This window comes from Micromonospora sp. LOL_015, from assembly GCF_048060275.1.
Taxonomy (GTDB): Bacteria; Actinomycetota; Actinomycetes; order Mycobacteriales; family Micromonosporaceae; genus Micromonospora_E.
Genome location: NZ_JBHMIO010000014.1, coordinates 1 through 55,913, shown reverse-complemented (window position 1 = coordinate 55,913; position 55,913 = coordinate 1). Strand labels below are relative to the sequence as shown.

Below are 55,913 nucleotides of genomic sequence, written 5' to 3'. Positions count from 1 at the left end.
CCGAATCCACTTCTCGGCGAAACACGTGGGTGCCATCGAGCGCGGCGAGCGACCCGCGCTGCCGGACTACCTGAAGGCCGGCGACAAGGTGTTCGGCACCGCGCTGGTCAGGTTCTATCGGGAGTTCGTCCGGGGCGACTGGACACCCGTGTGGTACCGACCGTTCGTCGAGTACGAAGGTCGGGCGACCCTGCTGCGGATCTACCATCCGACGCTGATCCCCGGACTGCTGCAAACCGAGGCGTACGCACGCGCTCTCCTACCGGCGATGAACGTCCCGGCCGAGGACGTCGAACAGACGCTCGCGGCACGGCTGGACCGGCAAGAGATCATCACCCGAACCACCAGCCCCTGCCGCCTGGTCGTGATACTCGACGAAATGGCGATCCGCCGCACCTCCGGCGGGCCGGAAGTGATGCGCGAGCAGCTCAAAGCACTGACGGAGGTGGGCGATCGACCGAATGTACAGATCCACGTGGTGCCACTGGCCACCCCGGCGTATGTCGGGATGTACGGCCCGATCGTCCTAGCCTCGGTTGAGGGTCGCACAGTTGGCTTCCTCGAAGGCCACCAGGAAGGCCGGGTGGTGGAGTCGCCCGACCGCACCGCGAGCCTGGAGAGCGACTGGGAGTCGATCCGGCAGTACGCTCTACCCTGCGCGCAGTCGCTCGAACTGATCACGAAGGCGGGAGAGACATGGACCTGACCAAGCCTCGTTGGCGTAAGAGCACCAAGTCCGACACAGGGGCCTGCGTCGAGGTGGCCGACAACGTCGCCGGGCGCGTCCTCGTACGGGACACCAAGGACCGCGACGGCGCGATGCTGACCTTCGGACCGACCGCGTGGCAGTCCTTCGTGTCGACGGCCGCCGCCCTGAAGCCCTGAGCCATCGGACAGCGCCAAGTCGGCCGTAGGCCGGACAACCCAGCCTTCGGCTCCGCTCTCACGGTTGGAGCCGAGGCTGGGTCGACCTATTGGGCTGCGGTGCTCTCGTTCTCCGGCAGCTGGTCCGTCGCCCGCAGCGGCGACAGCAGGGCCGGCAGGAAGGCGGCGGTCATCCCGGCCGTGCCGATCCACAGTACGGCGGACGCCCCGAACAGGCCGCCGAGCGCACCGCCGAGCAGCGCCGCGACCGGCATGCTGCCCCACTGGACGAACCGGACCGTGGCGCCGCTCATCCGCCCGAGTAGCCGGTCCGGGGTTACCCGCTGTTGCAGGCCGGCCTGTGCGATCAGCCGGACCACGCCACCGAAGGACAGCAGGGCCAACCCGGCCACGGTGAGCCAGCGGGGTACGCCGGTTGCGGTGGCCGGCAGCAGCGCAGCGGCCGGTGCGGTGCACAGTGGTGCCAACCAGATCGCCGGACCCGGGCCGATCCTGGCGATCAGCCGGCCGGCCAGCAACGCGCCGACGAACCCACCGCAGGCCATCGCCGAGAGCACCGAGCCGATGCCAGACGTACTCAGATCCAGATCGGTTGCTTCCGGCCGCACCACCTCGACGGTACGGATTCGCAGCGTGCCGAGCGCGGACAACAGCATCCCGGCGGCGCTCACGATCAGCGTGAGCGGTGCACCGAGCCAGCCGACCGGGGGACCCGCCAGACCGGGGCCGCTGATGCTGACGGCGGAACGGGCCGCAGCGATCCTGCTGTTCGCCTCGACCAGGTGGTCACGACCGACCAACGTAGGGACATAGCTTGTATATCCGACCTCAAACAGTACGGTCAGCAGTCCGTGGCCGAGAGCAATCGCGTACAGCAGCCAGATCGACAGCGCATCGGCCCACCAGGCCAGCGGTAGCGTCATCAGCAGCGCGGCCCGGAGCAAATCCGTGTTGACCATCACCGGGCGCTTGCGCCACCGGTCGACCCACGCACCCGCCGGCAGCCCGATCAGCAGCGACCCGGCCGTGGTCATCGCGGTCAGCACGCCGACCTCGAACTCGTCCGCGTCCAGCCAGAGGATCGCCACCAGCGGCAGCGCGAGGTAGACGAACCGATCGGCGAGTTGCCCGGCGACGGTCGCACCGAAGATCCATCGGAAATGGTCACCGGAGGCGCCCGGGGAATCGGTCGCGCGATCGCAGAACGCCTCGCCGACGGGGGTCAGACGGCGCAACGGGCGGCGGCCACCGCCGAGTCCGCCGGTCCGCTGCTCGGTTGGGTCAACAACGCTGCGGTCCTCGCTGACGCGGGTATGAGTGACGCGTCGGCGGCCCGAATCCTGGACGTGATCTCCACCAACCTGGCCTTGGCGGTCGCCGGCTGCCACGTCGCGGTCAACCACTTCCTGACGCAGGGCGTAGCGGGGCCATCGTGAACGTCTCGTCCCACCAGGCCCAGCGCCCGGTCCGCAGAGCGCTGCCCTACGCGACCGTGACGGCGGTGGTGCGTTCGATGTGTTCGAACGGCCAAGCGCGGTGGTCCACCCGTGCAAGTTGTGCGAACCCGCCTGACCGTGCTGGGGAGATGTGGTGGTCGTCGAGGAGGGACGGTACGCCAACCCGAGCCTGACCAGTATCTCCCCGGACAAGGCGGCGGTCGCCCGGCTGGCGGTCCGACGGCTCGTCGACCGGATCGAAGGGCGTCCGCTCCGGCCGCCGTACGACGTGCAGACCCGTTCACACTGGCGGTCCGGCAGAGCACCGCCGGGGACGGCCCGGACGGCAGCGGTGACCCGGACGCGGCCGGCGCGCGGTCCGGCTTTCGTGGTTCGACGCAGGTCGAGCACCTAGGCTGATTGGTCATGGGACACATGCCGGAAAACAGTTTGCGCCCGGGTGCCACCGCCCGGGTCGAGCTGACCGTGACCGATTCCGACACCGCCCAGACGGTCGGCTCGGGCGACGTACCGGTCCTCGGTACGCCGCGGCTGCTCGCGCTGGCCGAGGCGGCGACGGTCGCCGCCACCGCCACCGGGCTGCCACCCGGCATGACCACCGTCGGCACCCGGGTCGAGCTGGACCACCGGGCGGCGACCCCGGTCGGCCGTACGGTGGCCGCGATGGCCCGGCTGACCGAGGTCGACGGGCGGCGGCTGGTCTTCGAGGTGGTGGTGTTCGAGGGGAGTACGACCGTCGCGCAGGGCCGCATCGAGCGGGCTCTGGTCGACCGGCACCGGTTCGTCGAGCGGGCCTTTGACCGCACGCCGGCGCCACGCGTCGGCGACGACCCCACCGGTGAGCGGGCAGTCTCCGGATGAGCGCCCGGTTCGTCGAGGTCGGCGACCGGGTGTACGTGCTGCGCCGGACCCGGCTCGACGTCAACTCGACGCTGGTCGTCGGCGCGGCCGCCGCCGTGCTCGTCGACACCGGCGCTACGCCGGCCGAGGCCGCCGAGCTGGTCGAGGCGGCCCGACGGATCACCCACCTACCGTGGTCGGTGGTGAACACCCATCACCACTTCGACCACTGCTTCGGCAACCAGGTGGCCGCCGGGGATCCGCCCGCGCCGGTGTGGGCCCATCAGGAGGCGGTCCGGCTGCTGGCCCGCCCGGTCGAGGTGGTCCGCGACGAGGCGTACCGCGAAATGATCGGCCACGATCCGCTGCTGGCCGAGCAGCTCAGCCACGCGGTGGTTCACCCACCGGACCGTACGGTGACCCGCGCCGCGACGCTCGACCTGGGCGGCCGGGCGGTCGAGCTGTGGCATCCCGGGCGCGGGCACACCATCGGCGACCTGGTGGTGCACATCCCGGACGCGGACCTGCTGGTCGCCGGTGACCTGGTCGAGCAGGGTGCCCCACCGTCGTTCGACGACGCGTACCCGCTGGAGTGGCCGGACACCCTGGCGGCGGTGCTGCGGCGGCTCGGCCCGGTCAGTGTCGTGGTGCCGGGCCACGGCGCCTGCGTCGGTGTCGACTTCGTCCGGGCCCAGCACGCCGAGCTGGTGGCGTTGGAGTGGCTGATCCGCGACGGACACGCCGACGGCGCGCCGCCGGCACGGGTCGCCGCACGGGCACCGTTCGGGCCGCGGGCGGCGGGCACCGCGATCGTCCGCGGCTACGCCGAACTGTCCAACCGGGCCTGACCGCCCTCGGCTCGGCCGTCGAGGGCTGGCGACGCTGGCCCGGGGCCGATGCTGAGGAGTATGGGCAGTGGACCGGCGTCGACGTCGACCAGGTCACCGAGACGGATCTCGTCGAGCGCGGTGAGGAAAGCCGCGCGGGCCCGGCGCAGCTCGACCCGCAACCGGCAGCCGGCGCGCAGCGGGCAGGCCGGCTGTTCGCAGGAGACGACCTCACCGTCGCCTTCGAATGCCCTTACCACCTGGGCCACGGTCATCTCGGCGGCGGCTGGGGCGAACGCGGTGCCGCCTGCCCGGCCCCGCACGGTGACCAGAACGCCGAGCCGCTGCAACCGTTGCACGACCTTGGCGACGTGGCTGCGCGGCAGGGCGAGCCGGGCGGCCAGGTCGTCCACCGTGGTACGGGTGCGGGATGCGGCGGCGAACATGGCGACCCGTAACGCCATGTCCGTGGACCGGTTGAGCTTCACGTCCCGACCCTAATCAGCCACGGCAGACCGGCAGGCCCGGCGCGGTGTGAACGGGCTCGGGACCAATGGCCCTAAAGAGGAGTCACAGATTCCTGTTTAGTGACGTCGTACCCGTTCAATGCCCAAAGGAGTGATTGTGCTCTCGGAGTCCTCAGCAGCGGTGGTGACCGCGACCCTGCCCGCCGTGCAGGCCCACGGCGAGGCCATCACCAGCCGGTTCTACCAGCGGATGTTCGCCGCCCATCCGGAGCTGCTGGATCTGTTCAACCGGGGTAACCAGGCGACCGGCCGCCAGCAGGCGGCGCTGGCCACCGCAGTGGTCGCCTACGCCGAGCACCTGACCGGGCGCAGCACGCTGCCCTGGGCGCCGATTCTGGACCGGATCGCGCACAAGCACGCCTCGCTCGGCATCACCGCCACCCAGTATCCGATCGTCGGACGGCATCTGCTCGCCGCCGTCGCCGAGGTGCTCGGCGATGCCGTGACGCCCGAGGTCGCGGCGGCGTGGGACGAGGTCTACTGGTTGCTGGCCTGCGAGCTGATCGCCCGGGAGGCCCGGCTGTACACCGTCGCCGGCCTTCCCTTGCGGGCCGGTGCCGGCTGGCGGCCGTGGCGGGTCGTCGAGAAGGTTCCGGAGACCGCCGACGTCGTGTCGCTGATCCTGGCCCCGGCCGACGGCGACGCGGCACCCACCTTCACGCCCGGTCAGTACGTCTCGGTCGCGGTCGATCTGGGAGGCGGACAGGGACAGCAGATCCGTCAGTACAGTCTGTCCGGTCGGCCCGGTGCCGTCACCTGGCGGATCACCGTCAAACGGCTCCGGGGCGGGGCCGGCGCGGCGGGTGGGTCAGCCGGGTCGCCGGCACCGGACGGGACGGTCTCCAGCCAACTGCACGACCGGACCGCCGTCGGTGACGTCCTGCGGCTGAGCCCGGCGTTCGGCGAGGTCAGCTCGATTGGCGACACCGGCGCGCCGCTGCTGCTGGTCAGTGCCGGAATCGGCGTCACCCCGGCGATGGCGGCCCTCGCCCAGCTGAGCACGGTCGCGCCGGCCCGCGAGGTGGTGCTGGTGCACGCCGACCGGTCGGCGACCGCGCACCCGCTGCGCCACGAGTTGCCGGAGCTCCAGCAGCGGCTGCCCAACCTGTCGGTGCACCTGTGGTACGAGGACGCCACCGACGGCGAGAGTGTCGGGCTGAAGGCGACCCTCCACGCCGGGCGGGTGGATCCGGCGCTGATCCCGCTCACGCCGGGAGCCTGGGCGCACCTGTGCGGGCCGGTGCCGTTCATGGCGCAGGTCCGCAGCGGGCTGCGCGACCGAGGCCTGCCGGTGGACCGGATCGCGTACGAGGTGTTCGGTCCGGGCATGCTCAGCGGCTGACCGGCTGAGCACCGGCGGTTTGGGCCGTGACGCCGGTGATCAGTCGAAGCGTTCGGCGACGGCTGACCGGGTCGGCATCGACACCGCGCCGCCCGGTGACTCGCACACCAGCCCCGCCACCTGCAAGGCGAACCCGACCCGGGCCGCCCAGCCGGCCGCGTCGGCCGGCAACCCGGCGTCGAGCAGTTCGGCGATCAGGGCGGCCATCACCGAGTCACCGGCGCCGGTGGCGTCGACCGCGGCCACCCTCGGGGCGGCCACGGTCAGCACCTCGCGGCCGGCGCTGACCAGGGCGCCGGCCGCGCCCCGGGTGACCACCACCGCGCCCGCGCCAAGATCGTGCAGCAGCGCGGCGGCGGTCACCGGATCGGCGCCGTCGTAGAGCACCTCGGCGTCGGCGGCGCTCAGCTTGACCAGGTCGGCGGTTGCCGCGAAGCCGGCGACGACCTGCCGGTACGCGGCCAGCGACTCGGCGTCGGGCAGCAGTCGGGGCCGGACGTTGGGGTCGAAGACCCGAAGCCCGCTGGCACCCGTCCAGGCCTGCCGGGCGGCGGCCAGGGTCGGCTCGCACAGCAGCGCGATGGAGCCGCAGTAGAGCACAGCGGCGTCGCCGACCAGTTTCCCGTCGAGGCTGGCCGGTTCGAGCAGTCCATACGAGGGCGGGTCACCGTAGAAGCGGAAGTTCGGCTCGGCGCCGGTGAAGGTGGCCACCGCAAGGGTGGTGGGCGCGGGCACGGTGACCAAGCCCCGGTCGCCGACCCCGGCGGTACGCAGGAAGTCGCGGATCCGGTCGGCGAGCGGATCGTCGCCGAGGGTCCCGGCGAACTCGACCGCGCCGCCGAGCCGGGCGACGCCGACCGCGACGTTCAGCGGTGCCCCGCCGATCACCTGGCGGTAGACCGGCTGGCCGGCGCATTCGCCGTCGAGCAGGTCGATCAGTGCCTCGCCGAGCACCACCGCGTACCGCATGGATCTCCTCCCACCTGCAGTTGCGCCGCTCCGAAGTTTGCCAGGTCGGTGCCCTGGTGCCGGTCGCCACCCCGCACCCGCAAGCACATCGAGCAGCGACTATTGCACTTCCGATCGATGTATGGTGGGATATCGATTACCGGGACAGCGTGGGGGCAACTCGCTGTCCCTTGGACTCGCCGGGAGCTGCGCGAGCGCGCTAGACGTCCATCGGACGGCACGTCGGTCAACCGCGTCCGCGGCACGGCTGGCCAGTCGCCGTTCCTCCTCATTTTTCCTGACGTTCCGCCATGTCGGAACCCATCGCCCTGTCCGCCGGCCCGGGTTTGTCCCGCGCCGTGGACCGGTTCACGAAGGAGTCTCGGTGAAAGCTCTACGCAGAGTGGCGGTAGTTGCCGCCGCTTCCGCGCTCACCGCCGGCCTGCTCACGGTGGTGACCCCCAACGCGGCTTCCGCGCACGGTGCCGCCATGGCACCGGGCAGCCGCACCTACCTCTGCTGGGTCGACGGTCTGTCGCAGACCGGCCAGATCATCCCGCAGAACCCGGCCTGCTCGGCCGCCGTCGCCCAGAGCGGGGCCAACTCGCTGTACAACTGGTTCAGCGTGCTGCGCTCCGACGCGGGTGGCCGCACCACCGGCTTTATCCCCGACGGACAGCTGTGCAGCGGTGGCAACTCCGGCTTCTCCGGCTACAACCTGGCCCGCAACGACTGGCCGCTGACCCACCTGACCGCCGGTGCCCGAATGGAGTTCAAGTACAGCAACTGGGCCCACCACCCTGGCACGTTCTACTTCTACGTGACCAAGGACAGCTGGAGCCCGAACCGGGCGCTGGCCTGGAGCGACCTGGAAGCGACGCCGTTCCTGACGGTTACCAACCCGCCGCAGCGCGGCGCGGTCGGCACCAATGACGGCCACTACTACTTCAGCGGCAACCTGCCCAGCAACAAGAGCGGCCGGCACATCATCTACTCGCGGTGGGTCCGCTCGGACAGCCAGGAGAACTTCTTCGGCTGTTCGGACGTCACGTTCGACGGTGGCAACGGTGAGGTCACCGGGATTAAAGGCAACCCGAACCCGACCCCGCCGCCGACCACCGCTCCGCCGCCCACCACGGCCCCGCCGACCACCGCGCCCCCGACCACCGCGCCGCCGACCATCAACCCGCCCACCGGTGGCTGCTCGGCAACCTACCAGACCACCAGCTCCTGGTCCGGTGGATTCCAGGGTGAGGTGACCGTCACCAACAACAGTTCCGCGAGCATCGGCGGATGGACCACGACCCTGAACTTCGACAGCGGGGTCACCATCAACAGCCTGTGGAGCGGCACCCACACGGTGAGCGGATCGAGTGTCACCGTCCGCAACGCGACCTGGAACGGGTCGCTGTCGCCGAACGGGTCGACCACATTCGGCTTCGTCGCCAACGGCAGCCCCGGCACACCGTCGACGGCCTGCTCCGCGAGCTGATCCACCGCCACACACGGCAGATTCCCACCTGGCCGGGCCCGGCAGCGCGAAACGCTGCCGGGCCCGTCGGCGCGTGGCCGCGCAGGTCGAGTCGACGCGTGACTCGGTAGTCCCGGCGACGCGGACCGCAGTGGGTCAGGCCACCATCGACCCGACCACCGGCTTGGTGAGCAGCGCCGACTGGTTGCGCCGGATGCCGGGGTCGAGCGAACGCTCCACGAAGATCGCGTGCCAGATGCAGAACACCAGCACCGTCCACACCTTGCGGGAGTGGTCGGCCTCCTCACGCTTGTGCTCGTCGAGCAGCCGCATCGCGTACGACAGGTCGAGCAGGTCACCGGCGCCAGAGGTGGCGAAGATGTGCCGGGCCCACTCGTACATCTCGCCGCGCAGCCACACCCGGGTCGGGGTCGGGAAACCGAGCTTGCGCCGGTTCACGATGGCTGGCGGCACCACGCCCTGCAGGGCCTGGCGCATCGCGTACTTGGTGGCATCGGAACGGGGCGGCAACCGCAGCTCTACCGGGATCTTCGCGGCTACGTCGAAGACCTGCTTGTCCAGGAACGGCACCCGCACCTCCAGCGAGTGCGCCATCGAGATCCGGTCCGCCTTGACCAGGATGTCGCCGCGCAGCCAGGTGTACAGGTCGACGTACTGCATCTTGGTGACGTCGTCGAGCTCGGCGCACTCGGCGTAGATCGGCGCGGTCACGTCGGTGTAGCGCACCGACGGGTCGTAGCGGCGCAGCAGGTGCCGCTTCTCCTCCTCGGTGAACATCCGCGCGTTGCCGTAGTAACGCTCCTCGATCGGGGTGGTGCCCCGCTCCAGGAAACTCTTGCCCTTGACCCCCTGCGGGATCACCTTCGAGACGGCGCGCAGCCCCTTCTGCATCGGATCCGGCAGTCCGTGCACCGCGCCCAGCGACAACGGCTCCCGGTAGATGGTGTAGCCGCCGAAGAACTCGTCCGCGCCTTCGCCGGAGAGCACCACAGTCACGTGTTCGGCGGCCTTCTGCGCCACGAAGTACAGCGGCACCAGCGCCGGGTCGGCCACCGGGTCGTCCAGGTGCCAGACGATGCGCGGCAAAGCCTCCATCATGTCCTGCGGCCCGATCTTCGTCGGGATGGTGGTCACGTTCAGGTGCCGGGCCGAGTCCTGGGCCACCTCGATCTCCGAGTAGCCCGACACGTCGTACCCGACGGTGAAGGTCAGGATGTTCGGGTTGAACTCGCGGGCCAGCGCCACCACCGCTGTCGAGTCGATGCCGCTGGACAGGAACGCTCCGACCGGCACATCGGCCCGCATGTGCATGCGTACGCTCTCCCGCAGCGTTTCGCGGATCTCGTCGTAGAGCCGCTGCGGGTCCGGCGTCGGCGCCGGCCGGAAGATCGGCTGGTACCAGCGGCGGACCTGCACCCCGCCGGCCGGATCTGGCGCCGGACCGCCGGTCGTCGGGTCCAGCGCCGGGGGCGACCAGGTCAGACACTCCCCGGAGCCGATCCGGCTGATCCCGGAGTGCAGGGTGCGCGGCTCCGGCACGTACTGCAGGGTCAGGTAGTGCGACAGATTCGCGGTGTCCACCCCGGCGTCGCCGGCGCCCGCGGCGGCGGAGAACGGCAGCAGCGCCTTCTTCTCCGAGGCCAGGTAGATGCCGTCCGGGGTCTGCAGGTAGTGCAGCGGCTTGATGCCGAAGTAGTCCCGGGCACCGAACGCCCGACGCCGCTGCCGGTCCCAGATCACGAAGGCGAACATGCCGCGCAGCTTGTGCAGCACCTTCTCGCCCCAGTAGTGGTACCCGGCGACGATCACTTCACCGTCACCGGCGGTGACGAACTGCGCGCCGAACTCCCGGACCAGTTGGTCCCGCAGCTCGATGTAGTTGTAGATCTCGCCGTTGAAGGTGAGCAGGTAGCGGCCGTCGGCGTAGGCGAGCGGCTCCTGGCTGGACGCCACGTCGATGATGGCCAGCCGCTTGTGCGCGAACACCGCGTCCGCCCACCGGCCGGTCGGGTCGCCGATCACCTCCACGCCGGTCTCGTCCGGGCCACGGTGGTGCAGGCATTCCAACGCGTGGGCGAGCGCGTCGCGGTGTGCGCCGGCGTCGCCGCGGGCGCTGAAAAAGGCCAGGAGTCCGCACATGGCAGACATCTTTTCACGTGCCGGTCACGCGGTACCGTCGAGTACGCCCAACCGTGGGGAGGACGCAATGACACAAGATCAGACCGAGGGCACGGCACCGGACCGGGCCGGAGCCACCGGCACCGAGACGACCGCCGAAGGCACCGGGACGACCGCCGAGGTCGTCGCCGAGCAGCCGCGCACCGAGTCGCACGACCCGGACTTCCCGGAGAAGCTCCTGGAGTTCATGCGCACCGGCTGGCGCGACGACACGTTGCCGCTCGCCCCGCGTACCGAGGCGCCGAACCACGCCCGCCGCCGCGCCGCCCTCGCCAACGCCTTCCCCAGCGAGACCCTGGTGGTGCCCACCGGCACCGAGAAGACCCGGGCCAACGACACCGACTACCCGTTCCGGCCGGGCAGCGACTTCGTCTACCTGACCGGTGACCACGATCCGGACAGCGTGCTGGTGCTGCACCCGACCGGGGACGGGCACGACGCGGTGCTCTACACCCGGCAGCGGTCGTCGCGGGACAACGACGAGTTCTTCCGCAGCCGCGACGGCGAGTTGTGGGTGGGCCGGCGGCGCACCCTGGCGGAGAAGTCGACCGAGCTGGGTCTGCGCACGGCACCGCTGAGTGAGCTGCCGCAGGCGTTGGCCGGGTGCGCGCCGGCCCGGACCCGGGTGCTGCGCGGCTTCGACCCCCGGGTGGACGCGGCGGTGCTGCCGTACGACAGCGGCGACGACGCCGGGGCCCGCGACCGTGAGCTGGCCACGGCGATCGCCGAGGCGAAGCTGGTCAAGGACGAGTGGGAGGTCGCCCAGCTGCAGGCGGCGATCGACGCGACGGTCCGCGGCTTCGAGGACGTGGCCCGGGTGCTGCCGGCCGACCGGCCGGTCGCCGAACGGCTGCTGGAGGGGATCTTCGCGCTGCGGGCCCGGCACGACGGCAACGACGTCGGTTACGGTTCGATCGTCGGCGCGGGCGCGCACGCGACGATCCTGCACTGGGTCCGCAACGACGGCGTCACCCGTCCGGGTGAACTGCTGCTGATGGACATGGGCGTGGAGGGGCACCATCTCTACACCGCCGACGTGACCCGGACCCTGCCGGTGTCCGGCCGGTTCACCGCCCTGCAGCGGCAGGTCTACGACATCGTGTACGCCGCGCAGCAGGCCGGCATGGACTACATCAAGCCGGGGGTGAAGTTCAGCGACGTGCACCAGACCTGCATGCGGGTGCTCGCCGAAGGCCTGGCCGAGCTGGGCGTGCTGCCGGTCAGCGTGGACGAGGCGATGGAGAAGGAGTCGACCGTCTACCGTCGATGGACGCTGCACGGCTTCGGCCACATGCTCGGCATCGACGTGCACGACTGCTCGTACGCCCGTAAGAAACGCTACCGCGACGGCGAGCTCGGCGAGGGGTACGTGCTGACCGTCGAGCCCGGCCTGTACTTCCAGCCGGAGGACGAGCTGGTGCCCGAGGAGCTGCGCGGCGTCGGCATCCGGATCGAGGACGACGTGCTGGTCACCGCCGCCGGGGCGGTGAACCTGTCGGCCGGGCTGCCCCGGCAGGCCGACGAGGTCGAGGCATGGCTGGCGGCGCAGCGCGACGCCGGCCCCCGGCTGCCCTGACGACGCTCGACTGCACTGACGCTCGGCTGCCCCGTCCGTCGTCGGCCTGATCCGGTGCCGATCCCTGCACCGGTCGGTTGACGAAGACCGGGGCGAGCCAGATGGCGGTGGTGCCCAGGCCCTGAATGCAGTTCAGGTCGTCGATCACACCCGGTAGGTCGCCGCCCTGGTAGAAACCTTGTCGGTGGGGTCGTGACCGGTGACGAGCCGGTCGCCGGTCAGCCCGTGCCCGGCTCGCCGTTGGCGAACCGGTCGGGCAGCCGGCGCCGGGACGCCGGCCAAGGCGGCGGCGAGAGCGTACGGCGCCAGGCGGGACGCACGGGTGCGGCTTCCGTCGACAGCCTTGCGTTGACGATGAGCGCACGCTAACCCTTGCTGCAAGATTCTGCAGTATCTTGCAGGCGTGGCGACGGGCGGACCGCACCGGCCCGTCGACGGACGGCAGTTCAGGTGGCGCGGCGGTGGATCAGCGGCGGGTCGGCATTGCGGCGCGGTCAGTCCAGGTCGCAGGGCGCGCCGTTGGTTAGGCACCGCTGCGGGGTGGCGCCGCGGCCGTGGCGTTCGAAGTGGAACCGCAGCGGCACGGACGACCGGGCCCCGACCGGTACCGAGCTGGTGAAGACGTACTCCCGGCCGGACCGGCGCATGGTCGCCTGCGGCGCGCCTTCGACCCAGGCCGTGTGCAGCTGGCCGACGTTGTCCGGAAACCGGATGGTGACGGTCCAGTCACGATCGCGTCCCGAGGTGTTCACCACCAGCACCTCGGCGATGAAGCCGTCGCCGAACTGCTGTAGCACGCTGTAGCGGCCGACCACGTCGGGATCGACGGGCGGCGCCGGGGTGCGGGGCGGGGCGGATGTGGTGGCGTGCGACGGCTCGTGGATCGGGCCGGACGGCGACGGCGGCATGGCGGCCGGAGTGGATGGCGCCGGCGAGGAGGGAGCTGACGAGGAGGGTGCGGGTCGCAGGACCGCCTCGCCGGACGGCGGCGGGGCGGCGGCGACAAGCTGGCCGCCGGTGTTCACCGCCGGCGGGCTCGCGGCGACCCGCGGTTCAGGCTCGGGGACCACGGTCGGCGGTGGCTCACCGATCGCCCGGGTCTGCATGGGTACGCAACCGGCGGCCACCAGCAAGATGACCACCATGACAGCGAGTCCACTCAGGACAACTACCCACGGCGCCAGGGCGATCACGGTGGAGGGGGTCCAGGCGATGCGCGCGGCGTGCCTGCCGTCCACGTTGGCCCCCTTTTCGCACCGGTGTCCCGCGGAAGAGTAGCGATTCCGACCCGCAGTGCAAAAGGCCCAGTTACTGACTAGTTAGTCGAGTGGGGTAACAGTACAGATACGCACCGCGTTGCGACCAAGCCGCAACAGATAGTGGAATCGCTGACCGGGCACCGACCGACCGTCGGCGTCGAGGTACTCCCACTCCACCTCGACCGCCACCAACGTCATGCTCACCTGCTGGATCTGGTGGAAGCGGGCGTGCGACGCGACGATCCGCCGTTGGGCGTAGTCGGGCGCGGCGCCGACGAAGGACAGTGCCACTGCCGCTGGCGAGGAGAACGCGAAGCTGTAGGCATCGGCGACGACCATCGCCGGCGACGCGAAGCAGTTCGCGATACCGGGCACGTCGCCGGCGGTGATCGCCGCGCCGTACCGGTCGAAGAAGCCGGCGAGCGTGTCGAGGTCAGTCGAGGGTGTCCACGAGACCGCAGTGCCCGGTGGGCCCGGTCGACAAACCGTCCCGGGAGCTGACACCGGGTTGCGACAATAGCAAGACGGACGTACGGTTTTGTTGCGAGCCGCGCTCCGGGTAAGTGTTACCTCACCCCAACGCCGCGGTAATCCGTACGAAAGACTGCCAGGACGACCAGGGACACAGCGGTAAGGAGTCCGACGTGGCGAGCCTCGACACCTTCGGTGCGAAGAGCCAGCTGCGCGTCGCCGACGCGAGCTACGAGATTTTCAAGATCAACACAGTGGCGGGTCACGAACACCTGCCGTACAGCCTGAAGATCCTGCTGGAGAACCTGCTCCGCACCGAGGACGGGGCCAACGTCACCGCCGAGCAGATCCGGGCACTCGGCTCCTGGGACCCGACCGCCGAGCCGAGCGTCGAGATTCAGTTCACCCCGGCCCGGGTCCTCATGCAGGACTTCACCGGTGTGCCGTGCGTGGTCGACCTGGCCACCATGCGGGAGGCCGTCCGCGAACTCGGCGGCGACCCGACCAAGGTCAACCCGCTCGCGCCGGCCGAACTGGTCATCGACCACTCGGTCATCGCCGACCTGTTCGGCCGCGAGGACGCCTTCGCCCGCAACGTCGAGCTGGAGTACGGCCGCAACAAGGAGCGCTACCAGTTCCTGCGCTGGGGGCAGACCGCGTTCAACGAGTTCAGGGTCGTCCCGCCCGGCACCGGCATTGTGCACCAGGTCAACATCGAGTACCTGGCCCGGACGATCATGGAACGCAACGGGCAGGCCTACCCGGACACCGTCGTCGGCACCGACTCGCACACCACGATGGTCAACGGGCTGGGCGTCGTGGGCTGGGGCGTCGGCGGCATCGAGGCGGAAGCCGCCATGCTCGGCCAACCGGTCAGCATGCTGATCCCCCGGGTCGTCGGGTTCAAGCTGTCCGGCGAGGCACCCGCCGGCACCACCGCCACCGACCTGGTGCTCACCATCACCGAGATGCTGCGCCAGCACGGCGTGGTCGGTAAGTTCGTCGAGTTCTACGGACCTGGTGTCAGCGCCGTACCGTTGGCCAACCGGGCCACCATCGGCAACATGTCGCCCGAGTACGGCTCCACCGTCGCGATCTTCCCGATCGACGCGGAGACCATCAACTACCTGCGGCTCACCGGTCGCGACGACGCCCAGGTCGCGCTGGTCGAGGCGTACGCCAAGGAACAGGGCCTGTGGCACGACCCGGCCGCCGAACCGCACTACTCGGAGCGGCTCGAGCTCGACCTGTCGACCATCGAGCCGTCGCTGGCCGGGCCGAAGCGCCCGCAGGACCGGGTACCGCTGGGCAGCGCCAAGACCATGTTCCGCTCGGCGCTGACCGACTACGTCGCCGACGACCACACTCCGTCCGTGGCCGGCCCGGCCGACGAGGCCAGCGTCGAGTCCTTCCCGGCCAGCGACCCGCCGGCCAGCGACGGCGCCGACGACCCGGCCGACAAGCCGCACGAGCTGCTCAGCGCCTCGGTCGGTGCCGGTGGGCGGGCCAGCAAGCCGGTTCAGGTGACCGGCGCTGACGGCGCCCGGTTCGAACTGGACCACGGGGCCGTGGTGATCGCGGCGATCACCTCCTGCACCAACACCTCCAACCCTCAGGTGATGCTCGGTGCCGCGCTGCTGGCCCGCAACGCCGTCGACCGAGGCCTGACCCGCAAGCCGTGGGTGAAGACCACCCTGGCACCGGGCTCCAAGGTCGTCATGGACTACTACGAGCGGGCCGGCCTCACACCGTACCTGGAGAAGCTCGGCTTCCACCTGGTCGGCTACGGCTGCACCACCTGCATCGGCAACTCCGGCCCGCTGCCCGAGGAGATCTCCGCCGCTGTCAACGAACACGACCTGACCGTGGTGTCGGTGCTGTCCGGCAACCGCAACTTCGAGGGCCGGATCAACCCGGACGTCAAGATGAACTACCTGGCCTCACCGCCGCTGGTGGTCGCGTACGCCCTCGCCGGCACGATGGACATCGACCTGGCCAACGAGCCGCTGGGCACCGGGTCCGACGGCCAGCCGGTGTTCCTGCGCGACATCTGGCCCAGCAACGCCGAGATCGAACAGGTACGGGCCAGTGCGATCGGTGCCGCCGGCTTCGGTGCGGCGTACGCCGACGTGTTCGCTGGCGACGAGCGGTGGCAGTCACTGCCCACCCCGACCGGCGACACGTTCACCTGGGCAGACGAGTCGACCTACGTCCGTAAGCCCCCGTACTTCGAGGGCATGGCGCCGACGCCGCGGCCGGTGACCGACATCGCCGGCGCCCGGGTGCTGGCCAAGCTCGGCGACTCGGTGACCACCGACCACATCTCGCCGGCCGGGGCGATCAAGCCGGACTCCCCCGCCGGGCGCTATCTCAGCGGACACGGCGTCCCCCGGCACGAGTTCAACTCGTACGGGTCCCGGCGCGGCAACCACGAGGTGATGATCCGTGGCACCTTCGCCAACATCCGGCTGCGCAACCAGTTGGTGCCGGGCGTCGAGGGCGGGTTCACCGTGAACCATCTGACCGGTGAGCAGACCAGCATCTACGACGCTTCGGTGGGGTATGCGCAGGCCGGCGTACCGCTGGTGGTGCTGGCCGGCAAGGAGTACGGCTCCGGTTCGTCGCGGGACTGGGCGGCCAAGGGCACCATGCTGCTCGGCGTACGGGCCGTCATCGCCGAGTCCTACGAGCGGATCCACCGCTCCAACCTGATCGGCATGGGGGTGCTGCCGTTGCAGTACCCGGCCGGGCAGGACGCCGCCTCCCTCGGGCTCACCGGCACCGAGACGATCGACATCGTCGGGGTGACCGCGCTCAACGACGGCACCACTCCGCGTACGGTGACCGTGCGCACCGACACCGGTGTCGAGTTCGAGGCCGTGGTCCGGATCGACACCCCGGGCGAGGCCGACTACTACCGGCACGGCGGCATCCTGCAGTTCGTGCTACGCAAGATGCTGGCCGGCTGACCCGGTCACGGATGAACGGCGGCGGTGGGTGGTGACCGGTCCGGTCACCGCCCACCGCCGTGTTGTGCCAAGCTCGGAGCCATGGACGACAGGACCTTGCTGGCCCGAATTCAGGAACTGGTCGACGAGGAGCACGAGCTGCGTGGCAGGTTCGCCGCCGGGCAGCTCTCCGCGGACGAGGAGCACGCCCGACTGGGTGCGCTGGAAGAGGCGCTCGACCAGTGCTGGGACCTGCTGCGTCGCCGCCGGGCTGCCCGGGACGTCGGCGGCGACCCAGACGCCGTCCAGCCACGGCCCACCGGCGAGGTGGAGGGCTACCTGCAGTAGTGGCGGGATCCTCGGTCAGCCGGCCAGCACCGCAGCCACGGCCGGGATCACGCCGGACGCCTCCCGGGTCGGCGCGTACCGATCGTCCAGCCAGTTGCGGCCCCGGTGCAGCCAGACGCTGGGCAGGCCGGTCGCGGCGGCCCCGCCGATGTCGGCCTCCGGGCTGTCACCCACCATCCAGGCGCCGCGTAGCCGCATCCGGACGCTCTGCGCAGCCAGTGCGAAGATCCTCGGGTTGGGTTTGCTGACCCCGGCGGCCTCCGATATCACCCAGTCGGCCACGTACCGGTCCAGGCCGGTCCGGCGGATCTTCGCCTCCTGCTGGCGGGCCGCCCCGTTGGTGACTATCACCGGCACCCAGCCGGCGTCCCGGGCGATCGCCAACGAACAGGCGACCAGCGGATCCAGCCGGGTGTGCCGCACGACGCCGTCATGCAACTCCTCGACCAGGTCGACCGACGACGACCGGAGTCGATACCGTTCCCGGAGCGCGTCGGCCAGATCCCACCGGTCGGTCAGCCCGTCGGCATCGACGGAGACCAACCAGTCGATGTCGTCCCGTGGGGCACCGACCGAGTCCAGGAATTCCTGACCCCACACGCGAAACGCCCCGGCCCGGTCGAGCAGGGTGTTGTCCAGATCCAGGAGCAGGAGTGGCACGGGCGCACCTTACGCGACACCGTATGGCGGGGAACAGTCCCAGAATGTAAACGAGCACCGGTAGCAAGCCGTACGTACGGCTTGCTACCGGTCTGCCCACCTGACACGATCACATCATGCCCCGGGTGAGTCAGATCCAGCTCGACGCACGCCGCCAGGAGATTCTCGCCGCCGCCCGGGTCTGCTTCGCCCGGCATGGGTACGAAGGTGCCACCGTCCGCCGGCTGGAGGAGGCCACCGGGCTGTCCCGAGGAGCGATTTTCCACCACTTCCGGGACAAGGACTCACTGTTCCTGGCGGTCGCCGAGGACGACGCGGCCGCGATGGTCGAGACGGTGGCCCGCAACGGCCTGGTCCAGGTGATGCGCGACCTGCTCACCCGGACCGACTCCCCGGACACCGCCGGCTGGCTGGGCAGCCAGCTCGAAGTGTCCCGGCGGCTGCGCACCGACCCGGACTTCGCCCGGCGCTGGGCCGCCCGGTCGGCGGCGATCGCCGAGGCGACCCGGGAGCGGCTCGGCCGCCAACGCGACGCCGGCGTGCTGCGCGACGACGTACCGATTGACGTCCTGGCGCGGTTCCTGGAGCTGGCCTACGACGGGCTGGTGCTGCAGCTCGCGATGGGACGGCCGGGCAGCGACCTCGGCGCCGTGCTCGACATCGTAGAGGAGGCGGTACGACGCCCGACGCCGCGCTGACGGGTGGCACGCCCGTCCCACAATAGGGACCACCGTCAGCGCGGGAGCGTCGGCGATCCGACGCCCGCCCGGAAAGCCAGGAGACCTTATGACGCCCGGTGAAACCTGGGGTATCCCCGGACCCACCTTCCTCGCCGTCTTCGGACTGACCGCACTGGTGCTCCTCCTCGCCAACCTCGGCTACCGGCGGATCGCGCTCGCCGGGCAGGACGGCCGCACCGGATCGCTCGGCGGCACCGAGGTCGCGTATCTCAACGGCGGGGGCCGGTTGGCTGTGTACGCCAGCCTGGCGGCGTTGCGCTCGGCGGGCAGCGTCGACGTCGGCGCCCGAGGCACGTTGCGGGCCGCCGGTCCGCTGCCGACCGGGACCGGGCAACTCGACCAAGCGGTGCACCACGCCGCGCAGCGCCAGGGACGCGTCCGCGACCTGCAGACCGACCAGTGGGTCGTCGACGCGCTGCACCGGATGCGCGACGGGCTAGTCGCCGCCGGCCTGGCAATCAGCGACGGCCAACGCCGTACCGCCCGGCTGCTCGCCGGCACGGTCGGGATCCTCGCCGCCGTCGGTGTGCTGCGGGTGTTCGCCGGCACCGCGAACAACCGGCCGGTCGGCTACCTGGTGCTGATGCTCGCGGTCACCGTACCGGTGGCGATGGTGCTGTTCTTCTCGGTGCCGCGCCGCACCCGGGCCGCGAACCGCCTCCTCACCAGACTGCGCAGCCAGTACCGTCACCTCTCGCCGACTCTGCGGCCGGCCCCCGCGACGTACGGTGTCGCCGGCGCGGCGATGGGGGTCGGCGTTTTCGGGGCGGCGTCGTTGTGGGCCATGGACCCGGCGTTCGCGGGGACCGCGGAGATCCACCGAGTGAGCGCCAGCACCGGGTCCTCCAGCTGGGGCGGTGACAGCGGCGGGGGTGGCGGTGACGGAGGAGGCGGCGGCTGCGGTGGTGGCGGCTGCGGCGGATGAGGCCGATGTCCGTCACCGCCTGGCCGCCCAGCCCCGACACCGGGCTCGGGGTCGGCATCGGCTGGCGCCCGGAGATCTCCGGCTTCCTCGATGAACTGCCCGGCATGCGCTTCTGCGAGGTGATCGCCGAGTCCGTCGACCCCGGCCGGCCGCTGGACGACGAGCTACTCCGGCTCCGTGAGCGGGGGGTGACCGTCGTGCCGCACGGCGTACGGCTGTCCCTCGGCGGCGCCGAGCCGGTCGAACAGCACCGAGTCGACCGGCTCGCGGGCGTCGCCGAGCTGCTCGGCGCGCCCCTGGTCAGCGAGCACATCGCCTTCGTCCGGGCCGGCGGGGTCGAGGCCGGGCATCTACTGCCGTTGCCCCGCACCTGGGCGGCGGTCGACACGGTCGTCGGCAACGTCCGGCGGGTGGCCGCCGAGCTGCCGGTGCCGGTCGCGCTCGAACCGATCGCCGCGGTGTTCGACTGGCCCGACGACCAACTCGACGAGGCCGACTTCGTCAGCGAGATCGTCGAGCGCTCAGACGCGCTGCTGCTGTTGGACGTCGCAAACGTCTATGCCAACGCCCGCAACCGGGGCGACGACCCGGTCGCCCTGCTCGACCGGCTGCCGCTGGAACGCATCGCGTACGTGCACGTCGCCGGCGGTGCCGCCGACCGGGATGGGATCTACCACGACACGCACACCGACCCGGTCCCGGCCGAGGTGCTGCGCCTGCTCGGCGAGTTGTGTGCCCGGCGACGGGGGCCAGCGGTGCTGCTGGAGCGGGACGGGCACTATCCGCCGGGCGAGGTGCTGCGCGCCGAGCTGGACGTAATCGCGGCGACCGCCGGGCTGGGCCGGATCACGTGACCGCCCGGGTGGCACCCGGCGACGGTTCCGACCCCCGTGCCGGACTCGCCGCCGCCCAGCGTGCGCTGGTCGCGTCCCTCGTCGAGGGTGCCGATCCGCCACCCGGCTTCGACCCGCACCGGCTGTCGGTCGCCCGTGCCGCGTTGGCCCGCAAGCGGGCCGGCGAGGCGGCCCGGCACTGGCCGCAGGTGGCCGCCTCACTCGGTGCTGCCTGGCCGGCCGCGTTCGTCCGCTGGGCAACGGGCCGACGGCCGGCGGGCGGGCTGCGCGACGGCTGGGACTTCGCCCGGGCGCTGGCCGCCGATGACCGTCTGCCGGATCTGGCCGTGGCGGAGCTGGCTGGCTGGGAGGTCGGCTGGTGCTACGACGGGTCGTCGGTTCCCCGCCGACGCCGTCTCCCGGCGGTACGACGGCTGCCCGGCGGGTGGACGGTCCAGGTCGCCGGTCGGGTGCGGACATACGGCGGGCGCCGCCGGTAGCTGGTGGGGGTCATCACCGGCGACCCCACGGCATGCGGCAGGATCGGGGGCATGGACCTCGGCCTCGAAAACCGGGTGTACGTGCTCACCGGCGCGTCCCGTGGACTCGGCTACGCCACCGCTGCCTGTCTGGTCGCCGACGGGGCGCGGGTGGTGCTCGCCGCCCGGGACACCGCCGGTCTGACGGCGGCGGCGCACCGCCTCGGCGGCCCGCAGCACGCGATCGCGGTCAGCGCCGACCTGGGCGAGCCGGACTGCGCGGCACGCCTGGTCGCGACGGCCAAGGAGCACTTCGGCCGGCTCGACGGGGCGTTGATCTCGGTCGGCGGGCCGAAACCCGGTCCCAGCCACGCGGTCAGCGACGAACAGTGGCGGGCGGCGTTCGACACCGTCTTCGTCGGCGCGGTTCGGGCGGTGCGGACCGTCGCCGACGCGCTACCCGCCGGCGGGGCGGTCGCCGTGGTGCTGTCGACGTCGGCCCGGATGCCGCTGCCCGGGCTGGGCATCTCCAACGGCCTGCGGCCCGGGCTCGCGGCGGTCGCCAAGGAGCTCGCCGACGGCTACGCCGGCCGGGGCGTCCGAGTGGTCAGTCTGCTGCCCGGCCGGATCATGACCGACCGCAACGTGGAACTCTTCGCCGCGACCGACGATCCGCAGCAGGCCCGGGCCGAGGCCGAGGCCGACATCCCGCTCGGCCGGCTGGGCGAGCCGGCGGAGTTCGGCCGAGTGGCGGCGTTCGTCCTGTCCCCGGCGGCGAGCTATCTGACCGGCATCACGCTGCCCGTCGACGGCGGCGCGCTGCCCTGCCCCTGACCGGCTTCCCGGCGTGCACACCGACCGGGTCACGATGGCGCAGCTGCTGGCCGGCGCTGTCGGCCGTACCCTGCCCGACATCGTCGGACCCGACCTCGACGTACTGTTCTGTGGGATCAACCCGAGCCGGTACTCCGCTGCCGCCGGCCACCACTTCGCCCGGCCGGGCAACCGGTTCTGGCCGACACTGCACCGGTCCGGCTTCACGCCCCGGCGGCTCGACCCCAGCGAGGACCATCTGCTGCCCGGGTTCGGGCTGGGCGTAACGAACCTGGTCGCCAGGGCGACGGCGCGGGCCGACGAACTCACGCCGCCGGAGCTGGTCGCCGGAGGCGCGCGGCTCGTCCGGTTGGCCGCCGCGTGCCGACCCCGGTGGATCGCCGTGGTCGGGGTGACCGCGTACCGGCTGGCGTTCGACCAGCGACGGGCGCTCGTCGGACCCCGACCCGAGAGCCTCGGTGGTGCGAGGCTCTGGGTGCTGCCCAACCCGAGCGGGGCTCAATGCCCACTACCAGCTCGACCGGCTCGTCGCCGAGTTCGACCGGCTGCGGCAGGCGGTGGCGGCCGAACCGCCACGGTAGGCGACTACTGGTGGCGGGCCATCCGCTCGCGGATCAGCTGACCGAACAGGCCGGCCGGTTGTCCGCAGTCGAGACACTGAAGGCCTTCGTCGAGACGTGGCCCTCCGCACTGGGCGCACCGGCCCCGGTCGCGGGGATCGTGGTACGACCGCAGGGCGGCGCAGAGCGCCGCAGCCACCGACTCGGTCAGTACGACAGGGTCGGCGTCGCCGACGCGAACCGCCACGCCAGCCGACCGGACCGGTGCCGGATCGAGCGGGGCCAGCCGCTGCGCGAACTCGTGCAGTGCCGCCGCGACCTCAACCTCCAGCTCCACCGGCCCAGCATAGTGGACGGCGGACCGCTATCCGGCGGCACCGCCCGGCGGCGGGGGCAGGTCCTGGTCGGTCGGGAAGGCGCGACCCGACCCGGCCGTCACCGGATCCAACCCGGTGTCGTCGAGGTACGGAGTCGGTGAGTCGGCCACCGCGAACTGGGTGCGGTACAGCTCGGCGTACAGCCCGCCGGCGGCGATCAGCTCGGCGTGCCGGCCGCGCTCGACAATCCGGCCCTCGTCGAGGACGAGGATCTGGTCCGCGTCGCGCACCGTCGACAGCCGGTGCGCGATGACCAGGGCGGTACGGCCGGTCAGCGCGACCGACAGGGCGCGCTGCACCGCCGCCTCGGACTCCGAGTCGAGGTGGGCGGTGGCCTCGTCGAGGATGACGATCGACGGCGCCTTGAGCAGCAGCCGGGCGATGGCAATCCGCTGTTTCTCACCACCGGAGAAGCGGTAGCCGCGCTCCCCGACCACCGTGTCCAGCCCGTCCGGCAGGGCCCGGACCAGCTCCTCGACCTGCGCGCCGCGCAGCGCCGCCCACAGCTCGTCGTCGGTGGCGTCCGGCCGGGCGTACCGCAGGTTCTCCGCGATCGTCTCGTGGAACAGGTGGGAGTCCTGGGTGACCACCCCGATGGTGTCGCGCAGCGAGTCGAGTGTCGCGTCGCGCACGTCCACCCCGCCGACCCGGATCTCGCCGTCGGTCACGTCGTACACCCGGGAGACCAGCATTGCGGTGGTGCTCTTGCCGGCGCCGGACGGGCCGACCAGGGCGACCAGCTGCCCCGGCTCGACGCTGAACGACACCCCGCGCAGCACCGGCTCGGAGACGGTCCGGTCGAGCGTCGCGACATCCTCCAGCGAGGCCAGCGAGATCTCGGCGGCGCTGGGGTACCGAAACCGGACGTCGCGGAACTCCAGCCGGCTGGATCCGGGCGGCACGACGACGGCGTCCGGACGCTCGGCGATCGACGGGGCGAGGTCGAGCACCTCGAACACCCGGTCGAAGGAGACCAACGCGCTCATCACGTCGACCCGCACGTTGCTCAACGCGGTCAGCGGCCCGTAGAGGCGGGTGAGCAGCAGAGCCAGGGTCACCACGGTGCCGGCGCTGACCGCGCCGGTGACCGCCAGCCAACCGCCGAGTCCGTAGGTGAGCGCCTGGGCGAGCGAGGCGACCAGCAGCATCGCCACGAAGAAGGTACGCGAGTACATCGCCGACTGGATGCCGATCTCCCGGACCCGGTCGGCCCGCTCGGCGAACCGGCGTGCCTCGACCTCGGGCTGGCCGAAGAGCTTGACCAGTAGCGCGCCGGCGACCCCGAACCGCTCGGTCATCGTGGCGTTCATCTTGGCGTCGAGATCGTACGATTCCCGGGTGATCTCCGCGAGCCGCTTGCCGACCCGGCGGGCCGGCACGATGAAGATCGGCAGCAGCACCAGGGACAGCGCGGTGATCTGCCAGGACAGGGTGAACATCACCGCGGCGGTGAGCACCAGTTGGATGACGTTGCTGACCACACCGGACAACGTCGAGGTGAAGGCACGCTGGGCGCCGATCACGTCGTTGTTGAGCCGGCTGACCAGCGCGCCGGTCTGGGTCCGGGTGAAGAACTGCAACGGCATCCGCTGCACGTGGTCGAAGACCCGGGTCCGCAGGTCCAGGATGATGCCCTCACCGATCCGGGCGGCGTACCAGCGTTGGGCCAGGGAGAGCAGGGCGTCCACCACGGCGAGCGCGGCGATCAGCAGGGCCAGCCGGACCACGGTCGCGCCGGCGTCGGCGCGACCGGCGGTGATCGTGTTCACCACGTCGCCGGCGAGGACCGGGGTGGCGACCCCGATGCCGGCCGCCAGCACGACGGTGACCAGGAAGACGGTGATGTCCCGCCGGTACGGGCGGGCGAAGGCGACGATCCGCCGGGTGGTTCCCCTGCTGACCCGGTGGGAACGCAGCTGGTCGCCGTCGCGCATCGAGCGCAGCATGCCCCAGCCGGCCCCCATGCCACCCATCCCACCGGATCCAGCCATCGGCACCCGCCACCTTCGTCTCGCCACCGTCGCGGGTACCAGTGTCCCGGACACCTACGACAACAGTTCAGGTAACTGGCGTCTTCCCGTTGGAGCCTTACTGTCCGACCCGGCGGCTACCGGAAGGCGGGTTAGTGCTCCGGCCTGCAGGCCGGGGGTGAAGGACCGCGCCGGGAGGGCCGCCATGGCCCGAGCAGTGCCCTAACCCGGCCGGTTCTGCCGCTGGCTCCACCACTCGTAGGGCACCAGCACGGCGCGCGGCTCCCCGGACTTGGTGATGATCGTGTGCTGGCCTACGTAGTGGGCGGCGTCGACCAGTTTCCCTAGTTCGGGCCGGGCGTCGCGGGCACCGATGGTCTGCGGCCCTCCCCGACCACGCGATGGTCGCGGCGGTCACGACAGCGAGGCCGCCACCTGAACGACCTGCCAGTTCCCCACCCATAAGCGGTGGGAAGAGCGCCGACAAGGCCGTTTCCAGCAGGGTCAGGCCACAAAGGCCGACAACGTGGTCGCTCTCCCCAACAGCAAACCAGCTTGCCGCATCCCGGCCACACGCGGCAAGCCCATCACCATGCCCGTCAACCACGTGTCCCGGCTCCGCCGGGACGCTGCCGCACACGTGGTCAAGGTCCGAGTTTCGTCTCAGCGGTGTACGTCGAGGACCTCGCTGTTGCTGGATCGGGTCGTACAAGGCTGGCCAAGTCGGTGCACGACGCCGGCTGGGCGCAGTTCACGACCGGGACGTCAACGCCGCACGCAACATCAAGGCCGCCGGACGGCGGACTTCAACGACCGTGGAGCGCAGGTAAGACCGGCACCCGTGCCGGCACCGCGCCGAGAAGCGGTAACCCACCGGAGTTCACCCCTTCGGGGTGTAGCAGACCGGAATCCCTCTTTCTTCAGGAAGAGGAGGACGTCAATCGCCGGCTCCGGTCAGGTCCCGGATCCGTCGGGTCTGTGCCTCCCGCTCGGCGCGTAGCTGGGCGGCGGGGGTGCGGTCGGTGGCTCCGGCGAGCAGGGCCTTGATCTCGACGACCGCGTCGCGGGGCCCGGCCAGCACGGCCGCGACCAGGTCGGCGACTGCCGGGGCCAGTTCCGTCGCGGGCACCACCAGGTTGGCCAGCCCGAGCCGATCGGCCTCGGCCGCGTCGAGCCAGCGACCGGTGACACAGATCTCCAGGGCGCGGGCGTAGCCGACCAGGTCGACGAGTCGCCGGGTGCCGCCGAGGTCCGGCACCAGGCCGAGGGTCACCTCGGCCATCCGCAACCGGGCGTCGTCGGCCAGGACGCGCAGGTCGCAGCCGAGGGCAAGCTGGAATCCGGCGCCGACGGCCGGCCCCTGCACGGCGGCGACGCTGATCACGTCGGGGCGTGCCAGCCAGGTGAAGGCCTCCTGGTACTCGGCGATCCGGGCAGCGCACTCGTCCGGCGGCAGGGCAGCCAACGGCGGCGGGGCCGGATCGTCACCGGGCGGACGGTCGCCAGGCGAGTCGGCTCGCGAATGGTCGGTCGCGGCGAGATCCGCATCGGTGCTACCCGCAACGCTGGGATCGAGCAGTGCCTGGATCGCGCCCCGGTCGAGGCCGGCGGAGAAGGCCCGACCGGCGCCGCGGACCACCACGACGCGAACGTCGCCACGCAACTCCCGGCCGATGCCGCGCAGCGCCCGCCACATCTGTGGGGTTTGAGCGTTGAGCACGTCGGGCCGGTCCAACGTCACCGTCGCGACCGGCCCGTCGTAGTCGAGTCGTACGCCACCGGACACGGTCAACGAGGGCCCTTACCGTGACAGCGGGGTACGGGTCGCAACTGGATCGTCACCCCTTCTTGCGACGCCGAGCGCCGCCACGCTGGCGTAGTTGCACGCCGGACTCGGTGAGCACCCGGTGGACGAACCCGTACGAGCGGCCGGTGGAGGCCGCAAGGGCGCGGATGCTCTCGCCGGATGTATACCGCTTGACCAGGTCCTTGGCCAGGGTCTGACGCTCGGCTCCGACGATCCGGCGACCCTTCTCGGTGGTGGCGGCTGTGCCGGTGGCTGCCATGTTGATTCCTCACGTCCCAGACTGTGCGGTTCGATGCGGTCCCACCTATTAGACCGCCTCCAACGATCATGCGCCAGATATCAACTGTTCGCCAACCGACACGCACGACCCTGTCAGTTACCCGATACGGTGCCGCCGAGCAATCCCACCGGCATGCTGGCAGCCCTTCGCCGACCCTCACCCGGCGCACCTGTTCATACAATTCACGCTATCCGATAATGACGTTCACCGATGCAGCATCGCCCGGGCCGGGCTACCGGACGGACCGCACCCTCATGCAAGTTCCACGAGTTCGAGCAGGTCGTCGCTCCACGCATCCTCGTCTCCGTCGGGCAGGAGAATCGCCCGGTCCGGTTTGAGAGCCAGCACCGCACCCGGATCATGGGTCACCAGGACGATGGCTCCGGGATACCGGGCGATGGCATCGAGAACCTGTTCACGGCTGACCGGATCCAGGTTGTTGGTCGGCTCGTCGAGCAGCAATACGTTCGCCCCCGAACAGACCAGCGTGGCCAACGCGAGCCGGGTTTTCTCCCCGCCCGAGAGCACCCCGGCCGGTTTGTTCACGTCCTCACCGCTGAACAGGAACGCACCGAGAATCTTTCGCAGGTCGGTGTCCGCCTGGTCGATCGCCGCACTGCGCATGTGGTCGAGCACCGAACGCTCCACGTCCAAGGTCTCATGCTCCTGCGCGTAGTAGCCGATCCGCAGCCCGTGCCCGGGCCGCACCGCCCCGGAATCCGGCTCGACCAGACCACCGAGAATCCGCAGCAACGTCGTCTTACCGGCACCGTTCAGCCCGAGGATCGCCACCCGGGAGCCACGGTCGACCGCCACGTCGACCCCGGAGAAGATCTCCAACGATCCGTACGACTTCGACAGCCCCGCCGCCGTCAACGGCGTCTTGCCGCACGGGGCCGGGCTGGGCAACCGGACCTTGGCCACCTTGTCAGCGACCCGCTCGTCCTCCAGACCGGCGAGCAGTTTCTCCGCCCGCCGGGCCATGTTCTGCGCGGCCACCGTCTTGGTGGCCTTGGCCCGCATCTTGTCGGCCTGGGCGAGTAGCGCCCCGGCCTTTTTCTCCGCGTTCGCCCGTTCCCGGCGGCGGCGCCGCTCGTCGGTCTCCCGCTGCTGCTGGTACGCCGCCCAGCCGACGTTGTAGACGTCCACAACCGAGCGGGTGGCGTCGAGAAACCAGACCTTGTTGACCACCGCGCCCAGCAGGTCCACATCGTGACTGATCACCACCAGCCCGCCCTTGTGCCCGGCGAGGAAGCCACGCAGCCAGGTGATCGAGTCGGCGTCCAGGTGGTTGGTCGGCTCGTCGAGCAGCAGGATGCCGCCGCCGTTCTCGGCCGCGTCCCGGAACAGGATCCTGGCCAGCTCGATACGGCGACGCTGACCGCCGGAGAGCGTCCCGATCGGCTGGCTCAGCACCCGGTCCGGCAGACCCAGGTTGGCGCAGATCCGGGCCGCCTCCGCCTCCGCGGCGTACCCGCCGAGGGAGGCGAACTGGTCCTCCAGGGTGCCGTAGCGGCGAACCAGACGCTCGTCGGTGCCGCCCTGTGCCAACTGCTGCTCGAGTTCGTTCATTTGCGACATCAGCCGGTCCAGGCCGCGGGCCGACAGCACCCGGTCGCGGGCGGTCACATTCAGGTCGCCGGTTCGCGGGTCCTGCGGGAGATAACCGACCGCGCTGCGCCGGTCGAGCTGTCCCGCGTACGGTAGGCCCTCGCCGGCCAGCACCTTCAGCGTGGTGGTCTTGCCGGCACCGTTGCGGCCGACCAGACCGATCCGGTCGCCGGGCTGCACCCGTAGGGTGGTGTCGGACAGCAGGATCCGCGAGCCCGCGCGCAGTTCCAGGCCGGTAGCGGTGATCATTGATAGCTCACTCCTGAGATCGGAAGCTGACTCGCGGACACGACAAGACGCCGACCGGACCTTCTGTCCGTCGGCGTGGGGCGGTTCAGCCTTCGCAGAGCAGCACGGCCCTATCCTACCGGCGGTCAGTACCGGCACCCCAGTCGGTTTCGCAGCGAGATCATCGACGGCGACGTGGATCGAAGGCATCCGGCGATCCATCCCCGACGGTCTCGCGGAACATCAGCTGACCAAGCGGTACGCGGCGCGCCGCCAGCCTGGTGGACCGGCCTGACCGAATCGGGGAACTTGTCCGCCAACGGGGTGATGCACCACGCCGACAGGGATGTTAGGCACATCAGGCGCGCGTAACGATCATTTGACTCCCTGGAGACGACACTCATGCTGCCCGGTGGGATGATGCCCATAACCCAGCTGATCGCGATGATCCGCAGCACTCCGCCGCGACAGGCCGTCGGGTTGCTGGCAGCCATGCCGGCCGACCGGATCCCGGTGGCAGTCGCCGAGCTGACGACCTCTGACCTGGTCCGGCTGCTCCCAGCTGCCAGCGACGACCTACAGTCGCGGTTGATGGGTCTGCTCAGCACCGATCAGCTGGCCGACCTGGCCCGAGCCATGCCGATCCCCGACGCGGTGGCGATGCTCAATCAGCTTCCGGCCGAGCAGGTGCACACGGTGGCCGACCGACTGCCGCAGCCCACCGTCGCTGCCCTGCTCACCGCGATGCCCGCGGACCGACAAACCGATATGCTGTCGGTGATGCGTCCGCAACAGGCGCAGGCGGCCTGGGCCGGCACCTACCAACGGGAGGTGGCCCAGGCGCTCGCCCGGGCCAACGCCGAGGTGAGCATCCCGGCGAACGCCCCGCCGGGAATCGTGCTGGTTCAGATCTTCGGCTGGCAGATCACCGTGGCCGCCCGCCGCGACGACGACGGGCGGGTGGCGGTACGCGACGCCGAGGACGCGGCGTACCGCATGCGCGCCAACGCGGCGCTCGCGGTGACCGACTACCAGCCGGCCGCCGACGTACTTAATTACTGCGACGAGGCCCGCCGGCAGGGGCGCCCGATCAGCGCGGTCAGCTGGGTCGACGACCGGCACGACGGTTTCCTCAAACGGGCCCTGGTCAGCCTGGTGCACTGACGGGCCGCGCCGCCGGCCGAACGTGACGGTCGGCGGCGACGCGGGCACCGTCAGACGTTGAAGCCGAGCGCCCGCAACTGGTCCCGGCCCTCGTCAGTGATCTTGTCGGGCCCCCACGGTGGCATCCACACCCAGTTGATCCGGATGTCGGACACCAGTCCACCACCGGGTCCAGTGGTCAACGCGGTACGGGCCTGCTCCTCGATCACGTCGGTCAGCGGGCAGGCCGCGCTGGTCAACGTCATGTCCAGGGTGGCGACGTTGTCATCGTCGACGTGTACGCCGTACACCAAGCCGAGATCGACCACGTTGATGCCCAGCTCCGGGTCGACGACGTCCTTCATCGCCTCCTCGATGTCAGCGATCGCCGGCTGGCCGACGCTCGCCGCCGCGGCCGTACCGCCGTCGGCGGGCTCCGTCGCCTGCGTCGCCCCGGTCATGGTCTCTTCGGCACTCACTGCTTCACCTCCGGGCTCGCACCCACACCGGCGCGCGCCGCAGCGTCCTTGAAGGCCATCCACGGCAGCAACGCACACTTCACCCGGGCCGGATAGCGCGCCACACCAGCGAACGCCACCCCGTCACCCAGCACATCCTCATCCGGCTCGACCTCGCCGCGGCCGGACACCAGCGCCACGAAGGCGCCGTGCACCGCCAACGCCTCGCCCACCGGCCGACCGTCGACCAGCTCGTACAGCACACTCGCCGAGGCCTGGCTGATCGAGCAGCCCTGACCGTCGTGCGACACCCCGACCCGGGTGTCGCCACCCAGACTCACCCGTACGGTGATCTCGTCGCCGCAGGTCGGGTTGACGTGGTGTGCCTCCGCCGCGTACGGCTCGCGCAGACCACGCCCCTGCGGACGCTTGTAGTGGTCCAGGATGATCTCCTGGTACAGCTGGTCGAGCTCCATCAGTCGAAGACCTTCCGCGCCTTCTCCAGACCGCGCACCAGCGCGTCGACCTCGCCGGTCGTGGTGTAGAGGTAGAACGAGGCCCGAGTGGTCGCCGGGACGCCGTAGCGCACGCAGACCGGCCGGGCGCAGTGATGCCCGACCCGCACCTGCACCCCCTGGGCATCGAGAATCTGGCCCACGTCGTGTGGATGGATCCCGTCCACCGCGAACGAGACCGTGCCACCCCGCCCGTGTGGCCCGGGCGGGCCGACGATCCGCAGCCCCGGCACGGTGGCCAGAGCTTCCAGGGCGTACGCGGTCATCCGCTGCTCGTGCGCGGCGACCGCCGGCATGCCCAACCCGGAGAGGTAGTCGACGGCGGCACCGAGGCCGACTGCCTGGGCGATCGGCGGGGTGCCGGCCTCGAACCGGGCCGGTGGAGCGGCGAACGTGGACCCGCTCATCGCCACCGTCTCGATCATCGAGCCGCCGCCGAGCACCGGTGGCATCGCGGCGAGCAGCGCGGCGCGGCCCCACAGCACCCCGATCCCGGTCGGTCCGCACATCTTGTGCCCGGTGAAGACGATGAAGTCGGCGTCCAGCGCGGCGACGTCGACCGGGCGGTGCGGAACCGACTGCGAGCAGTCCAGCAGCAGCAGCGCACCGACCTCGCGGACCCGCCGGGTGATCGCAGTGAGGTCGTTGACCGTGCCGAGGATGTTCGACATGTGTACCAGCGAGACCAGTTTGGTCCGCTCGGTGACCAGTTCGTCCAGCTGCGACTCGTCCAGCCGACCGTCCTCGGTCAGCCCGAACCAGCGCAGCGTCGCGCCGGTGCGTTCGCAGAGCAGCTGCCACGGCACGATGTTCGAGTGGTGCTCCATCTCAGAGATCACCACCTCGTCGCCGGCGCCGAGCCGGAAACGGGGGTCGGCCCCGATCGCGGCGCCCGTCGAGGCGTTGGAGAACGCGTACGCGACCAAGTTGATCGCCTCGGTGGAGTTCTTGGTGAAGACCACCTCGTCCGGGCTGCCCGCGTTGACGAACGCGGCCAGCTTGGCTCGGGCGCTCTCGTACGCCTCGGTTGACTCGGTGCCGAGAGTGTGCACCGAGCGGGCGACGTTGGCATTGTGCGACTGGTAATAGTCGGTCAGCGCGTCGAGCACCTGGCGCGGCTTGTGCGAGGTGTTGGCGCTGTCCAGGTAGACCAGCGGATGCCCGTTGACCTCCCGACCGAGGATCGGGAAGTCGGCCCGGACGGCGTCAACGTCCAGAGCGGACGGACCGTCCGGCGTCGGCGTGTCCCGGGGGATGGCTATGGTGCTCATCGGCTCGACGCCGCCCTTCTGCACGCGGGGTGATAGTGAGTCTCAGGCCGAGGCCGCGCCGGCACCCGCGACGTACCGCTCGTAGCCTTCGGCTTCCAGCTTCTCAGCCAGCTCCGGGCCGCCCTCCTCGACGATGCGTCCGCCGACGAAGACATGCACGAAGTCGGGCTTGATGTAGCGCAGGATCCGGGTGTAGTGGGTGATCAGCAGCAGGCCGGTCTCCCCGGTGGAGCGGACCCGGTTGACCCCTTCGCTGACCACCCGCAGGGCGTCGATGTCGAGCCCGGAGTCGGTCTCGTCAAGAATGGCCATCTTCGGCTTGAGCAGCTCCAGCTGCACGATTTCGTGCCGCTTCTTCTCCCCACCGGAGAAACCCTCGTTGACGTTGCGCTGCGCGAACGCCGGGTCCATCTGCAGCCGCTCCATGGCCCCGCGCAGCTCACCGGCCCAGGTACGCAGCTTCGGCGCGGCGCCGTCGACAGCGGTCTTGGCAGTACGCAGGAAATTCGCCACCGAGACGCCGGGCACCTCCACCGGGTACTGCATGGCGAGGAACAACCCGGCGCGGGCCCGCTCATCGACCGACATGGCCAGCACATCCGCACCGTCGAGCAGCACCTCCCCGCCGGTGATCTCGTACTTGGGGTGCCCGGCGATCGAGTACGCCAGCGTCGACTTGCCGGAGCCGTTCGGGCCCATGATGGCGTGTGTCTCCCCCGACCGGATGGTCAGCGTCACCCCGGCCAGGATCGGCTTGAGCTCGCCTTCCGGCAGCTTGACCGAAACCTGCAGGTCACGGATATCCAGAACGCTCATGGTGCGGTCACTCCATTGCTCGGCGTCAGACTGACGTAGATGTCGCCGTCGCGGATCTCGACGGGGAAGACGGGTACGGGTTCGGTGGCGGGCAGCCCGGTCGGCTCACCGGTGCGCAGATCAAAGCGCGAACCGTGCAGCCAGCACTCCAACGTGCAGCCGTCCACCTCGCCTTCGGAGAGGGCGACCGCGGCGTGCGAGCACTCGTCGTACACCGCGTGGAAGGAGTCCTCGTCGGTGTGCACCAGGGCGATCTGCGTACCGTCGATGTCGGCGCTGACCGCCGTCCCCTTCGGGATCTCGGCGGTGGCGCAGACCCGGATCAGGTCGGACATGCTCAGCGGGTCCCCTCGGTGACCGCACCGGGCTGGCCGGGCTGGCCGGGCACGGTCGGTGGTGCCGCCACGTCGGCGGTGCGCGGCGCGACCGCGCCGGCCTCGACACGCCGCAGCCGCTGCTCGATCGCGTCGCCGAGCCGGTCGCGCAGCTCGGCCACCGGGATCTTGTCGACCAGCTCGGCGAAGAACCCGCGGACCACCAGCTTGCGCGCCTCGGCCTCCGGGATGCCCCGGGCCATCAGGTAGAACAGTTGCTCGTCGTCGAACCGGCCGGTGGCGCTGGCGTGCCCGGCCCCGGCCACCTCGCCGGTCTCAATCTCCAGGTTGGGCACCGAGTCGGCCCGGGCGCCGTCGGTCAGCACCAGGTTCCGATTGATCTCGTACGTGTCGGTGCCGGTGGCCTCGGCGCGGATCAGTACGTCGCCGACCCAGACGGTGTGCGCGCCGTCGCCCTGCAGCGCCCCCCGGTAGCCGACGTTGCTGCGGCAGTCCGGCACGGTGTGGTCCACCAGCTGCCGGTGCTCCAGGTGCTGGCCGGCGTCGGCGAAGTAGAGCCCGAACAGCTCGGCGTCGCCGCCCCGGCCGGTGTACTCGACGCTGGTGAACTGGCGTACCAGGTCACCGCCGAGGGTGACCTGGATGTGCGTGACCCGGGCGTCGCGGCCGAGCCGGAACTTCAGATGCTGCGCCTGCACCGCGTCGGATGCCCAGTCGGCGATGGTGACCAGGGTCAGCGTCGCACCGTCACCGACGAGCACTTCGACGTTGTCGGCCAGGGTGGTCGAGCCGACCTGGTCGAACACCAGGGTCACCTCGGCGAACCGGCCGACGTCGACCAGGGTGTGCCCGTACGCGATCTGGTCCGTCCCGGTGCCGAGCACCCGGACCACGGCCGGCTCGGCCGGGGTGGCCTCCGGTGCGACCTCCACCAGCAGGACCTCGGAGCACCCGGTGTAGGCCAGAGCGCTGATTCGGTCGAACGGGGTCAGTACACCGCCCATCCGTCGGTCGGTGCGGTCGACCTGACCCGCTGTCACCCCGGCGGGCAGATCGGCGTACTCGTACCGGACCGAGCCGCTGGCCGCCGGAGTCCCGGTGGCCAGTCCCCGCATCCGCTTGAGCGGGGTGAAGCGCCACTCCTCCTCCAGGCCGGTGAGGGCCGGGAAGTCGGCGACATCGTACGAGCGCAACGCCTGCGACTTGGTCTTGGGCGGCGCGGAGGCCTGAATAGTCATCTCTTCCTGTTCTCGGCGGTGTCGGTGGGGCGGTGTCTCGGGCGGGTCAGCCGACCGCGCCCTCCATCTGCAGCTCGATCAGCCGGTTCAGCTCGAGGGCGTACTCCATCGGGAGTTCCTTGGCGATCGGCTCGATGAAGCCCCGGACGATCATGGCCATCGCCTCGTCCTCGCTCAGACCCCGGCTCATCAGGTAGAACAGCTGGTCGTCACTGACCTTGGAGACGGTCGCCTCGTGCCCCATGGCGACGTCGTCCTCGCGGATGTCGACGTAGGGGTAGGTGTCCGACCGGGAGATCGCGTCAACCAGCAGCGCGTCGCACTTCACCGTCGACCGGCTGTGCTGCGAGCCCTCCAGCACCTGGACCAGCCCACGGTAGGAGGTGCGCCCGCCGCCGCGGGCGATCGACTTGGAGACGATCGTCGAGGAGGTGTGCGGTGCCGCGTGCACCATCTTCGCGCCGGCGTCCTGGTGCTGCCCCTCGCCAGCCATCGCCACCGAGAGCACCTCGCCCTTGGCGTGCTCACCGGTCATGAACACGGCCGGGTACTTCATGGTGACCTTGGAACCGATGTTGCCGTCGATCCACTCCATGGTGGCGCCGGCGTGGCAGACGGCCCGCTTGGTGACCAGGTTGTAGACGTTGTTCGACCAGTTCTGGATGGTCGTGTAGCGGCAGCGGGCGTTCTTTTTCACCACGATCTCGACCACCGCGCTGTGCAGCGAGTCGGAGGAGTAGATCGGCGCGGTGCAGCCCTCGACGTAGTGCACGTAGGCACCCTCGTCGACGATGATCAGGGTCCGCTCGAACTGGCCCATGTTCTCCGTGTTGATCCGGAAGTAGGCCTGCAGCGGGATCTCCACGTGCACGCCCTTCGGCACGTAGATGAACGATCCACCGGACCAGACCGCCGTGTTCAGCGCGGCGAACTTGTTGTCGCCGACCGGGATCACGGTGCCGAAGTACTCCTTGAAGATGTCCTCGTGCTCCCGCAGCGCGGTGTCGGTGTCGAGGAACACCACGCCCTGCTCCTCCAGGTCCTCACGGATCTTGTGGTAGACCACCTCGGACTCGTACTGGGCCGCGACGCCAGCGATCAGCCGCTGCTTCTCCGCCTCCGGGATGCCCAGCTTGTCGTAGGTGTTCTTGATCTCCTCGGGCAGGTCCTCCCAGCTGGCGGCCTGCTTCTCGGTGGAGCGGACGAAGTACTTGATGTTGTCGAAGTCGATTCCGGTGAGGTCGGCACCCCAGGCCGGCATGGGCTTGCGGCCGAACAGCCGCAGCCCTTTGAGCCGCAGGTCGAGCATCCACTGCGGCTCGTTCTTCTTGGCGGAGATGTCACGCACCACCGCCTCGTTGAGCCCGCGCTGGGCGGCGGCGCCGGCCACGTCGCGGTCGGCCCAGCCGTACTCGTACCGGCCGAGGGCCGCGAGGTGCTCCTCCTGGGAGATGGGCGCGACGGTCTGCTCGGTCATCTATCTGTCCTCACAGTGCTGGTGACGTGGTCGGTGGAAACATTGATGGCAACGGTCGGGGTGCCGCCGGCCCGTCTCGGGTCTGGAATGTGCGTGGTGCACACCCCGTCGCCGTGAGCGATGGTGGCCAGCCGCTGCACGTGGGTGCCGATCAGGCGGGAGATCACCGCAGTCTCAGCCTCGCACAGCTGCGGAAACTCGGCAGCCACATGGGCCACGGGACAGTGGTGCTGGCACAACTGCCCCCCGGAGGCGATCGTGGATGCGTTGGCAGCGTAGCCCTCGGCGCTGAGTGCGGCGGCGAGAGCTTCGGCGCGGGCGATCGGGTCCGCACCGGCATCGTCGATCGCCGCCCGGCACCGCGCCTCCAGCCCGGCGACCTGAGCCGCCGCGAACGCCTCGAGCTCCGCCTCGCCGCCGTGACCGGCAATCCAGCGCAGCGCGGCGGCGGCCATACTGTCGTAGCGGTAACGCCCGTGCCGGGACCGGGCGTCGTCGCTGAGCCGGAAGACCTTGGCCGGCCGACCGCGTCGTCGACGGGCCCGGGTGACCGCGTCCCGGGTCACCACGTCGCCGTCGGCGAGCATCGCGTCCAGGTGTCGGCGGATCGCGGCCGGGCTCAGCCCGAGCTCGTCACCGAGCTGAGCGGCGGTCGCCGCCCCCCGCTCCAGCAGCAGCGCGACCAGGCGGTCCCGGGTACGCCCGTCCGGGCCGGCAGCGACCGCACCGGTCGCCGACCCGCCCTCTGGAAGGCCCACCCTGTTTTTCACTACGCCAACGTTACGTATTTCAGCGGTCGGCCGCAAACGCGCCCCCGGGTGATCCACCGCACCGAGCCTGACCGCCACCGCGACCAGCACGGCGAAGCCTTGCCGCAGTCGGCCGGCGGCACCGCAGGGCTGTGGTACCGGCGGCACCGCACAGTTGTGGTATCCGCCATATCGGTACGATTGCCGCCGTGCCCGTCTCCCCGTCCGGTCGACTGTCCGCCGGCCCCGCCCTGCTCCGGCGGCTCGCGCTCGCCTCACTGGTGGCCAACGTCGCGATCGTGCTGACCGGGGGCGGCGTGCGGCTCACCGGGTCCGGGCTCGGCTGCCCGACCTGGCCGCGCTGCACCGACGACTCCTACGTCACCACGCCGGAGATGGGCGTGCTCGGCATCATCGAGTTCGGCAACCGGGTCCTCGGCATCCTGGTCGGCATGATCGCGCTCGCCACCCTGCTGGCGGTGCTGCGGTCCCGGCCACGCCGGTTGGACCTGCGCGGACCGGCCCTCGGCGTTCTAGGTCTGGTGATCCTGCAGGGCCTGATCGGCGGGGTCAGCGTCCGGGTGCAGCTCAACCCCTGGGTGGTGGCGCTGCATTTCATGCTGTCGATGGTCGCCGTAGCGGTGGCGTACGGATTGTGGCGACGGGTACGCGCCGGCGGCCGCACCACCCGCGACGTGGTGGCCCGGCCGCTGCGCCAGTTGGCCCTCGTGATCACCGCCGTGAGCTTCGGGGTGCTGGTGCTCGGCACCGTGGTGACCGGCAGCGGCCCGCACGCCGGTGACCCGGACGCCGGGCGCACCGGGCTGGATCCGCAGGCCATGTCCCAGCTGCACGCCGACTCGGTCACCCTGCTGATCGGGTTGTCGGTCGCCTGGTGGTTCGCGTTGCGCGCGGTCGGCGCACCCCGACCGGCGGTCCGCGCGGCCGCCGTGCTCGTCGTCGTGGAGATCGCCCAGGGACTGATCGGCGTGGTGCAATACCTCACCGACCTGCCGGTCGCGCTGGTCAGCGCGCACATGCTCGGCGCGTGTCTGGTGTGGCTGGCCACCCTCGGCGTGCTCTGGTCGACCCGGACCCGGGAGCCGACCGGGCCGGATTCAGCCGCTACCAGGGTGGTTTCTGACGACGGCAACGAGCGCCCCCTGGCCAGAGCGCAACCTTAAGATCACCAACCGTTGAAGACGGTTGAAGACGGCAGACCTATCCCCATAGCGGAGAGTACCGGTGAGGCTACGCCTGTGCCGGGGCACAACCACCGGCACGACGAACCGGGCGCGGCAGTGACGGTCCCCCCGTGCCGTGGCTGCCGCGCCCCTGGTCGGTTCCCTGCCTGGACCAGACCCGCGTAGCGGTACCCCGGACGATCCTCCGTCACCGCACGCGCACTCCCGCGTTTTCCTGACTGACCCACTTTCGGAGTTCCCGCGTGTCTACCTCCCGAACGAGCCGGTCCGGCACCGTCGCCGCGACGTTGGCCCGGTCCCGCCTGGGCGTACCCCAGGTGTTGTTCTTCGTTCTCGCCGCCGCCGCGCCCCTGACCGTGGTGGCCGGCGGCGCCAGCACCGGCTATGCCGTCACCGGCACCACCGCGGTGCCGGTCGCCTACCTGCTCATCGCGGTGGTGATGGCGGTCTTCGCCGTCGGCTACGTGGCGATGAGCCGGCACGTCGTCAACGCCGGCGCGATGTACAGCTACGTAGCGCACGGTCTCGGCCGGATCCCCGGCATCGCGGCGGCGTTCGTCGCCGTCGTCGCGTACAACGCGATGCAGATCGGGCTGTACGGCGCCTTCGGCGTGGTTGCCGCCGAGGTACTCGCCGTCGCCGGTGCCACCGTGCCGTGGTGGCTCTGCGCGCTGGCCGGCTGGGCCCTGGTGACCGCGCTCGGCCTGGCCCGCGTCGACCTCAACGGCCGAATCCTGGCCGGCCTGCTGCTGGCCGAGCTCGCGGTCATCATCGGCTACAGCATCGTCATGGTCGGCCACCCCGCCGACGGTGCCGCCGCGGCGGGTCTCGACCCCCGCCAGCTGCTCACCCCGGGGGTGGCGGCGATGCTGGTCGGCGGCATAGCCGGTTTCGTCGGTGTCGAGGCCGGCACGGTGTTCGCCGAGGAGACCCGGGATCCGCGTCGTACGGTCGCCCGGGCCACCTACCTGGCGGTGACGATCGCCGGAGTCTGCTACGCGGGTTCCGCCTGGACGATGGCGGTGGCGGCCGGCCCGAACGACGTCGTCGCCCAGGCCCGCGAGCACGGCACCGAATTGATGTTCGTGCTGGTCGACCCGCACATCGGCACGACGCTCGTGGACGCCGGCCGGTTGTTGTTCCTGACCAGCCTGTTCGCCGCGCTGCTCGCGTTCCACAACACCGTTGCCCGGTACCTGTTCGCCCTCGGGCGGGAACGGGTGCTGCCGGCGGCGCTCGGCCGGACGAACCGGCGGACCGGCGCGCCGAAGCTTGGCTCGCTGGTGCAGAGCGGGCTGGCCGTCGCGGTGATCGTGGCGTACGCGGCGACCGGCCTGGATCCCATCACCCACCTGTTCTTCTGGGTGACCGTCACCGGTGGGCTCGGCGTGCTGATCCTGATGACCGTGACCTCGCTCGCGGTGATCGGCTACTTCCGCCGCGACCCGCGTGGCGAGTCGGCCTGGCGGCGACTGGTCGCGCCGGGCGCGGCCACCGGCGCGCTCGGGCTGATCCTCATCGGCACCGTCACCAGCTTCGGTGACCTGCTCGGCATCGGCGCGTCCCCGCTGCGCTGGTGGTTCCCGGCCGGGTACGCCCTGGCCGCGCTGGCTGGCGTCGGCTGGGCGCTCTGGCTGCGCGCCAGGTGCCCGCAGACGTACCGGACGATCGGCTGGGGCGCCGACAGCGGCACCGCGCTACCGGTGCCACCGGCACCCGTCCGGCCGCCGGCCCACGTCTAGTCGCGTCTAGCCGCCGACCAGCCGGACGTCCAGCCGCAGGTTGCCGCGGCGGACAACGAGCGAGACCCGGGCGTAACCGCCCGGGTCTCGCTCGGCTCTGTTTCTCCAGCTGACGGACCGCTCGTCCAGTCACGCAACTGGTCGTCGTTCGTTGTGCAGGACGGGAACGGGCTGGTCAGCGCGCCAGACTGCGACGCGACATCGACCGCCACAGGTCGTTGCTGGGTCGCATCTGATCCATCAGCTCCCGCTCCCACTCGTTCTCGATCTCGACCCCCGCCTTGAGGCAGGCGGCGCGGGCCACGTCGGTGCCGTCAGCGAACTGGTCGCCCCAGGCGCCGTCCTCCCCCACCAGGACGATCCGTGCGCCACGCTTGCCGACATACTCGATGACCGCCTTCGCACCGCCGTGGCCAGCGGCGAAGGACCGGATGCCGGCGACCAGACCAGAGGGGGCGTCCCCCGGGACGGATTCGGTCGCCAGCGTCGTATCGGAACCATCTGCCATACGCGAAGCGTAAGCAGAGCGACGACGTTTCGCCGATCGGATGTCGGCTTTTTGTGACTCCAATCATCCGTGGGCTTAAGAAGTTCCACAGATGATTGATCGTGATTTATACTACGAAAAGGGACAAATTTCAGCACGAAGAACGGCAAACACGACAGAAGTTAGGGACCCGGACGGGCGAGACCCAGCGTCAGGTCAGAGCGACCCAGCGTCAGATCAGCGCGTCCATCGCCACGGCGACGAAGAGCACCGTGAGGTAGGTCGTCGACCAGTGGAACAGCCGCATCGGCTGGACCGGCAGACCACGCCCGGACCGGCGCTGCAGCCGGTGGGCCTCCAGCAGGAAGACGACCCCGACCACGACCGCCGGCACCGCGTAGATCGGCGACATGCCCAACGGCCAGACCAGCACCGACGACCCGACCGTCAACCAGCTGAACAGCACGATCTCCACGCCCACCCGACGTTCGGAGGCCACCACCGGCAGCATCGGGATCCCGGCCCGCGCGTAGTCCACCTTGTACTTGATCGCCAACGCGTAGAAGTGCGGCAGCTGCCAGAAGAACACCACGGCGAACAGCGCCCAGGCCACCGGGGCCAGGCCACCGGTCACCGCCGCCCAGCCGATCAGCACCGGAGCGGCGCCGCAGATGCCACCCCAGAACGTGTTCTGCGGCGTCGTGCGCTTCAACCACAGCGTGTAGACGAGGTCGTAGTAGGCGATCGCCGCGAGGGTCAGCCCGGTGGCGATCCAGTTGGTGAAGACCGCCATCAGGGCCACCGAGCCCACCGCGAGCACCAATCCGAAGATCAGTGCGTGCCTGGGGCCGACCACGTGGTTCGGCAGCGGCCGGCGCTTCGTCCGGCGCATCAACTGGTCGATGTCCCGGTCGATGAAGCAGTTCAACGCGTTCGCCGCACCGGCGGCCAAGGTACCGCCGACCAGCACCACCGCCACCAGCCCCAGCGACGGCAGCCCACCGGCCGCGACCATCATCGTCGGTACGGTCGTGACCAGCAGCAGCTCGATGATCCGCGGCTTGGTGAGCGACACGTACGCCCGGACCACGGCCAGCCCGGGGGCGGCCACCGGTCCCGGATCCACCACCGCTGTGCCGGGCACCCGGTCCGCTTCGACGACGGACCTGACCCGCGCCCGGTCATGGGCGGGGCGCTCGGTGACCATGCTCACGGGCTGCACCTTCCGGCGTCGGCGGCGGGTGACCTTCAACTGGCGGCGCGACCTGCGGGCCGACGCGCCTCCGACAGCGTACGCGCAGGTATTTCGCCTGCCCGGCCGACCCGTCACCGGTGCTCGTCGTCACACCCGGCAGGCTTTCCACCGGCCACGATGCGTATCCCCCGGTGGTCGGTCGGAGGTTCCGACGACCGACCACGCCCTGGACGACCATCCGGTTGTCGAGATCGGCGGGCGCGCGTTCAACCCTGCTCGATAGGGTCGTGACGAGGGTTCCGCCTACCTGCTGGACGAGGAGCACATCCACCGTGGCTGCAACACCAACCGATGCCCCCCTGAACTGGTCCGACCTCGACCGCCGCGCGGTCGACACCGCACGCGTGCTGGCCGCCGACGCCGTGGAGAAATCCGGCAACGGCCATCCGGGCACCGCGATGAGCCTCGCTCCCGCGGCGTACCTGCTGTTCAACCGGGTCATGCGGCACGACCCGAGCGACCCGGACTGGGCCGGCCGGGACCGGTTCGTCCTCTCCGCCGGCCACTCCAGTCTCACCCTGTACATCCAGCTCTTCTTCTCCGGTTACGGCCTGAGCCTGGACGACCTCAAGGCGTTGCGGCAGTGGGGATCGCTGACCCCCGGACACCCGGAGCACGGCCACACCCGGGGTGTGGAAACCACCACCGGGCCGCTCGGCCAAGGGCTGGCCAACGGGGTCGGGATGGCGATCGCCGCCCGCCGGGAGCGCGGCCTGCTCGACCCGGACGCCGCACCCGGCGAGTCAGTCTTCGACCACAACATCTGGGTGATCGCCTCCGACGGTGACATCGAAGAGGGCATCACCCACGAAGCCAGCGCCCTGGCCGGGCACCAGAAGCTCGGCAACCTGACCGTCGTCTACGACGACAACCAGATCTCCATCGAGGACGACACCCGGATCGCGCTCAGCGAGGACGTCGCCGCCCGTTACGCAGCGTACGGCTGGCACGTGCAGACCGTCGACTGGCGGGCCGGCGCGGCCGGCGACGGCGAGTACCACGAGGACGTCGAGGCGTTGTACGCGGCGCTGACCGCCGCCCGCGCCGAGACCGACCGCCCGTCGTTCATCGCGCTGCGCACCATCATCGGCTGGCCAGCGCCGAAGAAGCAGAACACCGGCAAGATCCACGGCTCGGCGCTCGGCGCCGACGAGGTCGCCGCCACCAAGGAGGTCCTCGGCTTCGACCCCAACCAGCACTTCGCGGTCGACGACAAGGTCTTCGCCCACATCCGCGAGGTACTCGACCGGGGCCGGCAGGCACACGCGAAGTGGACCGAGAAGTACGACGCCTGGGCGCAGGCCAACCCGGAGCGCAAGGCGCTGCACGACCGGCTCGCCACCCGTACCCTGCCGACCGGCTGGACCGACGCGCTGCCGGACTGGCCGGCGGACCCCAAGGGGGTCGCCACCCGGGCCGCCTCCGGCAAGGTGCTGACCGCGCTCGCCGCCGAGCTGCCGGAGCTGTGGGGCGGCTCGGCCGACCTGGCGGAGAGCAACAACACCACGATGAAGGGCGAGCCGTCGTTCGTCCCGGCCGAGTACGCCACCAAGGAGTTCCCCGGCCACGAGTACGGCCGCACCCTGCACTTCGGCATCCGCGAGCACGCCATGGGCGCGATCCTCAACGGCATCGCGCTGCACGGCGGCACCCGCCCGTACGGTGGCACGTTCCTGGTGTTCAGCGACTACATGCGCCCGGCGGTGCGGCTGGCCGCGCTGATGAAACTCCCGGTGATCTACGTCTGGACGCACGACTCGATCGGGCTCGGCGAGGACGGCCCCACCCACCAGCCGATCGAGCACCTGTCGGCGCTGCGGGCCATCCCCGGCCTGGACGTGGTCCGCCCGGCCGACGCCAACGAGACCGCCTGGGCGTGGCGGGTCGCCCTGGAGCACACCGACCGGCCGACCGCGCTGGCGCTGACCCGCCAGGCGGTGCCGGTCATCGACCGGGACGTCTACGCCTCGGCCGAAGGAGTCCGCAAGGGCGGCTACGTGCTGGCCGACGCCGGCAACGCCCAGCCACAGGTGATCCTGATGGGCTCCGGTTCCGAGGTGCAGCTGCTGCTCACCGCCCGGGAGCGCCTCGAAGCCGAGGGCGTCGCCACCCGGGTGGTCTCGATGCCGTGCCAGGAATGGTTCACCGAGCAGGACGAGGCGTACCGCGAATCGGTGCTGCCGCGCGGGGTCAAGGCCCGGGTCAGCGTCGAGGCCGGCATCGGCATGTCCTGGCGCGGCCTGGTCGGCGACTGCGGCGAATCGGTCAGCATTGAACACTACGGGGCCAGCGCCCCGTACCAGGTGCTGTTCGAGCAGTTCGGCTTCACCGCCGACGCCGTGGTCGCGGCGGCGCACGCGTCGCTGACCCGGGTCGGCGCCATCACCGGCACCACCACCGGAAACTGAGGAGGCACCAGATGACAGACCGATTGGGTGAGCTCACCGCCGCAGGCGTGGCGGTCTGGCTCGACGACCTGTCCCGGCAACGGCTCAGCACCGGCAACCTGGACCAGCTGCGCCGCGAGAAGCACGTCGCCGGCGTGACCACCAACCCGACCATCTTCGCCGCCGCGCTCGCCGACGCCGACGAGTACAACTGGCAGCTGCGTGACCTGGCCGCCCGGGGCGTCAGCGTGGACGAGGCGGTGCGGATGCTCACCACCTACGACGTGCGATGGGGCTGCGACGTGATGCGCCCGGCGTACGAGACCAGCGGTGGCGTCGACGGCCGGGTGTCGATCGAGGTCGACCCGCGGCTGGCGTACCGCACCGCGGAGACCGTCGCCGAGGCGAAGGCGCTGTGGTGGCTGGTCGACCGGCCGAACCTGTTCATCAAGATCCCGGCGACCGAGGCCGGGCTGCCGGCGATCACCGCCACCCTGGCCGAGGGGATCAGCGTCAACGTGACCCTGATCTTCTCGCTGGACCGCTACAGCGCGGTGATGGACGCCTTCCTCGCCGGCCTGGAGCAGGCGAAGGCCAACGGCCACGACCTGACCACCATCGGCTCGGTCGCGTCGTTCTTCGTCTCCCGGGTGGACACCGAGATCGACAAGCGCCTCGACAAGATCGGCAGCGACCAGGCCAAGGCACTCAAGGGCAAGGCCGCCGTGGCGAACGCGCAGCTGGCGTACGAACGGTACGCGGAGACCTTCTCCTCGGACCGCTGGCAGGCACTGGCCGACGCCGGCGCCCACCCGCAACGCCCGCTGTGGGCCTCCACCTCGACGAAGAACCCGGCCTACCGGGACGTCATCTACGTCGAGGAGCTGATCGCCCCCGGCACGGTCAACACCATGCCGGAGTCGGTGGTGCACGCCTACGCCGACCACGGCGAGACCCGGGGCGACACGGTCACCGGCTCCTACCCGGCCGCCCGGCAGGTGCTCGACGACCTGATCGCCGTCGGCGTCGACCTCGACGACGTGGTCAAGACCCTGGAGTCGGAGGGGGTGAGCAAGTTCGAGGCCAGCTGGCAGGAGCTGCTCGACGGGGTCCGCTCGTCGCTGGACGCGGCGGCGGCCGGTGCCGGTGAGCCGAACGCGGCGGCCGGTGGGCACGCCGCCGCGGCCAAGCAGGCCGGAGGTAACGCATGAGCGACTTCTTCGACGGCGGGGTCGAGGCTGCGGCCGGGCTGAGCGTGTACGGGGCCGACGCGGTCGACGCCTCAGCCGCCTCGTCGACCCGGGGCGCGCTGGTCGGCGACGGGGTGCCCGGCTCACTCGCCCGCAAGGACCCGACGCTGTGGGGCCCGGACGCCGAGGCCGAGGCGAAGATCCGGCTCGGCTGGCTGGACACCTTCACCCGCAGCCGGGACCTGCTGCCGCAGCTCGCCGAACTGCAGGCCGAGCTGGGCGACCTGGACCACGTGGTGCTGGCCGGAATGGGTGGCTCGTCGCTGGCGCCCGAGGTCATCTCGCTCACCGTCGGCAAGCCGGTAACCGTGCTGGACACCACCGACCCGCACCAGGTGCGGGCGGCGCTCGGCGACCGACTGGACCGGACCGTCGTGGTGGTGGCCAGCAAGTCCGGCGGCACCGTGGAGACCGACAGCCACCGTCGCGCGTACTGGCAGGCGTTCCTCGACTCGGGGCTGAGCGAGGCCGAGGCCGGGCGGCGGTTCGTCATCGTCACCGATCCCGGCTCGCCGCTGGCCACCACCGCCGAGGAGATGGGCGCCACCGTGGTGCTCGCCGACCCGGAGGTCGGCGGACGGTACTCGGCGCTGACCGCGTTCGGTCTGGTCCCGTCGGCGCTGGCCGGCGTGGACGTGGTCGAGCTGCTCGACCAGGCCGAGCAGCTGTCCGCCGCGCTCGGCGGCGACCGGGACAACCCGGGGCTGGCGCTCGGCGCGGCGCTCGGCGCGGCGGCCACCACCGGCCGGGACAAGGTAGCGCTGGTCTCCGACGGCACCGGCATCGAAGGGCTCGGCGACTGGATCGAGCAGCTGATCGCCGAGTCAACCGGCAAGGACGGCATCGGCATCCTGCCGGTGGTCGTCGAGGCACCGGACGCCCCCGGCGCCGCCGGCCCGGACGTGCTAACCGTCACCTACGGCGGTGCCGGCCAACCGGGCGGGGTGCCCGGCGGCGGGGTCCGCCCCGACCTGGCGGTCAACGGACCGCTCGGCGCGCAGTTCCTGGTCTGGGAGTACGCGACGGCGGTCGCCGGCCGGGTGCTCGGCATCGACCCGTTCAACCAGCCCAACGTCACCGAGTCGAAGGAGAACACCAACCGGATCCTGGCGTCCGGGCCGCCGACCGAGGCACCGTCGTTCGTCGACGGATCCATCGAGGTGTACGGGCCGGACGGCGTACCGGGTGAGCTGGTCGGCGCGCTGCGCTGGCTGATCGACGGCGTCGGCACCGACGGATACCTCGCGGTGATGGCCTACCTGGACCGGTTCGGCGACGCCGATGCGGCCGGGATTCGCCCACTGCTGGCGGCCGCCGCCGGCCGGCCGGTCACCTTCGGCTGGGGGCCGCGGTTCCTGCACTCCACCGGGCAGTACCACAAGGGCGGGCCGCAGGTCGGCGCGTTCCTGCAGATCACTGGTGCGGTCACCGACGACCTGCCGGTGCCCGGTCGCCCGTACAGCTTCGGTGAGCTGCAGGCGGCGCAGGCCGCCGGTGACCGTGAGGCGCTCGCCGGGCGGGGCCGGCCGCTGCTGCGGCTGCACCTGACCGATCGGGCCGCCGGCGTCGCCCAACTCCTGGACACGATTCGAAACCTGCCCAGCTGACAATTGGTCCGGAGGAAAACGGACTGAGGAGGCGACGTGAACCCCCTGCGCGACCCGCAGGACCGGCGGCTGCCGCGCATCCCGGAGCCCTGCGCTCTGGTGATTTTCGGTGTCACCGGTGATCTGGCTCGCAAGAAACTACTCCCCGGCATCTACGACCTGGCCAACCGAGGGCTGCTGCCACCCGGCTTCGTGGTGCTCGGCTTCGCCCGGCGGGACTGGACCGACGGCGACTTCGAGTCGCTGGCCCACGACTCGGCCAAGGAGTACGCGCGTACCCCGTGGCGGGAGGAGGTCTGGTCCCGCCTGGCCGGCAACATCAAGTTCGTCGGCGGCTCGTTCGACGACGACGCCGCGTTCGACAAGCTGTCGGCCTGCCTGGACGGGCTGCGCGAATCGCACGGCATCCACGGCAACGCCGCGTTCTACTTCTCCATCCCGCCGTCGGCGTTCCCGCAGGTGCTCAAGCAGCTGGCCCGCACCGGCATGGCCGACAACGAGCGGTGCGGCGGCTGGCGTCGGGTGGTGGTGGAGAAGCCGTTCGGCTACGACCTGCCGTCGGCGAAGTCGCTCAACGACCTGGTGGACGACGTGTTCACCCGCGACGACGTGTTTCGCATCGACCACTATCTGGGCAAGGAGACCGTCCAGAACATCATGGCGCTGCGGTTCGCCAACAACCTGTTCGAGCCGCTGTGGAACTCCAAGTACGTCGACTCGGTGCAGATCACCATGGCCGAGGACGTCGGCATCGGCAGCCGGGCCGGCTTCTACGACGCCACCGGCGCCGCCCGTGACGTGGTGCAGAACCATCTGCTGCAGCTGCTGGCCCTGGTCACCATGGAGGAGCCGACCAGCTTCGACGCCGCCGAGATCCGGGCGGAGAAGCTGAAGGTGCTGCGGGCGATCAGCCTGCCCGACGACGTGGCCGCCGGCACCGTCCGCGGTCAGTACCTGAAGGGCTGGGTGGCCGGGCAGCGGGCCGTCGGCTACCTGGAGGAGCCGAATGTGCCGGCCGACTCGACCACCGAGACGTACGTGGCGATGCGGCTGGGCATCCAGAACCGCCGGTGGGCCGGGGTGCCGTTCTACCTGCGCGCTGGAAAGCGGTTGCCGCGGCGGGTGACCGAGGTGGCGGTGATGTTCAAGGCCGCACCGCACCTGCCGTTCAACGGCACCGATGTTGAGATGCTCAGCAACAACCAGCTGGTCATCCGGGTGCAGCCCGACGAGGGTGTGGTACTCAAGTTCGGCGCCAAGGTGCCGGGCACCACCATGGAGGTCCGCGACATCGCGATGGACTTCCAGTACGGCGAGGCGTTCACCGAGGCCAGCCCGGAGGCGTACGAGCGGTTGGTACTCGACGTGCTGATCGGCGACCGCACCCTGTTCCCCGACGCCGCCGAGGTGGAGCAGAGCTGGCGGGTGATCGACCCTCTCGAAGAGGCATGGGAGGGCACCCGGCCGGAGCCGTACCGGTCCGGCGAGTGGGGTCCGCGGGCCGCCGACGAGATGCTGGCCCGCGAGGGCCGGTCCTGGAGGAGAGCATGATCAGCCTGTGGGACACCACCGGCAACGAGGTGGTCAAGGCCCTGGCCGCCGAGCGGCGCAGCGCCGGCGGCGTGGCCAGCGGGATGGCGCTGACCCTGATCGTGGTGGTCGACGAGAAGCGGGTACGCGAGGCGGAGGCGGCGGCCACCATCGCCGCCGCCGCCCACCCGTGCCGGCTGCTCGTGGTGGTCCGCTCCGACATCGACCGCAAGGTCAGCCGGCTCGACGCCGAGGTGGTCGTAGGCGGCCGGCTCGGGCCGTGCGAGGCGGTGGTCATGCGCACCTCCGGTCGGCTGGCGCTGCACGCCGAGTCGGTGGTGATGCCGCTGCTGGTGCCGGACGTACCCGTGGTGACCTGGTGGCACGGTGAGCCGCCGGAGCAGATCGCCAACGACTACCTGGGGGTCGTCGCCGACCGGCGGATCACCGACTCGGCGCAGGCCCCCAACCCGGTGCAGGCGCTGCTGCAGCGGGCGGTCGACTACGCGTCCGGTGACACCGACCTGGCATGGACCCGGATCACCCCGTGGCGCACCCTGGTCGCCGGGGCGTTCGACACCACCGACGCGCAGATCACCGGCGCCACGGTGACCGCGCCCCGGGCCGACCCGACCGCCGCCTTGATGATCAGCTGGCTGGCGGCCCGGCTCGGCATAACCCCGCGCTGGGAGGAGACCAGCGCGTTCCCCCGGATGCGGTCGGTGGAGCTGCGCTGCGCCAACGGTGACGGGCTGAGCCTGGTCCGCGAGGACAGTTCGGCGATGTTCACCCGGACCGGGCAGCCGGAGCGGCAGATGCCGCTGGTCCGTCGACCGCTCGGCGAAGAGCTCGCCGAGGAGCTGCGGCGGCTCGACGCCGACCAGGTCTACTCGGAGGCGCTGGGCACCCTGGCCGGGCTGCCGGATCTGTCGGCCCGGCCCGCCAAGCGGGTGCACATCTGGAAGGACCCGGCGAAGGCCACGGGGCCGGCAGCCGGCACGGACCCGGCGGTCGTCGCGGCCGGTCCGGCGCGGAGCGGCTCGTGAGCGGCCCCGGCATGCTCGTCGTGCATCCGGATGCCACCGTGCTGGCCAGCGCGGTGGCATCCCGGCTCGTCGTCCGGCTGATCGACGCCCAGGCCGAGCGGGGCGAAGCGTCGGTGGTGCTGACCGGCGGCCGGGTCGCGGCGGCTGTGCTGCGCGCGGTCGGTGAGTTGCCGGCCCGGCACGCGGTCGACTGGTCCCTGGTGGACGTCTGGTGGGGTGACGAGCGGTTCCTGCCCACCGGCGACCCGGATCGCAACGAGACCCAGGCCCGCGAGGCGCTGCTCGACGTACTGCCGCTGAGTCCGCAGCGGGTGCACGCGATGCCCGCGTCGGACGGGCCGGACGGCGACGACCCGGAGGCGGCCGCCGCACGGTACGCCGCCGCCCTCGACCGGGTCGCCGGTCCCGGTACGGCCCCGCTGCCCCGGTTCGACGTGCTGATGCTCGGCGTCGGCGAGGACGGACACGTGGCGTCGGTGTTCCCGGGGCATCCGGTGACCGGCGAGACCCGCCCGGTGGCAGCGGTACGGGACAGCCCGAAACCGCCGCCGACCCGGATCACGCTGACCCTGTCCACCATCAACACCGCCGACGAGGTGTGGCTGGTCGCCGCCGGGGCGGACAAGGCGGCGGCGGTCGGCAGGGCGTACGGCGGCAGCGACCCGGTCGCCGTGCCGGCAGCCGGCGTACGCGGCGTGCGCCGCACCTGGTGGCTGCTCGACCAGGCAGCCGCCGCCGAGGTGGCGATGACGGCAGCAGCGGCCGACTGACCGGGCCTTGCGTTTCAGTGGCCGCCGGACGTCGCCGTCCGGCGGCCACTTCGGTCCGACGGCCGCTTCAGTCCGGTCCGACGAAGGCGAGCAGCCCGTCGAGAGGTCGTGGCAGGGTGTCGCGGGCAATGGCCGCCTCGACGAGCAGCCGGGCGTAGCGTGACTTGCGGCGCGAGCCGCTGCCCATGAACCGGCGCAGCTGCGCCTCGGGCCGCCGCCCCCGCCAGGCGGGCTGGCCCTGCAGCGTACGGAACGATCCGAGGTCGCCCTGCGAGTCCAGGACGGTCTCCACCATCTGGACGCCCAGGGCACGGATCAGTTCGTCCTCCAGGTCGTCGACGCAGACGAAGAATCCGAGATTCGCCAGATCGGTCCGGGTGCGGGGCGTACCGACACCGGCGGCGGCCAGTCCGCGCCGGACGATGTCCGCCTCGGCCAGGTCGCACAGCCCGGCGAGCCGCACCCGCGACCGCAGCGGGCCGAGGCCGGTCAGGAACCGGCCCGTGGCATGTGCTCCACCGATCGGCACGACCGCCACCCGTTCGGCGTCGAAGTCCCAGCCACGGCCGGCCGCCGCCGTCTCCACCGCGATCTGGTCGCTCACGCCTTCGACGAGCACCAGGGCGACGGCGCGGTCGATCTTCACCAGCGCGTCGGCGGTCGCCTGGACCGGTGCGTCGGGACCGCTGGCATAGCCGTCGAGCACCCGGCGGGCAAGCTCACGGCGACGAGCGGCGTCCACGGTCTCGCCTACCGGCACTTGGTGTCATGACCGCCATCGTCCGTGAACGCGGCCCGGCCGACAACCGGTAAATTCGCGCTCCGTAAGCGTCGGAAGACACGCCTTCGGATTGAAGAAGTGCCATCGGCGATGGTTGTCGTAGGCCTCCAGGCGAAACCGGAGGCCTACGCACCAAGGACAAGAGGAGCCGGCCCGGCTCAGGTGACGGCCACGGCGGCAATGGCCAGTACGCCAACTGCCAACGTCCGGATGGACCAAGTGATTCGGACAAACTTTCGGTATGCCACCATATTCGCTACCCAGAGCTGCCCAGCGATCGCCCGTTCAAACCCGTCCGGATCGTCGGAGGCGTCCAGCCACGCATCGATAAACGCTTCTCGATCGTCGCCGTACCGCTGGGCGACGTTCTCGAAGTAGTGCAGCGACCACGCCGCCGTTGCCTGCTGACGTGGGGCCAACGTGTAGAGCGCCAGCAACGCGCTGAGCGCGACGCAAGCGCCGGCGACAAGCAGGATGCTCTCGGACAGGGGTCCATGGGCGGACGGCATTTGCCCAGCCAGAACACCGGCAGCGGCGAGAACTGCCGCCGCCTTCACATCGGCAAAACGAATCATCTCGTTCGCCTGTTGCAGGGAGGCTCGCCCGGCTTCCCTCATGAGCCTTCCAGCCTCTCTGCCAGATCGGACCGATCGTATGATGAAAACAACTGCCCAAGCTGACTAACCAAAAATCGGCGATCGGCGTCCTCGAGTCGCCCGAGGAATTCACCAATCAGCTTGGCAATCACCAGGAACCGTGCATCCTCCCGGTTCCTGAACTTCTCAGCAATCCCCTCGAAGTCAATGTCTAGCATCGATTTAAGCTGGTCGGGATGGTGGTAAAGCCAGTAGCTGCGGGCGACATCGGGATGGGAGTAGACACTCTCCCTCAAGTACCTGATCCGATCCAGCTCGGCCCGCTGCCGCTGGCGTTCCAGGGCTGCCTGTCGATTGATTTCTAGGATGGCCTCTGCGGCCGCGTACGCTTGCCGGCCGACCGTCAAACGCACGCTGACGCCGTCGGGAGTACAAGTATTTACCTCGTTTTCGGCATTGCCGGCCTGAGTGACGCAGTATCTGGCGGTCACCTGATCGGCCCGGTCTGTCACCCTCTGCCGCGCCGCCCAGAAGGCAGCCCGGTCATCGCCCTTCCACCAGCACTGGAAGGTCGCGTTGAACATCACATACGGATGGCAGCTGCGTAGCTCGGCGGTGAATGTGACGGGCTGTTCGGGTTCCTCGGTTCTCGTCCGCCGACCTGACAGCCGAACCCGCCAGTTCTCGATCATGCGACAGCCAACGGATTGGCGCGTTGCAATCGTTCCTGAATTTGGTCACGCAGGCCGCGGGCAGCCGGATGCTCCTCGTCGCAAGCCACCGGCTGCCATTCGAACAGCAATCGCGTCATTCGGGCGAGACGTTTACTGGCACCTTGCCCGTTCCCAGCGGCACCAACCATGAGGTCGGAGATCAAGTGCTCGTACGTCGATTCCCTGGTTGCCGCGTCCAGCCATCGCATAAGCGCATCGAGGATGCCACCCTGCGGCACAGCGTCGGTAAACAGGAAGGATAGGGCGTCTTTCAACTTGGCCCGCAGGGCCGCGTCGCCGGCCAGTTCAGTGAGGAGAATCCCGGCCTGTTCTGGGGTTTCGGAGATCGCCGCCAGCGCGAGCAGGCCTACACTTTGGCGCTCGTCGCGTTCGGCAGCCCAGTCGATGATCCGCTGCAGGGTTGGCTGCCGGTGCATCGGCCGTTCCCAGAGCGACTTCACGGCTGTCACCACCGCATCAGTGACGGATTCCACCCCACGTCCGGCCAGGTTGTTCAGTCTGGTCAGCGCCACTTGCGGATAGGCATCGGCGAGCGCTCCGCAGCAGACTTCAGCCACGACACAGAGCAGCGGGTGGCTCCCCGAATACTTGGCCCACTGGTTCAGCCGCCCACGCATCGCCGGTCCAGCCTCGGGGCTCAGGGTCAACGCCGTCATCAGGTCGACGACCAGCGGACGCAGAGTCTTGTAGCTCCACCACCGCTCGACCAAGGTCCGCACCTCGGACGCGTCGGCACCGGGAAGTGCCCGGGTCACCTCGAGCATGGCCGAGGCCACCTGTCCTGCGACGCGGGCGTTGGCGGATCCACCACTGCGAATCGGCAGGTCGGACGCCCAGGCCCAAAGGCGTGTACGAAAGGCCTTCGACTGGTCGCTGTGCACGTAGCGCAGAATCGCGACGTCATAGGACGGCAGGGTGAAAAAGATCCGGTGCTGATCGTCGAGATTGGCACTGACTTTATTAGCCAGCTGCCGGATCCCCGGCGCGCCAATGCCGCCGCGTACATTCGCCGGCTCGGCAAGCTTCTCGGCAAGCTTCTCCATAGCGTGTAGGACGTTCGTGGCCTGCGCCCCTTGCAGGAAGGCCAAGGTAACGAGAAAGAGCCTGGTTCGTGGATCTGGGTTGCGCTCAAACCAGTCGCCCAGTTCTTCGTCCCAGTTCCGATATGCCTGGAATGCCTTACGTACGATATCGCCAAGGAGTTCCTCCGGATCGCTCGCAGCAGCTCGGATCCGGTTGGACAGCCTGGTGATCTGGGCCGGAGTGGCATCAGCCAGCATCTCTCGCAACGGCGGTTCCTGAAGTAGCGCGTCTACGTTCAGGCGCGCGTGCTGGTCGGTCAGAAGTCGGCGCAACAGCTCTTCACGTGCGGGGGCAGTCACCGTGAGAGCCGCGAAGCCCGGGACGTCCTCCGACCTCTCGAGCGTGTCCGGCTCGACCAGGACGACCAGATAGGAATCCCGCTTCTCTACTTCCTCCCGGTATGCCATCAGTACCTCGCGCAACCGCCCATCACGGCTTCCAGGCGGGACCGTGAGCAGGTACGAGCACCGGCCGTACGACTCCCATGGCACCTCGGCGACAGGCAGGAGCGACTTCTCGTCATCATCAGTCGGGATCTCCCGTCGGGGCGACGGAACGGCGGCGAGCAAGCCAACTGCGGCCGTACGCCGGCCGGTGTCGCGGCGCGCGACCAGCAGCACGTGACGCCGTTCCTGCAGGATGCGGGCCGCCGCTTCCCTGGACAGCCCATCCGGACCGTAGGCGCGGTCCACGAAGCTGTCCATCGTCTCCCGTACAAAGGCGTCGGACAGTTCCCAAGCTGCCCGGTAACGCCCGAGCCAGTTGTGGACATTCAGCACCTGGTCGCGGGCGACGTGCCCGGCGACCTGTCCGTTGTTCTTGTTGACGTACTGGCCGCCGTTCTCGGTGACGGCGATGCTGTCGTCGATGTCATCTGCGTAGGAATCGTCGATGTCGGGGTCGACGGGCTCGATCGGATCGGTCATCATCGGCTACTGTCCCGCTGCTGCGTCATGTTCTCGACCGTGGTGGCGACCTGGCCGTTGTTCTGCCTCACCCGTGGTCCGGAGATCCGGGGACTTATCCGCTTCTCCCCTGCCGGCGCCGCAGGAGGAGACGACGCCGGCAACACGCCGACCAGGTTTCCGGAGATCACGGGCACGTGGAGCCACGCCCGTTGTTCGAATGCCTTGCCGTCGACAGTCGCCGTAACCGGAATGCAACGGTCCGGATGCAGTCCGGCGTATCCGGCGGCGATGACGTCCTTGAAGACGCGGTCGGAGAATACGCAGGCCACGTAGGTCACGCGCGGGCTGGCCCCGGCGAGCATGGCCTTCACAGGTGCGGAATCGAGCAGACGATGAGCATCGTTGCGAGACTCCCCGTTACCTGTCCAGTGAGGGCTCTCCGGGTCGGCCGGTAGGGGACCGACGTGCAGGCTGACCCGCAACTGCAGTTGCGTCCGGGCGTGGCGGTTGTGCTCGGCGAGACGTTGCTGGAGCAGGCTCGGGAAGGGGTCCACCAGGTAGGGCAGAACGCGAGTCGGAAGTCCGACGGCGAATCCATCTCCGGTCGGGCCGAGGAATGAGGGACGTTCCCACTCCTTCCGCAGCCCGGCAACGGTCAGCGCGTCACCAACCAGGTCGAGCAGCCTGTTGCTGATCGCCTGATGAGTGCTACCTGGCTCCTCGGTGAAGCCCTTGGCGTCCACGGCCAGGATCGCCCGGTACGGGGGGAGATCGATCGAACTAGCGAACGGGATGTGTTCCACAGGAGTCCCTTCTCGAGGACGGACTCCCTCAGCGTCGGTCGGGACCGCCCGGTGCTCTGCCCAGTTCTGGGCAGAGCCCGTGTGACCGATCGCTCAGCGCCGCCGGATCCACGATGATGACCTCACGGCGTCCGGTGGTGACGATGCCGGCCTCGCGTAGGGCAGTCAGTTCAGCGACGACCGCGTTGCGCGAGGCGCCGACCAGTTCGGCGAGTTCTGCCTGGGACAGCCTGATAGCGGGTTGTCCGTCGGCTCGTTGGCTCTCCGTGTGGAGCTGAACCAGCGCCCGGGCCAGTCTTTCCCGCACGGGCAACAGCGCCAACGCCGTACGCTGGACATCGGAGGTACGCAGCCGGCTCACCGTGTAGGAGGCAAAGCCTGTCGCGAACGCAGGCCGACCGAGAAAGCGTCGGAACTGTGGACCCGTCAGCAGCCGGGTGACCGTGGTGGTAAGGGCGGTGACCGTGGCCGACCGGGGTTGCAGGTCCACAGCGGCCAGATCGCCAACCACATCGCCGGCGACCCGAAGCGTCAGAATCGCGCGGCTTCCGTCCCTCTCCGAGCGAACGATCTTGACGCAGCCGGCCAGGACCACATGCACGTGCTGCGTGGTGTCACCTTGGCGCAAGAGCACGTCGCGAGGTTCGAAGCGGACAGGAATCCCGGTGCTCCGGACTCGGAGCCATTCTTCCTGAGGGAGATGAGCAACAAGCCCTGACTCGCTGCATTCATGCATGCACATATTGTATCGCCGACAGCTACAGCTTCGAACGACCGGTTGATGTGGTGCATGATCCAGTACCCCGTCGCCAGTAGTCACGAGAGTGCCGCACTGGCCGAAGCCCAGGCGGTACCCCATCCATACAGTCAACGGCTCCACCGCACTACCAACTGGCACCAGGGCTACGCTCGATGATCAGGCTGGGTACAGCCGTCAGCTATGACGTCTGGCGGATTTGCGCTTTTGAGCAGCAGGTGACCCGGCCTCTCGCCGCCGAGCTAAGCGTGGCGCTGCGCGAGATCGGCGAGGATGTCCCGGGCTGCTCAAGTCGCGGACCTACGGTCCTTCAACCATGCGGCTGCGGCGACGAGTTCTGCCAGAGCCTCTACACGCAGCCACCGCCGGGCGGTGCCTCAGCCTCGATCCACCGATGAAGGTCGGACCGGCAGGACCCCGGCTATAGAAAGTGCCCTCTGAACTGGAAGGATAGGAGTTCTGACGCTTCTATCACCCGGTTCGAGAGGGCACCTCGCAAGTGAGAATACGCCAGGACGCGCCGGTGGTGCGCGCGACGTTCGACGATCCGAATCTGGTGTCGTGTGCC

Annotated in this window: 54 protein-coding genes and 2 pseudogenes (1 of these 56 running past the window's edge); 26 read left to right on the top strand and 30 right to left on the bottom strand. The window is 70.3% G+C overall.

Annotation, left to right across the window (positions count from 1 at the left end; translation table 11 throughout):
- On the top strand, positions 1-706 hold the 3' portion of the coding sequence (locus ACFHWU_RS14165) for a helix-turn-helix domain-containing protein (RefSeq protein WP_416554910.1). 80 nt of this gene lie to the left of the window's left edge; 706 of the gene's 786 nt are visible here — the last part of the coding sequence; its start codon lies beyond the left edge, outside the window; its stop codon occupies positions 704-706.
- Complete coding sequence (locus tag ACFHWU_RS14160; RefSeq protein WP_416590761.1) at positions 697-885, top strand: DUF397 domain-containing protein; 189 nt, start codon at positions 697-699, stop codon at positions 883-885. Before ACFHWU_RS14165 ends, ACFHWU_RS14160 begins: the two co-directional genes overlap by 10 nt.
- 86 nt (positions 886-971) lie before the next feature.
- On the opposite strand, the gene ACFHWU_RS14155 is transcribed toward ACFHWU_RS14160, so the two are convergent.
- Entirely contained in the window at positions 972-2,120 is a 1,149-nt protein-coding gene (locus tag ACFHWU_RS14155; RefSeq protein ID WP_416590759.1) for an MFS transporter, read from the bottom strand.
- Between the two features lie 78 nt (positions 2,121-2,198).
- On the opposite strand from ACFHWU_RS14155, the gene ACFHWU_RS14150 reads away from it, so the two are divergent.
- The 4 genes from ACFHWU_RS14150 to ACFHWU_RS14135 all read left to right on the top strand — a co-directional run bounded on the left by ACFHWU_RS14150 (position 2,199) and on the right by ACFHWU_RS14135 (position 4,030).
- Positions 2,199-2,321 carry a hypothetical protein gene (locus ACFHWU_RS14150; protein WP_416554902.1) on the top strand — a complete coding sequence of 41 codons (123 nt, stop codon included), beginning with the start codon at positions 2,199-2,201 and terminating at the stop codon, positions 2,319-2,321.
- Positions 2,322-2,475: 154 nt separating this feature from the next.
- On the top strand, positions 2,476-2,736 hold the full coding sequence (locus ACFHWU_RS14145; protein ID WP_416554900.1) for a substrate-binding domain-containing protein: 261 nt from the start codon (positions 2,476-2,478) through the stop codon (positions 2,734-2,736).
- An 11-nt stretch (positions 2,737-2,747) separates the two neighbouring features.
- Positions 2,748-3,203, top strand: coding sequence for a thioesterase family protein (locus tag ACFHWU_RS14140; RefSeq protein ID WP_416590757.1), 456 nt, complete (start codon positions 2,748-2,750; stop codon positions 3,201-3,203).
- Entirely contained in the window at positions 3,200-4,030 is an 831-nt protein-coding gene (locus tag ACFHWU_RS14135) for an MBL fold metallo-hydrolase (protein ID WP_416590755.1), read from the top strand. Before ACFHWU_RS14140 ends, ACFHWU_RS14135 begins: the two co-directional genes overlap by 4 nt.
- On the opposite strand, the gene ACFHWU_RS14130 is transcribed toward ACFHWU_RS14135, so the two are convergent.
- A complete protein-coding gene (locus ACFHWU_RS14130; RefSeq protein WP_416554897.1) occupies positions 4,003-4,497 on the bottom strand; it encodes an RrF2 family transcriptional regulator in 495 nt (164 codons plus the stop codon). The two genes, ACFHWU_RS14135 and ACFHWU_RS14130, sit on opposite strands and share 28 nt — an antisense overlap.
- 130 nt (positions 4,498-4,627) lie before the next feature.
- Between ACFHWU_RS14130 and ACFHWU_RS14125 the strand changes: the two genes are divergently transcribed.
- A complete protein-coding gene (locus ACFHWU_RS14125) occupies positions 4,628-5,878 on the top strand; it encodes a globin domain-containing protein (protein ID WP_416554895.1) in 1,251 nt (416 codons plus the stop codon).
- A gap of 39 nt (positions 5,879-5,917) precedes the next feature.
- On the opposite strand, the gene ACFHWU_RS14120 is transcribed toward ACFHWU_RS14125, so the two are convergent.
- Positions 5,918-6,847, bottom strand: coding sequence for a carbohydrate kinase family protein (locus ACFHWU_RS14120; protein WP_416590753.1), 930 nt, complete (start codon positions 6,845-6,847; stop codon positions 5,918-5,920).
- 364 nt (positions 6,848-7,211) lie between these two features.
- Between ACFHWU_RS14120 and ACFHWU_RS14115 the strand changes: the two genes are divergently transcribed.
- Positions 7,212-8,318, top strand: coding sequence for a lytic polysaccharide monooxygenase auxiliary activity family 9 protein (locus ACFHWU_RS14115; RefSeq protein ID WP_416590751.1), 1,107 nt, complete (start codon positions 7,212-7,214; stop codon positions 8,316-8,318).
- A 135-nt stretch (positions 8,319-8,453) separates the two neighbouring features.
- On the opposite strand, the gene asnB is transcribed toward ACFHWU_RS14115, so the two are convergent.
- Positions 8,454-10,457, bottom strand: coding sequence for an asparagine synthase (glutamine-hydrolyzing) (gene asnB, locus ACFHWU_RS14110; RefSeq protein ID WP_416590749.1), 2,004 nt, complete (start codon positions 10,455-10,457; stop codon positions 8,454-8,456).
- A gap of 67 nt (positions 10,458-10,524) precedes the next feature.
- Here asnB and ACFHWU_RS14105 point away from each other — a divergent pair, with 67 nt between their 5' ends.
- Positions 10,525-12,072, top strand: coding sequence for an aminopeptidase P family protein (locus tag ACFHWU_RS14105; RefSeq protein WP_416590747.1), 1,548 nt, complete (start codon positions 10,525-10,527; stop codon positions 12,070-12,072).
- 49 nt (positions 12,073-12,121) lie between these two features.
- Here ACFHWU_RS14105 and ACFHWU_RS14100 read toward each other — a convergent pair.
- The 3 genes and pseudogenes from ACFHWU_RS14100 to ACFHWU_RS14090 form a co-directional block, all read right to left on the bottom strand.
- Positions 12,122-12,332: pseudogene (locus ACFHWU_RS14100) on the bottom strand (alpha-amylase family glycosyl hydrolase); the annotation flags it as partial.
- Positions 12,333-12,566: 234 nt separating this feature from the next.
- Complete coding sequence (locus tag ACFHWU_RS14095) at positions 12,567-13,217, bottom strand: cellulose binding domain-containing protein (protein WP_416554885.1); 651 nt, start codon at positions 13,215-13,217, stop codon at positions 12,567-12,569.
- 174 nt (positions 13,218-13,391) lie between these two features.
- Positions 13,392-13,835, bottom strand: a complete 444-nt coding sequence (locus ACFHWU_RS14090) for a hypothetical protein (protein WP_416590745.1) — start codon at positions 13,833-13,835, stop codon at positions 13,392-13,394.
- A 140-nt stretch (positions 13,836-13,975) separates the two neighbouring features.
- Here ACFHWU_RS14090 and ACFHWU_RS14085 point away from each other — a divergent pair, with 140 nt between their 5' ends.
- Positions 13,976-16,771 (top strand): aconitate hydratase, encoded by a 2,796-nt coding sequence (locus tag ACFHWU_RS14085; RefSeq protein ID WP_416590743.1) that lies wholly within the window; start codon positions 13,976-13,978, stop codon positions 16,769-16,771.
- Between the two features lie 81 nt (positions 16,772-16,852).
- Positions 16,853-17,098, top strand: coding sequence for a DUF2630 family protein (locus ACFHWU_RS14080; RefSeq protein WP_123604777.1), 246 nt, complete (start codon positions 16,853-16,855; stop codon positions 17,096-17,098).
- Between the two features lie 15 nt (positions 17,099-17,113).
- Here the strand turns inward: ACFHWU_RS14080 and ACFHWU_RS14075 are convergent, their stop codons facing one another.
- Positions 17,114-17,758, bottom strand: a complete 645-nt coding sequence (locus tag ACFHWU_RS14075) for an HAD family hydrolase (protein ID WP_416554879.1) — start codon at positions 17,756-17,758, stop codon at positions 17,114-17,116.
- Positions 17,759-17,874: 116 nt separating this feature from the next.
- Here ACFHWU_RS14075 and ACFHWU_RS14070 point away from each other — a divergent pair, with 116 nt between their 5' ends.
- The 6 genes from ACFHWU_RS14070 (at position 17,875) to mug (ending at position 22,191) form a co-directional block, all read left to right on the top strand.
- The gene (locus ACFHWU_RS14070; RefSeq protein ID WP_416554877.1) at positions 17,875-18,456 is read left to right on the top strand and encodes a TetR/AcrR family transcriptional regulator; all 582 of its coding nucleotides are present in this window, start codon (positions 17,875-17,877) and stop codon (positions 18,454-18,456) included.
- Between the two features lie 88 nt (positions 18,457-18,544).
- Positions 18,545-19,423, top strand: coding sequence for a TIGR04222 domain-containing membrane protein (locus tag ACFHWU_RS14065; RefSeq protein WP_416554875.1), 879 nt, complete (start codon positions 18,545-18,547; stop codon positions 19,421-19,423).
- A gap of 5 nt (positions 19,424-19,428) precedes the next feature.
- The gene (locus tag ACFHWU_RS14060; protein WP_416554873.1) at positions 19,429-20,277 is read left to right on the top strand and encodes a DUF692 domain-containing protein; all 849 of its coding nucleotides are present in this window, start codon (positions 19,429-19,431) and stop codon (positions 20,275-20,277) included.
- Complete coding sequence (locus ACFHWU_RS14055) at positions 20,274-20,756, top strand: hypothetical protein (RefSeq protein WP_416554871.1); 483 nt, start codon at positions 20,274-20,276, stop codon at positions 20,754-20,756. Before ACFHWU_RS14060 ends, ACFHWU_RS14055 begins: the two co-directional genes overlap by 4 nt.
- Positions 20,757-20,807: 51 nt before the next feature.
- Entirely contained in the window at positions 20,808-21,569 is a 762-nt protein-coding gene (locus tag ACFHWU_RS14050; protein WP_416554869.1) for an SDR family oxidoreductase, read from the top strand.
- 13 nt (positions 21,570-21,582) lie between these two features.
- Positions 21,583-22,191: a G/U mismatch-specific DNA glycosylase gene (mug, locus tag ACFHWU_RS14045; protein ID WP_416554867.1), complete on the top strand. Its 609-nt coding sequence runs from the start codon at positions 21,583-21,585 to the stop codon at positions 22,189-22,191.
- On the opposite strand, the gene ACFHWU_RS14040 is transcribed toward mug, so the two are convergent.
- The 6 genes from ACFHWU_RS14040 to ACFHWU_RS14015 all read right to left on the bottom strand — a co-directional run bounded on the left by ACFHWU_RS14040 (position 22,155) and on the right by ACFHWU_RS14015 (position 28,423).
- On the bottom strand, positions 22,155-22,466 hold the full coding sequence (locus tag ACFHWU_RS14040; RefSeq protein ID WP_416590741.1) for a hypothetical protein: 312 nt from the start codon (positions 22,464-22,466) through the stop codon (positions 22,155-22,157). The genes mug and ACFHWU_RS14040 overlap by 37 nt on opposite strands.
- A gap of 27 nt (positions 22,467-22,493) precedes the next feature.
- The gene (locus ACFHWU_RS14035) at positions 22,494-24,497 is read right to left on the bottom strand and encodes an ABC transporter ATP-binding protein (protein WP_416568363.1); all 2,004 of its coding nucleotides are present in this window, start codon (positions 24,495-24,497) and stop codon (positions 22,494-22,496) included.
- Between the two features lie 201 nt (positions 24,498-24,698).
- Positions 24,699-24,851, bottom strand: a complete 153-nt coding sequence (locus ACFHWU_RS14030; RefSeq protein WP_416555011.1) for a type II toxin-antitoxin system Phd/YefM family antitoxin — start codon at positions 24,849-24,851, stop codon at positions 24,699-24,701.
- A gap of 562 nt (positions 24,852-25,413) precedes the next feature.
- Positions 25,414-26,268 carry an enoyl-CoA hydratase/isomerase family protein gene (locus tag ACFHWU_RS14025; protein ID WP_416554862.1) on the bottom strand — a complete coding sequence of 285 codons (855 nt, stop codon included), beginning with the start codon at positions 26,266-26,268 and terminating at the stop codon, positions 25,414-25,416.
- A gap of 46 nt (positions 26,269-26,314) precedes the next feature.
- Complete coding sequence (locus ACFHWU_RS14020; RefSeq protein ID WP_123602399.1) at positions 26,315-26,542, bottom strand: helix-turn-helix domain-containing protein; 228 nt, start codon at positions 26,540-26,542, stop codon at positions 26,315-26,317.
- Between the two features lie 273 nt (positions 26,543-26,815).
- Positions 26,816-28,423 carry an ABC-F family ATP-binding cassette domain-containing protein gene (locus tag ACFHWU_RS14015; RefSeq protein ID WP_416568364.1) on the bottom strand — a complete coding sequence of 536 codons (1,608 nt, stop codon included), beginning with the start codon at positions 28,421-28,423 and terminating at the stop codon, positions 26,816-26,818.
- A 396-nt stretch (positions 28,424-28,819) separates the two neighbouring features.
- On the opposite strand from ACFHWU_RS14015, the gene ACFHWU_RS14010 reads away from it, so the two are divergent.
- A complete protein-coding gene (locus ACFHWU_RS14010) occupies positions 28,820-29,566 on the top strand; it encodes a magnesium transporter MgtE N-terminal domain-containing protein (protein ID WP_416568365.1) in 747 nt (248 codons plus the stop codon).
- 50 nt (positions 29,567-29,616) lie between these two features.
- Here ACFHWU_RS14010 and ACFHWU_RS14005 read toward each other — a convergent pair whose 3' ends face one another.
- Genes ACFHWU_RS14005 through ACFHWU_RS13970 form a run of 8 tightly spaced genes read right to left on the bottom strand, consistent with a single transcriptional unit; the run spans position 29,617 to position 36,425 of the window.
- Positions 29,617-30,006 carry a metal-sulfur cluster assembly factor gene (locus ACFHWU_RS14005; RefSeq protein ID WP_416555009.1) on the bottom strand — a complete coding sequence of 130 codons (390 nt, stop codon included), beginning with the start codon at positions 30,004-30,006 and terminating at the stop codon, positions 29,617-29,619.
- A 14-nt stretch (positions 30,007-30,020) separates the two neighbouring features.
- Entirely contained in the window at positions 30,021-30,479 is a 459-nt protein-coding gene (sufU, locus tag ACFHWU_RS14000) for a Fe-S cluster assembly sulfur transfer protein SufU (RefSeq protein ID WP_416554856.1), read from the bottom strand.
- Entirely contained in the window at positions 30,479-31,789 is a 1,311-nt protein-coding gene (locus ACFHWU_RS13995) for a cysteine desulfurase (protein ID WP_416568366.1), read from the bottom strand. The genes sufU and ACFHWU_RS13995 overlap by 1 nt, the downstream gene beginning before the upstream one ends.
- 42 nt (positions 31,790-31,831) lie before the next feature.
- Complete coding sequence (sufC, locus tag ACFHWU_RS13990) at positions 31,832-32,605, bottom strand: Fe-S cluster assembly ATPase SufC (RefSeq protein ID WP_281550395.1); 774 nt, start codon at positions 32,603-32,605, stop codon at positions 31,832-31,834.
- Positions 32,602-32,931: a non-heme iron oxygenase ferredoxin subunit gene (locus ACFHWU_RS13985; protein WP_123604783.1), complete on the bottom strand. Its 330-nt coding sequence runs from the start codon at positions 32,929-32,931 to the stop codon at positions 32,602-32,604. The genes sufC and ACFHWU_RS13985 overlap by 4 nt, the downstream gene beginning before the upstream one ends.
- 11 nt (positions 32,932-32,942) lie before the next feature.
- A complete protein-coding gene (sufD, locus tag ACFHWU_RS13980) occupies positions 32,943-34,178 on the bottom strand; it encodes a Fe-S cluster assembly protein SufD (protein WP_416554852.1) in 1,236 nt (411 codons plus the stop codon).
- Positions 34,179-34,224: 46 nt separating this feature from the next.
- A complete protein-coding gene (sufB, locus tag ACFHWU_RS13975; RefSeq protein WP_282231248.1) occupies positions 34,225-35,655 on the bottom strand; it encodes a Fe-S cluster assembly protein SufB in 1,431 nt (476 codons plus the stop codon).
- Positions 35,652-36,425, bottom strand: a complete 774-nt coding sequence (locus tag ACFHWU_RS13970) for a helix-turn-helix transcriptional regulator (protein WP_416554850.1) — start codon at positions 36,423-36,425, stop codon at positions 35,652-35,654. Before ACFHWU_RS13970 ends, sufB begins: the two co-directional genes overlap by 4 nt.
- Positions 36,426-36,613: 188 nt before the next feature.
- Between ACFHWU_RS13970 and ACFHWU_RS13965 the strand changes: the two genes are divergently transcribed.
- Positions 36,614-37,588, top strand: a complete 975-nt coding sequence (locus ACFHWU_RS13965; RefSeq protein WP_416554848.1) for a COX15/CtaA family protein — start codon at positions 36,614-36,616, stop codon at positions 37,586-37,588.
- A gap of 263 nt (positions 37,589-37,851) precedes the next feature.
- Positions 37,852-39,351: an APC family permease gene (locus tag ACFHWU_RS13960; RefSeq protein WP_416554846.1), complete on the top strand. Its 1,500-nt coding sequence runs from the start codon at positions 37,852-37,854 to the stop codon at positions 39,349-39,351.
- Positions 39,352-39,526: 175 nt separating this feature from the next.
- Here ACFHWU_RS13960 and ACFHWU_RS13955 read toward each other — a convergent pair whose 3' ends face one another.
- Together ACFHWU_RS13955 and ACFHWU_RS13950 are read right to left on the bottom strand one after the other, a co-directional pair.
- On the bottom strand, positions 39,527-39,859 hold the full coding sequence (locus tag ACFHWU_RS13955; RefSeq protein ID WP_123602407.1) for a hypothetical protein: 333 nt from the start codon (positions 39,857-39,859) through the stop codon (positions 39,527-39,529).
- A 211-nt stretch (positions 39,860-40,070) separates the two neighbouring features.
- Positions 40,071-40,931: pseudogene (locus tag ACFHWU_RS13950) on the bottom strand (heme o synthase); the annotation flags it as partial.
- 434 nt (positions 40,932-41,365) lie between these two features.
- Here ACFHWU_RS13950 and tkt point away from each other — a divergent pair.
- Genes tkt through pgl form a run of 6 tightly spaced genes read left to right on the top strand, consistent with a single transcriptional unit; the run spans position 41,366 to position 49,683 of the window.
- Positions 41,366-43,501 (top strand): transketolase, encoded by a 2,136-nt coding sequence (gene tkt, locus ACFHWU_RS13945; protein ID WP_416568367.1) that lies wholly within the window; start codon positions 41,366-41,368, stop codon positions 43,499-43,501.
- Between the two features lie 11 nt (positions 43,502-43,512).
- Entirely contained in the window at positions 43,513-44,691 is a 1,179-nt protein-coding gene (gene tal / locus ACFHWU_RS13940; protein ID WP_416554842.1) for a transaldolase, read from the top strand.
- Entirely contained in the window at positions 44,688-46,337 is a 1,650-nt protein-coding gene (locus ACFHWU_RS13935) for a glucose-6-phosphate isomerase (RefSeq protein WP_282231255.1), read from the top strand. The genes tal and ACFHWU_RS13935 overlap by 4 nt, the downstream gene beginning before the upstream one ends.
- Positions 46,338-46,373: 36 nt before the next feature.
- A complete protein-coding gene (gene zwf / locus ACFHWU_RS13930) occupies positions 46,374-47,888 on the top strand; it encodes a glucose-6-phosphate dehydrogenase (RefSeq protein WP_281550404.1) in 1,515 nt (504 codons plus the stop codon).
- A complete protein-coding gene (locus tag ACFHWU_RS13925) occupies positions 47,885-48,913 on the top strand; it encodes a glucose-6-phosphate dehydrogenase assembly protein OpcA (RefSeq protein ID WP_416554840.1) in 1,029 nt (342 codons plus the stop codon). Before zwf ends, ACFHWU_RS13925 begins: the two co-directional genes overlap by 4 nt.
- An 11-nt stretch (positions 48,914-48,924) precedes the next feature.
- Positions 48,925-49,683: a 6-phosphogluconolactonase gene (gene pgl / locus ACFHWU_RS13920; RefSeq protein ID WP_416568377.1), complete on the top strand. Its 759-nt coding sequence runs from the start codon at positions 48,925-48,927 to the stop codon at positions 49,681-49,683.
- 67 nt (positions 49,684-49,750) lie between these two features.
- Here the strand turns inward: pgl and ACFHWU_RS13915 are convergent, their stop codons facing one another.
- From ACFHWU_RS13915 to ACFHWU_RS13890, 6 genes are all read right to left on the bottom strand, one after another.
- On the bottom strand, positions 49,751-50,425 hold the full coding sequence (locus ACFHWU_RS13915) for a TOPRIM nucleotidyl transferase/hydrolase domain-containing protein (protein ID WP_416590739.1): 675 nt from the start codon (positions 50,423-50,425) through the stop codon (positions 49,751-49,753).
- Between the two features lie 197 nt (positions 50,426-50,622).
- Positions 50,623-51,081, bottom strand: coding sequence for a Pycsar system effector family protein (locus tag ACFHWU_RS13910; RefSeq protein ID WP_416590737.1), 459 nt, complete (start codon positions 51,079-51,081; stop codon positions 50,623-50,625).
- Positions 51,078-51,752: a hypothetical protein gene (locus tag ACFHWU_RS13905; RefSeq protein WP_416590736.1), complete on the bottom strand. Its 675-nt coding sequence runs from the start codon at positions 51,750-51,752 to the stop codon at positions 51,078-51,080. Before ACFHWU_RS13905 ends, ACFHWU_RS13910 begins: the two co-directional genes overlap by 4 nt.
- Positions 51,749-53,806 carry a hypothetical protein gene (locus ACFHWU_RS13900; RefSeq protein WP_416590734.1) on the bottom strand — a complete coding sequence of 686 codons (2,058 nt, stop codon included), beginning with the start codon at positions 53,804-53,806 and terminating at the stop codon, positions 51,749-51,751. Before ACFHWU_RS13900 ends, ACFHWU_RS13905 begins: the two co-directional genes overlap by 4 nt.
- The gene (locus tag ACFHWU_RS13895; RefSeq protein ID WP_416590732.1) at positions 53,803-54,528 is read right to left on the bottom strand and encodes a hypothetical protein; all 726 of its coding nucleotides are present in this window, start codon (positions 54,526-54,528) and stop codon (positions 53,803-53,805) included. Before ACFHWU_RS13895 ends, ACFHWU_RS13900 begins: the two co-directional genes overlap by 4 nt.
- Before the next feature lie 88 nt (positions 54,529-54,616).
- Positions 54,617-55,324, bottom strand: a complete 708-nt coding sequence (locus tag ACFHWU_RS13890) for a Crp/Fnr family transcriptional regulator (protein WP_416568372.1) — start codon at positions 55,322-55,324, stop codon at positions 54,617-54,619.
- Between the last annotated feature and the right edge of the window lie 589 nt (positions 55,325-55,913).

What these genes read in the sequence shown, in the direction of transcription:
- ACFHWU_RS14160 (WP_416590761.1), top strand. Translation starts at nt 697, where the DNA reads ATGGACCTGACCAAGCCTCGTTGGCGTAAGAGCACCAAGTCCGACACA.
- ACFHWU_RS14150 (WP_416554902.1), top strand. Translation starts at nt 2,199, where the DNA reads ATGAGTGACGCGTCGGCGGCCCGAATCCTGGACGTGATCTCCACCAAC.
- ACFHWU_RS14140 (WP_416590757.1), top strand. Translation starts at nt 2,748, where the DNA reads ATGGGACACATGCCGGAAAACAGTTTGCGCCCGGGTGCCACCGCCCGG.
- ACFHWU_RS14135 (WP_416590755.1), top strand. Translation starts at nt 3,200, where the DNA reads ATGAGCGCCCGGTTCGTCGAGGTCGGCGACCGGGTGTACGTGCTGCGC.
- ACFHWU_RS14120 (WP_416590753.1), bottom strand. Translation starts at nt 6,847, where the DNA reads ATGCGGTACGCGGTGGTGCTCGGCGAGGCACTGATCGACCTGCTCGAC.
- asnB (WP_416590749.1), bottom strand. Translation starts at nt 10,457, where the DNA reads ATGTGCGGACTCCTGGCCTTTTTCAGCGCCCGCGGCGACGCCGGCGCA.
- ACFHWU_RS14105 (WP_416590747.1), top strand. Translation starts at nt 10,525, where the DNA reads ATGACACAAGATCAGACCGAGGGCACGGCACCGGACCGGGCCGGAGCC.
- ACFHWU_RS14095 (WP_416554885.1), bottom strand. Translation starts at nt 13,217, where the DNA reads ATGGTGGTCATCTTGCTGGTGGCCGCCGGTTGCGTACCCATGCAGACC.
- ACFHWU_RS14080 (WP_123604777.1), top strand. Translation starts at nt 16,853, where the DNA reads ATGGACGACAGGACCTTGCTGGCCCGAATTCAGGAACTGGTCGACGAG.
- ACFHWU_RS14070 (WP_416554877.1), top strand. Translation starts at nt 17,875, where the DNA reads ATGCCCCGGGTGAGTCAGATCCAGCTCGACGCACGCCGCCAGGAGATT.
- ACFHWU_RS14065 (WP_416554875.1), top strand. Translation starts at nt 18,545, where the DNA reads ATGACGCCCGGTGAAACCTGGGGTATCCCCGGACCCACCTTCCTCGCC.
- ACFHWU_RS14060 (WP_416554873.1), top strand. Translation starts at nt 19,429, where the DNA reads ATGTCCGTCACCGCCTGGCCGCCCAGCCCCGACACCGGGCTCGGGGTC.
- ACFHWU_RS14050 (WP_416554869.1), top strand. Translation starts at nt 20,808, where the DNA reads ATGGACCTCGGCCTCGAAAACCGGGTGTACGTGCTCACCGGCGCGTCC.
- ACFHWU_RS14035 (WP_416568363.1), bottom strand. Translation starts at nt 24,497, where the DNA reads ATGGCTGGATCCGGTGGGATGGGTGGCATGGGGGCCGGCTGGGGCATG.
- ACFHWU_RS14020 (WP_123602399.1), bottom strand. Translation starts at nt 26,542, where the DNA reads ATGGCAGCCACCGGCACAGCCGCCACCACCGAGAAGGGTCGCCGGATC.
- ACFHWU_RS14015 (WP_416568364.1), bottom strand. Translation starts at nt 28,423, where the DNA reads ATGATCACCGCTACCGGCCTGGAACTGCGCGCGGGCTCGCGGATCCTG.
- ACFHWU_RS14010 (WP_416568365.1), top strand. Translation starts at nt 28,820, where the DNA reads ATGATGCCCATAACCCAGCTGATCGCGATGATCCGCAGCACTCCGCCG.
- ACFHWU_RS14005 (WP_416555009.1), bottom strand. Translation starts at nt 30,006, where the DNA reads ATGACCGGGGCGACGCAGGCGACGGAGCCCGCCGACGGCGGTACGGCC.
- sufU (WP_416554856.1), bottom strand. Translation starts at nt 30,479, where the DNA reads ATGGAGCTCGACCAGCTGTACCAGGAGATCATCCTGGACCACTACAAG.
- ACFHWU_RS13995 (WP_416568366.1), bottom strand. Translation starts at nt 31,789, where the DNA reads ATGAGCACCATAGCCATCCCCCGGGACACGCCGACGCCGGACGGTCCG.
- sufC (WP_281550395.1), bottom strand. Translation starts at nt 32,605, where the DNA reads ATGAGCGTTCTGGATATCCGTGACCTGCAGGTTTCGGTCAAGCTGCCG.
- sufD (WP_416554852.1), bottom strand. Translation starts at nt 34,178, where the DNA reads ATGACTATTCAGGCCTCCGCGCCGCCCAAGACCAAGTCGCAGGCGTTG.
- sufB (WP_282231248.1), bottom strand. Translation starts at nt 35,655, where the DNA reads ATGACCGAGCAGACCGTCGCGCCCATCTCCCAGGAGGAGCACCTCGCG.
- ACFHWU_RS13955 (WP_123602407.1), bottom strand. Translation starts at nt 39,859, where the DNA reads ATGGCAGATGGTTCCGATACGACGCTGGCGACCGAATCCGTCCCGGGG.
- tal (WP_416554842.1), top strand. Translation starts at nt 43,513, where the DNA reads ATGACAGACCGATTGGGTGAGCTCACCGCCGCAGGCGTGGCGGTCTGG.
- ACFHWU_RS13935 (WP_282231255.1), top strand. Translation starts at nt 44,688, where the DNA reads ATGAGCGACTTCTTCGACGGCGGGGTCGAGGCTGCGGCCGGGCTGAGC.
- ACFHWU_RS13925 (WP_416554840.1), top strand. Translation starts at nt 47,885, where the DNA reads ATGATCAGCCTGTGGGACACCACCGGCAACGAGGTGGTCAAGGCCCTG.
- pgl (WP_416568377.1), top strand. Translation starts at nt 48,925, where the DNA reads ATGCTCGTCGTGCATCCGGATGCCACCGTGCTGGCCAGCGCGGTGGCA.
- ACFHWU_RS13910 (WP_416590737.1), bottom strand. Translation starts at nt 51,081, where the DNA reads ATGAGGGAAGCCGGGCGAGCCTCCCTGCAACAGGCGAACGAGATGATT.
- ACFHWU_RS13905 (WP_416590736.1), bottom strand. Translation starts at nt 51,752, where the DNA reads ATGATCGAGAACTGGCGGGTTCGGCTGTCAGGTCGGCGGACGAGAACC.
- ACFHWU_RS13900 (WP_416590734.1), bottom strand. Translation starts at nt 53,806, where the DNA reads ATGATGACCGATCCGATCGAGCCCGTCGACCCCGACATCGACGATTCC.
- ACFHWU_RS13890 (WP_416568372.1), bottom strand. Translation starts at nt 55,324, where the DNA reads ATGCATGAATGCAGCGAGTCAGGGCTTGTTGCTCATCTCCCTCAGGAA.